The sequence below is a fragment of the Mesobacillus maritimus genome (assembly GCF_044803185.1).
GTDB lineage: Bacteria > Bacillota > Bacilli > Bacillales > Cytobacillaceae > Mesobacillus_B > Mesobacillus_B maritimus_B.
The window spans coordinates 1-57671 of sequence record NZ_CP085225.1; the positions used below are offsets into that span (position 1 = coordinate 1).

Below are 57671 nucleotides of genomic sequence, written 5' to 3' on the forward strand. Positions count from 1 at the left end.
TTGGAAAATATCGCGGATCTCTGGAATAAGTCCTTGTCGAAAATTGAAAAAAAAATAAGTAAACCAAGTTTTGATACATGGTTAAAAGCAACCAAGGCTCATTCACTCCAGGGAGACACACTAACCATTACAGCCCCAAACGAGTTTGCCCGCGACTGGCTTGAAGAACGATATTCCCAACTAATAAGTGGAATCCTTTATGAGGTGACTGGAGAAAACCTCACCATAAAGTTTATTATTCCGCAAAATCAAAGCGAGGAAGACATCAATTTGCCTGTCCCACCGAGGAAGATGAATAAGGAAGATGATTCGCATGACCTTCCGAATAATATGTTAAATCCTAAATATATCTTCGACAGCTTTGTTATTGGTTCTGGGAATCGTTTTGCCCATGCTGCTTCACTTGCAGTGGCTGAAGCCCCCGCAAAAGCATATAACCCGCTATTTATATATGGTGGTGTAGGTCTGGGAAAGACTCACCTCATGCACGCGATCGGACATTATGTACAGGAGCATAACCCTTCCGCGAAAGTTGTCTATCTAACCTCCGAAAAGTTTACGAATGAGTTTATTAACTCCATTCGTGATAACAAAGCCGTGGAATTTCGGAACAAGTATCGGAAGGTTGATGTTCTTCTTATAGATGATATTCAGTTCCTGGCCGGAAAAGAATCGACCCAGGAAGAATTTTTCCATACGTTTAATACCCTTCATGAGGAAAGTAAACAAATTATTATCTCTAGTGATCGGCCACCAAAAGAAATTCCAACCTTAGAAGACCGTCTGCGTTCCCGTTTCGAATGGGGGTTAATTACCGATATTACACCTCCGGATCTAGAAACACGGGTTGCCATTCTTAAGAAAAAGGCAAAAGCAGAGGGACTTGATATTCCGAATGAAGTTATGTTGTACATTGCGAACCAAATTGATTCCAATATTCGTGAGCTCGAAGGGGCATTAATAAGAGTAGTTGCCTTTTCTTCCCTTATTAATAAAGACATCAATGCTGACCTAGCAGCAGAAGCATTAAAGGATATTATTCCTAGTTCAAAGCCTAAGGTCATTACAATCCTTGATATTCAAAGGACTGTCGGACAGCATTACAATGTGAAACTTGAGGACTTTAAGGCAAAGAAACGTACGAAATCTGTTGCATTCCCAAGACAAATTGCCATGTATCTATCTCGTGAACTAACCGATTTTTCTCTTCCGAAAATTGGAGAAGAGTTCGGAGGGCGAGATCATACAACGGTCATCCATGCCCATGAAAAGATTTCGAAACTCCTTGCGACTGATTCTGCTCTTCAGAAGCAGGTAAAGGAAATCAATGAACAGTTAAAGATATAGGGAAAATGTGAATAACTTGAACTAGATTACACACAGTCTGTCCACATGTGGATGGGCTGTGTTTCCTTGTCGGAAAATAGGTTATCCACAAATCCACAGCGCCTACTAGTACTTTTACTATATTTTTAAAATATAAATATATGCTTTAAAATATAAATAAATACCAAATTGGAGGATTTTTAAAATGAGGTTTGTCATCCAGAGGGACTATTTATTACAAAGTGTTCAAGATGTGATGAAGGCAGTAACAAGCAGAACAACGATTCCAATCCTAACAGGAATTAAAATTGTTGTTTCAGAAGAAGGTGTCACACTAACCGGTAGTGATTCCGATGTTTCCATCGAATCGTTTATTCCTAAAGAAGACGGCGACAAAGAAATTGTTGAAATTAAACAAACTGGCTCGATTGTACTTCAAGCAAAGTTCTTTAGTGAAATTGTGCGGAAGTTGCCTATGGATACAGTTGAAATTATTGTTGAGAACCACCTTCAAACTGTGATTCGCTCTGGAAAATCAGAATTCAATTTAAACGGCTTGGATGCAGAGGAATATCCTCATTTACCACAAATCGCTGAAGAAAATGTATTTCGTATTCCAACCGATCTACTAAAAGCCTTAATTCGCCAAACTGTTTTCGCAGTGTCCACCTCAGAAACACGACCAATCTTGACAGGTGTCAACTGGAAGGTAGAAGACAATGAATTAATCTGTATTGCAACAGATAGCCATCGCTTAGCTTTAAGAAAAGCAAGGCTCGAAACAGAAGCTGTTGGTAAACATAATGTTGTCATTCCTGGTAAAAGTTTGACAGAATTAAGCAAAATTCTAGATGATACGGCAGCAATGGTTGACATTGTCATTACTGAAAACCAAGTACTCTTTAAAACAAAGCATTTATTATTCTTCTCCCGACTTCTTGAAGGGAATTATCCTGATACTGCAAGATTAATTCCAAACGAAAGAAAAACAGATGTCGTCGTCAACACAAAAGAATTTCTTCAAGCAATTGACCGTGCTTCTTTATTGGCAAGAGAAGGTAAAAATAATGTTGTGAAATTCTCAATTTTAGAGGGGGATACGATCGAAGTTTCCTCGAACACTCCTGAAATCGGAAAAGTAGTAGAAGAAGTTTCAGCTCAATCTGTTGAAGGGGAAGAACTGAAGATCTCTTTTAGCGCAAAATACATGATGGATGCCTTAAAAGCACTGGAAGGTAGTGAAATTCAAATTTCCTTCACAGGCGCAATGAGACCATTTGTCATTCGTCCACTAAATGACGAAGCCATTCTTCAGTTAATTTTACCTGTTAGGACCTACTAACAGCTCCAGAACCCTTGTCAAACCGGCAGGGGGTTTTTCTTTACTTGTCTCTTGTGCATTTATTTAGTAAAATAAAGTATTAAATCCTTTTAAAGAAATGGTGAAAAAATGAGCGAAAAAATTAAAATTGACACAGAGTTCATTACAATGGGCCAGTTTCTTAAGTTAGCAGAGATCATTCAGTCCGGCGGAATGGCTAAGTGGTTTTTAAGTGAACATGAAGTCTATGTCAACGGAGAACAAGATCAGAGAAGAGGAAGGAAGCTCAGGAACGGTGATGAAATCGATATCCCTGGGTTCGGCAAATTCCTAATCAGTCAATGATCAAAGGATGGGCCATTCATGCATATTGAAGAAATACAATTAAAAAACTATCGTAACTATGAACAGCTAGAAGCGCAGTTTGAAAATAAAGTAAACGTTATCCTTGGTGAAAATGCTCAGGGGAAAACAAATGTCATGGAATCAATCTTCGTTTTGGCAATGGCAAAGTCCCATCGAACATCAAATGATAAAGAACTTATTCGTTGGGATATGGATTATGCTAAAATAGAAGGTAGAGTTATTAAACATCATGGGTCTGTACCCATGCAGCTTGTTATTTCCAAAAAGGGGAAACGGGCTAAGTATAATCATATTGAGCAGAAAAAGCTCAGTCAGTATATTGGTAATATGAATGTTGTCATGTTCGCGCCTGAGGATCTAAACCTTGTAAAAGGGAGTCCGCAAGTAAGGCGCCGTTTTATTGATATGGAAATTGGACAGGTATCCCCTGTCTATTTGCATGATATCAGCCAGTATCAGAAGGTTCTTCAACAACGTAACCACTATCTAAAACAATTGCAGATAAAAAAACAGTCGAATTTAACAATGCTAGATATTTTAACGGAGCAATTTATCCAGATGGCAGCTAAGATCATTGTTAAACGGTACGAATTCATTCGGATGTTGGAACAATGGGCATTGCCTATTCATCAAGGGATATCTCGAGGCCTTGAAACGTTAAAAATTGCGTATAAACCGTCAGCGGATGTATCAGAAGAACAAGACTTGTCGAAAATGATAGAGGTCTATGAAGAAAAATTTGCTAAAATAAAAACGAGAGAAATCGAACGTGGGACAACCTTGTTTGGGCCGCATCGTGATGACTTAGAGTTTATCGTCAACAATCGCGATGTTCAGACCTTTGGGTCCCAAGGTCAGCAACGAACAACTGCCTTATCCGTTAAACTTGCTGAAATTGAGCTAATTAATAAAGAGATTGGGGAATATCCAATTCTCCTCCTTGATGATGTTCTGTCAGAATTAGATGATTTCCGCCAGTCTCATTTGTTAAATACCATCCAAGGGAAGGTTCAGACCTTCGTTACGACCACTAGTGTAGATGGAATTGATCATAAAACGTTAAAAGAAGCAGCTGCTTACCGGGTAGAATCAGGAGTAATGACAAAAATCCAATGAGGTGAAACTATGTACCTGCATATTGGGGAAGATACCTTAGTTCGAACAAGTGAAATCATTGCGATTTTAGACAAGGAAAGCACAGGATTTTCTGAGGTTCTTGAAGAGTTTCTCACGCGGCAGAATTTAGATGTCGTTCACTTATCAAAGAAACAGTATAAATCTATTGTTATCACAACAGATCAAGTTTATTACTCTCCTTTGGCGGCTGGGACTTTAAAAAAACGTTCCCAGAAGTCATCTGTCCAGGAGTTTATTATATAGTCTCTTATAACTTTGTTTGAAATTGATTTGCAAAATGAAAGTGTGGGTGATTGATATGGCAATGGAGAAAGAAGCCATGCAAGGACAATCGTATGAGGCAGACCAAATACAAGTCCTCGAGGGGTTAGAGGCAGTTCGGAAACGTCCGGGGATGTATATCGGTTCAACAAGTGGAAGGGGCCTTCATCACCTCGTCTGGGAAATCGTCGATAATAGTATTGATGAAGCACTTGCTGGGTATTGCGATGAAATCAAAGTGTTTATTGAAAAAGATAATAGTATAACGGTTGAAGATAATGGTCGGGGAATCCCAGTTGGAATGCACGAGAAAATGGGTCGACCAGCCGTAGAGGTTATTATGACTGTCCTTCATGCAGGAGGAAAGTTTGGCGGTGGCGGTTATAAAGTATCGGGTGGTCTTCACGGTGTTGGTGCCTCAGTAGTAAATGCCTTATCAACCCTTCTGGAAGTGTATGTCCATAGGGATGGCAAGGTTCATCATATCTCTTTTGAACGCGGTAAAATCAAATCAGACTTGAAGGTTATTGGGGATACAGACCGTACTGGAACAACCGTTCATTTTATACCAGATGGTGAAATATTCACAGAGACACTAGAGTATGAATATGAAATCCTTGCTACACGTTTACGTGAGTTAGCGTTCCTTAACAGAGGCTTGAAAATTAGTATTGAAGACAAACGTCCAGATGGTAAGAAGAATGAGTATTATTACGAAGGTGGAATTAAGTCTTATGTAGAACACTTGAACCGTACAAAAGATGTTCTTCATGAGGAGCCTATCTATATTGAGGGCGAAAAGGACGGGATTAGTGTCGAGGTAGCCATCCAATATAACGATGGATTCACAACGAACATTTATTCCTTCGCAAACAATATTCATACCTATGAAGGCGGGACCCATGAGTCTGGCTTTAAAACAGCACTGACAAGGGTCATCAATGATTATGCTAGAAAACATGGTATTTTTAAAGAAAATGATGCGAACCTTTCTGGTGAAGACGTTCGTGAGGGCATCACTGCCATTATTTCAGTGAAGCACCCCGACCCGCAGTTCGAAGGACAAACGAAGACGAAGCTTGGAAATTCAGAAGTTCGGAACGTTACGGACACCACTTTTTCAGAACGCTTTGAAAGCTTTATGCTTGAAAATCCTTCAGTAGCGCGAAAAGTTGTCGAAAAAGGATTAATGGCTGCTAGAGCAAGGCTCGCAGCGAAAAAGGCACGTGAGCTAACAAGAAGGAAAAGTGCGTTAGAAGTATCAAGTTTACCAGGAAAGCTTGCCGACTGTTCTTCGAAAGATCCTTCGATTAGTGAAATCTATATCGTTGAGGGTGACTCTGCCGGTGGCTCAGCAAAACAAGGACGTGATCGCCACTTCCAAGCAATTCTGCCACTTCGCGGTAAGATCTTGAATGTAGAAAAGGCACGTCTTGACCGCATTCTTTCAAACAATGAGGTTAGAGCGCTAATCACAGGAATCGGAACAGGTATTGGCGAGGACTTTGATATTGCCAAAGCACGCTACCACAAGGTTGTTATTATGACCGATGCAGATGTCGACGGTGCACATATACGAACCTTATTATTAACATTCTTTTATCGATATATGAGGCAAATTATTGAGGCGGGCTACATTTATATTGCACAGCCACCTTTATATAAAATTCAACAAGGAAAAAGGATTGAATATGCCTACAATGAGAAACAGCTTGAAGAGGCATTAGCAGCTCTTCCAGCACAACCAAAACCGGGTATCCAGCGTTATAAGGGTCTTGGAGAGATGAATCCAGCCCAGCTTTGGGAGACAACCATGTCCCCTGATAATCGGTTATTGCTTCAAGTAAGTCTAGAGGATGCTATTGAGGCAGATGAAACCTTCGAAATGTTGATGGGTGATAAAGTTGAGCCTAGACGACAATTTATCGAAGAAAATGCCGTTTATGTTAAAAATTTAGATATTTAACAGGGTAGATGATGTCTATCCTGCTTTTCTATTAAGGGAGGTTTTCAAATGGCTGAGACGCCTAATCCTCGTGTGAAAGAAATAAATATTAGCCAAGAAATGAAGACATCTTTCTTGGATTATGCCATGAGTGTAATCGTAGCAAGAGCCTTGCCGGATGTTCGAGATGGGTTAAAACCAGTTCACCGCCGTATTCTTTATGCAATGCATGACCTTGGCATGCACTCTGATAAAGCCTACAAAAAATCAGCGCGTATTGTTGGGGAAGTAATTGGTAAGTACCATCCTCATGGTGATTCAGCAGTTTATGAGACAATGGTCCGAATGGCGCAGGACTTTAACTATCGCTACATGCTTGTTGATGGTCATGGTAACTTTGGATCTGTCGATGGTGATTCTGCAGCAGCGATGCGTTACACAGAAGCACGTATGTCAAAAATCTCGATGGAATTATTACGTGATATCAATAAAGATACGATTGATTATCAAGATAACTACGATGGTTCTGAGCGTGAGCCAGTTGTACTTCCAGCCAGATTTCCTAATTTACTTGTCAACGGAACGTCTGGTATTGCTGTAGGGATGGCGACAAATATTCCGCCGCACCAACTAGGAGAAGTTATTGATGGTGTCCTTGCGGTAAGTAATGATCCCGATATAACCATTCCAGAGTTGATGGAAATTATTCCAGGACCTGATTTCCCAACTGGGGGACTCATACTGGGAAGAAGTGGGATTCGAAAGGCATACGAAACAGGTCGCGGTTCAATTACCATGCGATCAAAAGTAGAGATTGAAACAAAACCAAATGGTAAGGAAGTCATCATTGTTAATGAAATTCCATACCAAGTAAATAAGGCGCGACTAATTGAAAAAATTGCTGACCTTGTGCGTGACAAAAAGATTGATGGAATTACAGACTTACGAGATGAGTCTGACCGAGATGGTCTTCGTATTGTCATAGAAGTACGAAAAGATGCCAATGCAAACGTTCTGTTGAATAATCTTTACAAACAAACAGCTCTCCAAACAAGCTTTGGAATTAATACCCTTGCTCTTGTCGATGGACAACCTAAAGTTTTAAATCTTAAACAATGCTTAGTTTATTACTTAGACCATCAAAGAGTTGTTATTCGTCGTAGAACTGAATTTGAACTTCGCAAAGCAGAAGCACGTGCGCATATTCTTGAAGGGTTAAGGATTGCCCTTGATCATCTGGATGCGATTATTGCGTTAATACGCGGTTCACGTACTACAGACATCGCTCGTGATGGGTTAATGACAGAATTCAACTTGTCAGAAAAACAAGCGCAGGCCATTCTAGACATGCGATTGCAGCGTTTAACTGGCTTAGAACGCGAGAAGATTGAGGATGAATACCAAAGCCTTGTTCAATTGATCAATGAATTAAAAGCGATTCTAGCTGACGAGGAAAAAATCCTTGAAATCATCAGGGAAGAATTACTTGAGGTAAAAGAACGCTTCAACGATAAGCGCCGGACAGAGATTATTACTGCTGGTATTGAAATGTTTGAAGACGAAGATTTGATTCCAAGAGAAAATGTCGTTATTACATTAACGCATAATGGATATATTAAACGCCTTCCTGTATCAACCTACCGAGCCCAAAAGCGTGGAGGACGAGGCATTCAGGGAATGGGTACAAATGAAAATGATTTCGTCGAACACTTAATCACAACATCGACCCATGACACAATCCTCTACTTTACAAACAAAGGAAAGGTATACCGAACAAAAGGCTATGAAGTACCAGAATTTAGTCGTACAGCAAAAGGAATCCCGATTATCAATCTCCTAGGTGTTGAAAAAGGGGAATGGGTAAACGCCATTATTCATGTCGAGGAGTTCAATGAAGACTGGAGCCTCTTCTTTGCAACGAAGGATGGGATTGCGAAGCGTACACCACTTACATCGTTTGCGAATATCAGAAACAATGGACTTATTGCCCTTAACCTTCGTGAAGGGGATGAATTAATTTCTGTTCGTCTGACTGATGGCGATAAGGAAATCATTATAGGCACTAAAAATGGTCTTATGATTCGTTTCCCTGAAACGGATGTGCGTTCCATGGGACGTACCGCAACAGGAGTAAAAGGCATCTCACTCGATGAAAGTGACGAAGTAGTTGGAATGGAAGTACTTGAAGAAAGTGCTGATATTTTAGTCGTTACGAAAAACGGATTTGGGAAACGTACACCTGCTACTGAATATAGGAGACAGGGTCGTGGTGGTAAAGGAATTAAGACTTGTAATATAACTGATAAAAACGGAGACCTTGTAACAATGAAGGTTGTCCAAGGCGAAGAAGATTTAATGGTCATTACGACTGGCGGTGTTATCATCCGAATTCCGGTCAGTGGTATTTCGATTACAGGTCGAAACACTCAAGGGGTTAAACTAATTAGCCTCAACAAAGATGTTAACGAAGCTGTTTCTACCGTTGCACAAGTTGATAAAGAAGAAGAAAAAGTCGAAGACCTAGAAGAAATGGACTTAGACCAAGAATTAATTCCTGGTCAAGAGGCTAACGAGGAATTAGGATCTGAAGAAACACTCGCTAGCGAAGAAGTAGAGAATAAAGATACAAACGAAGAAGACAACGAATAACCCTAAAAGGAGCACATTTTGTGTAACGGGTTCTGTTTAGAAGTACAAAATACGAATTAACCTTGCTTTTCGTATAGTAATTGCACTTGAATTAAAAAGCAATTTGGCAAGTAAATCAGAAAAAATGCTTGGAGACATATATGCTCCAAGCATTTTTTATTTCAAGATAGGCACCGGTTCAACGATTTTCAAATCTTCTAGAATTGCCAGGATATAAGCTACTAAAATAAGTGGAGAAATTCCCCTTATTAAGGAAATAGCACAAAAAATAGATTAAATAGAGGGAAAGATTCCGCCTATTTAATCGAAAAGCATGAAAATGGCCCATTTTGCTTTGCCTTAACGGGAAAAATTCCCCTTATATCCCCCGAACCGAGCTCTATTCTGCAGGCTAACGGGAAAAACTCCCCTTATTTAAACAATCAGAGGCTACTCAATTAAGAATAGGAAAGAATGTCTGCTTCATTTATATGCCTCTCTGACATCAACACCAACCCGCACACCAATTGGTATAATGTGAGCTTAATGATTAGCCGGTTTTTTTAAAATAAAATGCTCATAAAACCTTGATTAACTGGGGAAATCCTGATATACTCTTCAGAGTCAGCAACAGAGCAATTTATCACTATATAAAAAGTGAAAAAAGTTGTTGACTATGAAACAATGAAATGTTATATTAATATAGTCGCTTACGAGTGATGATTGCTCTTTGAAAACTAAACAAACAAGCGTCAACAAAAAATATTTATCATGTCTTCCATTATAGAAGTTCATGAGCCAACGTTTTATTTTATGAGCTAATCACTCTACATTTTATTGGAGAGTTTGATCCTGGCTCAGGACGAACGCTGGCGGCGTGCCTAATACATGCAAGTCGAGCGGATCTTTGGGAGCTTGCTCCCGAAGATTAGCGGCGGACGGGTGAGTAACACGTGGGCAACCTGCCTGTAAGACTGGGATAACTCCGGGAAACCGGGGCTAATACCGGATAATTCATTCCCTCTCATGAGGGAATGCTGAAAGACGGTTTCGGCTGTCACTTACAGATGGGCCCGCGGCGCATTAGCTAGTTGGTGAGGTAACGGCTCACCAAGGCCACGATGCGTAGCCGACCTGAGAGGGTGATCGGCCACACTGGGACTGAGACACGGCCCAGACTCCTACGGGAGGCAGCAGTAGGGAATCTTCCGCAATGGACGAAAGTCTGACGGAGCAACGCCGCGTGAGCGATGAAGGCCTTCGGGTCGTAAAGCTCTGTTGTTAGGGAAGAACAAGTACCGGAGTAACTGCCGGTACCTTGACGGTACCTAACCAGAAAGCCACGGCTAACTACGTGCCAGCAGCCGCGGTAATACGTAGGTGGCAAGCGTTGTCCGGAATTATTGGGCGTAAAGCGCGCGCAGGCGGTCCTTTAAGTCTGATGTGAAAGCCCACGGCTCAACCGTGGAGGGTCATTGGAAACTGGGGGACTTGAGTGCAGAAGAGGAGAGTGGAATTCCACGTGTAGCGGTGAAATGCGTAGAGATGTGGAGGAACACCAGTGGCGAAGGCGACTCTCTGGTCTGTAACTGACGCTGAGGCGCGAAAGCGTGGGGAGCGAACAGGATTAGATACCCTGGTAGTCCACGCCGTAAACGATGAGTGCTAAGTGTTAGAGGGTTTCCGCCCTTTAGTGCTGCAGCAAACGCATTAAGCACTCCGCCTGGGGAGTACGGCCGCAAGGCTGAAACTCAAAGGAATTGACGGGGGCCCGCACAAGCGGTGGAGCATGTGGTTTAATTCGAAGCAACGCGAAGAACCTTACCAGGTCTTGACATCCTCTGACAACTCTGGAGACAGAGCGTTCCCCTTCGGGGGACAGAGTGACAGGTGGTGCATGGTTGTCGTCAGCTCGTGTCGTGAGATGTTGGGTTAAGTCCCGCAACGAGCGCAACCCTTGTCCTTAGTTGCCAGCATTCAGTTGGGCACTCTAAGGAGACTGCCGGTGACAAACCGGAGGAAGGTGGGGATGACGTCAAATCATCATGCCCCTTATGACCTGGGCTACACACGTGCTACAATGGATAGAACAAAGGGCAGCGAAGCCGCGAGGTCAAGCAAATCCCATAAATCTATTCTCAGTTCGGATTGCAGGCTGCAACTCGCCTGCATGAAGCCGGAATCGCTAGTAATCGCGGATCAGCATGCCGCGGTGAATACGTTCCCGGGCCTTGTACACACCGCCCGTCACACCACGAGAGTTTGTAACACCCGAAGTCGGTGGGGTAACCTTTTAGGGGCCAGCCGCCTAAGGTGGGACAGATGATTGGGGTGAAGTCGTAACAAGGTAGCCGTATCGGAAGGTGCGGCTGGATCACCTCCTTTCTAAGGATAATGCCGTAAGGGCATTCGGAATGCGAATCTTTCGATTCGTACTAAGCAAATTTAAAAATTTGCACTAAGCAAATCTAAAGATTTGCCTCGTTGATTGCTTGTTTGTTTAGTTTTGAAGGAGTAATGATATTATTTCATATATTCCTGTTATGTGGGCCTATAGCTCAGCTGGTTAGAGCGCACGCCTGATAAGCGTGAGGTCGGTGGTTCGAGTCCACTTAGGCCCACCATTCATAACGGGGCCTTAGCTCAGCTGGGAGAGCGCCTGCCTTGCACGCAGGAGGTCAGCGGTTCGATCCCGCTAGGCTCCACCATGACACTTTTTTTAGTGTCTATTTTGTTCCTTGAAAACTAGATAATCGTAAGTAAGAAGGCAAAAGTAAAACACACATTTGTATCGCTTTTTTAATTTTTCTCTCTTTTATTTAAAAAAGAGAAACCAAAGACATGATTGTCTTTTAGAGACGAATAAATTCGTCCATAGGTTAAGTTAGAAAGGGCGCACGGTGGATGCCTTGGCACTAGGAGCCGATGAAGGACGGGACTAACACCGATATGCTTCGGGGAGCTGTAAGTAAGCTTTGATCCGGAGATTTCCGAATGGGGAAACCCACTGTTCGTAATGGAACAGTATCTTTACCTGAATACATAGGGTATTGAAGGCAGACCCGGGGAACTGAAACATCTAAGTACCCGGAGGAAGAGAAAGCAAATGCGATTCCCTGAGTAGCGGCGAGCGAAACGGGATTAGCCCAAACCAGAAGGCTTGCCTTCTGGGGTTGTAGGACACTCAACATGGAGTTACAAAGGAACGGGGTAAATGAAGTGGTCTGGAAAGGCCCGTCAAAGAAGGTAAAAACCCTGTAGTTGAAACTTCGTTCCCTCCTGAGTGGATCCTGAGTACGGCGGGACACGTGAAATCCCGTCGGAAGCTGGGAGGACCATCTCCCAAGGCTAAATACTCCCTAGTGACCGATAGTGAACCAGTACCGTGAGGGAAAGGTGAAAAGCACCCCGGAAGGGGAGTGAAAGAGATCCTGAAACCGTGTGCCTACAAGTAGTCAGAGCTCATTAATGAGTGATGGCGTGCCTTTTGTAGAATGAACCGGCGAGTTACGATTACATGCAAGGTTAAGTCGAGAAGACGGAGCCGCAGCGAAAGCGAGTCTGAATAGGGCGAATAAGTATGTGGTTGTAGACCCGAAACCAGGTGATCTACCCATGTCCAGGGTGAAGGTAGGGTAACACCTACTGGAGGCCCGAACCCACGCACGTTGAAAAGTGCGGGGATGAGGTGTGGGTAGCGGAGAAATTCCAATCGAACCTGGAGATAGCTGGTTCTCTCCGAAATAGCTTTAGGGCTAGCCTCACGAAGTGAGAGTCTTGGAGGTAGAGCACTGTTTGGACTAGGGGCCCTCATCGGGTTACCGAATTCAGACAAACTCCGAATGCCAATGACTTATCCGTGGGAGTCAGACTGCGAGTGATAAGATCCGTAGTCAAGAGGGAAACAGCCCAGACCACCAGCTAAGGTCCCAAAGTATACGTTAAGTGGAAAAGGATGTGGAGTTGCTTAGACAACCAGGATGTTGGCTTAGAAGCAGCCACCATTTAAAGAGTGCGTAATAGCTCACTGGTCGAGTGACTCTGCGCCGAAAATGTACCGGGGCTAAACGTATCACCGAAGCTGTGGGTGGACATCTTACGATGTCCGCGGTAGGAGAGCGTTCTAAGGGCGTTGAAGCTAGACCGTAAGGACTGGTGGAGCGCTTAGAAGTGAGAATGCCGGTATGAGTAGCGAAAGATGGGTGAGAATCCCATCCACCGTATGCCTAAGGTTTCCTGAGGAAGGCTCGTCCTCTCAGGGTTAGTCGGGACCTAAGCCGAGGCCGAAAGGCGTAGGCGATGGACAACAGGTTGATATTCCTGTACCACCTCTTTATCGTTTGAGCAATGGGGGGACGCAGGAGGATAGGGTAAGCGCACTGCTGGATATGTGCGTCTAAGCAGTTAGGCTGGTAACGAGGCAAATCCCGTTACCGTGAAGGCTGAGCTGTGATAGCGAGGGAAATATAGTACCGAAGTTCCTGATTCCACACTGCCAAGAAAAGCCTCTAGCGAGATAAAAGGTGCCCGTACCGCAAACCGACACAGGTAGGCGAGGAGAGAATCCTAAGGTGAGCGAGAGAACTCTCGTTAAGGAACTCGGCAAAATGACCCCGTAACTTCGGGAGAAGGGGTGCTTTTTAGGGTGTTAAAGCCTTGAAAAGCCGCAGTGAATAGGCCCAGGCGACTGTTTAGCAAAAACACAGGTCTCTGCGAAGCCGCAAGGCGAAGTATAGGGGCTGACGCCTGCCCGGTGCTGGAAGGTTAAGAGGAGAGGTTAGCTCACGCGAAGCTTTGAATCGAAGCCCCAGTAAACGGCGGCCGTAACTATAACGGTCCTAAGGTAGCGAAATTCCTTGTCGGGTAAGTTCCGACCCGCACGAAAGGCGTAACGATCTGGGCACTGTCTCAACGAGAGACTCGGTGAAATTATAGTACCTGTGAAGATGCAGGTTACCCGCGACAGGACGGAAAGACCCCGTGGAGCTTTACTGCAGCCTGATATTGAATTTTGGTACAGCTTGTACAGGATAGGTAGGAGCCTTGGAAGCCGGAGCGCCAGCTTCGGTGGAGGCGTCGGTGGGATACTACCCTGGCTGTATTGAAATTCTAACCCGCACCCCTGATCGGGGTGGGAGACAGTGTCAGGTGGGCAGTTTGACTGGGGCGGTCGCCTCCTAAAATGTAACGGAGGCGCCCAAAGGTTCCCTCAGAATGGTTGGAAATCATTCGCAGAGTGTAAAGGCACAAGGGAGCTTGACTGCGAGACCTACAAGTCGAGCAGGGACGAAAGTCGGGCTTAGTGATCCGGTGGTTCCGCATGGAAGGGCCATCGCTCAACGGATAAAAGCTACCCCGGGGATAACAGGCTTATCTCCCCCAAGAGTCCACATCGACGGGGAGGTTTGGCACCTCGATGTCGGCTCATCGCATCCTGGGGCTGTAGTCGGTCCCAAGGGTTGGGCTGTTCGCCCATTAAAGCGGTACGCGAGCTGGGTTCAGAACGTCGTGAGACAGTTCGGTCCCTATCCGTCGTGGGCGCAGGAAATTTGAGAGGAGCTGTCCTTAGTACGAGAGGACCGGGATGGACGCACCGCTGGTGTACCAGTTGTCTTGCCAAAGGCATCGCTGGGTAGCTATGTGCGGACGGGATAAGTGCTGAAAGCATCTAAGCATGAAGCCCCCCTCAAGATGAGATTTCCCATAGCGTCAAGCTAGTAAGATCCCTGAAAGATGATCAGGTTGATAGGTCAGAGGTGGAAGCGCGGTGACGTGTGGAGCTGACTGATACTAATCGATCGAGGACTTAACCAAATTTTTGATAGTTATTTTCGCTAATGCGAAAAAACTTTGATACAAATCGTGTTACTTTTACTTCTTACACATTATCTAGTTTTGAAGGAATAAACCTTCAATTAAATAGTAGTCTGGTGGCGATAGCGAGAAGGTCACACCCGTTCCCATGCCGAACACGGAAGTTAAGCTTCTCAGCGCCGATGGTAGTTGGGGGTTTCCCCCTGTGAGAGTAGGACGTCGCCAGGCAAAATGAAAGAACAGCAGATAGAGGCTGTTCTTTTTTGTTTTTACCTGAATAAGATCAACTTTACTTAATATATGATTTAGTTCATGTACTAGCATTATATTTGCTTACTTCAGTGTACCAGATGTCCTAGGCTCCTTTTTACAGCTAAAGACGTCTTTATATAAATGAAAAGCTACAAGGCCCTAAAATGACTGTCCTAGAGCTTGTACAGCCCATCTCATTTCCCCTCCAAATACCGATAAATAAGATACGGACCCTTTTGTAGGGAAGCTCCAAGGAAAGACTCAATGAACGGGTAATCTTCATTCGGCATCATTTTAATCAATTCACTCCACCAGTCAATTTCATAACGAGCAATCATCCCTAAATTGTAGAGAAGCAAATAGTGAAGCATTAACTCAGGCATCATGTACAGGTCTCCCCTGTTTAACGGAAAGGAGTAATGACTATTAACATAGTTATATTTCAGAGGTATGGGCTCAACCACAGAATGAGGCTCCATTTTAAATGCAAGCTGATGATCATTTACCTCTTGAAAGGATAAGGAAGCAACAGATTTGCTTTGAAAATAATCCATAAATCGATTTTCGGTCATATGGTATACATCCAAAATGTTTTTAGAAAGGATGAAAAGGTCAGCATCTTTAGTTAATTCTAGAAAAGTTGGTTTTCCAGTCAACTTTGAAAAGTGAAACGATAGCTCCGGAATAAACTTAAGAATATCCCCCATCTTTACCTTTTCCCCTTCCAATTGTTTCATGTGAAACAGTTTCTCTGCCATTAGTGGAAACAACCCATGTTTCTGTAATTTTACCTCGTCATCCATAAAGGAATATTGTTGTTTCTTTCGCTTACGAGTAGTTAATCCATGGGCAAGAACTGTTGTTGTCTCTGGATAGTTGGGACTCACCGTTAAAATACAAGCCTTTACCAGATGAACCAACCCGTAAAAAAGGAGGATTGGCTGTATGTGAATGGGAGATATAGCTGCCTGTTGGTAGTATATTTTTCCATGTTCTAAGTAATAAATAAATGGATAGCAGTTTTCAAAGCTTTTTTGTTCTGCATTTTCAATTCGTAATTTACGGTAGCACTTTAATAAAAAGTCTCGTGAGTAGTCCGCGGAAAAATATAATGAAAAACTACCCCAGCTTTGATAGTGAAAAGACACAAATAAAACCTCCAACCATTTTCAGAAAAGTCTAACTTACCGAATCTTTCTTGACAGTATTTTGTCCAATTGGTAACCTTACTAATAATATTTTGTTCTAAAGGGGGTTTATTTACGATGTGGGAAAGTAAGTTTTTAAAAGAAGGACTAACATTTGATGATGTATTGCTGGTACCTGCTAAATCAGAGGTATTGCCTAGAGACGTAAATCTCCAAGTACCTTTAACGGAGAAAATTAAATTGAATATCCCAATCATTAGCGCGGGTATGGACACTGTTACAGAGGCTGAAATGGCCATTAGTATGGCAAGACAGGGTGGACTAGGTATTATTCATAAAAATATGTCCATTGAACAGCAGGCTGAGCAAGTAGATAAGGTTAAAAGATCTGAAAGTGGTGTTATCACGGATCCCTTCTTTTTAACCCCAGAACACCAAGTTTTTGATGCAGAACATTTAATGGGCAAATACAGGATTTCTGGTGTTCCGATTGTGAACAATGAAGAAGAACAAAAACTGGTCGGTATTTTAACAAACCGTGATCTTCGGTTTATCCAAGACTACTCTATTCTAATCTCTGATGTAATGACGAAGGAGGACTTAGTTACGGCGCCTGTCGGAACAACTCTACAGGATGCTGAGAAAATTCTCCAGCGTTATAAAATTGAGAAGCTCCCACTCGTAAATGAAAATGGTATTTTAAAAGGTCTTATTACCATTAAGGATATTGAAAAGGTGATTGAATTCCCTAATTCCTCAAAAGACGACCAGGGTCGTTTACTTGCAGGGGCCGCTGTAGGTGTTACAGCAGATACTATGAAAAGAGTCGAAGCGCTTATTAAAGCACAAGTCGATGTGATAGTCATTGATACGGCACATGGTCATTCAAAAGGTGTTCTTGAAACAGTAGCGCAAATTCGAAAAGCCTATCCTGAGCTTACGATTATTGCTGGTAACGTTGCGACTGCTGAAGCAACAAAGGACCTGATCGAGGCTGGAGCCGACGTCATAAAGGTCGGTATCGGCCCAGGCTCTATTTGCACAACAAGGGTAGTGGCGGGTGTAGGAGTACCGCAAATTACTGCAGTTTATGATTGTGCTACAGAAGCCCGCAAGCATGGTAAGTCAATTATTGCTGATGGTGGTATTAAATACTCAGGAGATATTGTGAAGGCCTTAGCAGCAGGTGGCCACGCAGTCATGCTTGGAAGTATGCTTGCAGGGACAACGGAAAGCCCTGGTGAGACAGAAATTTATCAAGGTAGACGATTTAAGGTGTATCGTGGCATGGGTTCAGTGAGTGCAATGGAAAAAGGTTCAAAGGACCGATATTTCCAAGAAGATAATAAGAAATTTGTCCCAGAGGGTATTGAAGGTAGAGTGGCTTATAAAGGGCCACTAGCTGATACAATTTATCAGCTCATTGGCGGAATTCGTTCGGGTATGGGCTACTGTGGGGCTGCTGATCTACTAGAGCTAAGAGAAACCAGTCAATTTATTAAAATGACCGGAGCAGGACTAAGAGAGAGCCATCCTCATGACGTTCAGATTACGAAGGAATCACCAAATTACTCAACTAGTTGAGCCTAATTTCCTAAATGGAATAATGGATTATTTTTATTACGGACAGAGACTTTTCTCTGTCTGTTTTTTTAATTTCGTTTATGTTAAACTAAACGGGTGTGTTTTTAAAAGGGGAAACTAGTAACATACAAATAGATTTATTTTAATGAGCTGGAGGGAAATTTGCTTTGAAGCGTTACAGACAGTTTTCAATTTTTGTTGCCGTATTTATTTTAAGTTTAACCACGTTATTCTCTGGATTTGCAGGAAATGCAAAAGCTGCAGAGGATCCACTTGGCCTAAGTGCTGAGGCAGCCATTCTCTTAGATGGCGATACTGGTAGAGTTTTATATGAAAAGAATGCAGATGTTGTCCTAGGTGTCGCTTCTATGTCAAAAATGATGACGGAGTATCTCGTACTCGAAGCCATTCATGAAGGAAAGATTACTTGGGACCAAACAGTAAAAATCAATGAATATGTTCACCGTTTATCAGCTGCTCCAGGGTTGTCGAATGTAGGATTAACTCAAGGAGAAGATTACACAGTAGAAGAGCTTTATCAGGCGATGGCTATCCATTCTGGGAATGCTGCTACAGTAGCACTTGCAGAGCTTATTGGGGGCACTGAAAAGAACTTTGTTGAAATGATGAACGATAAAGCAGCTGAATTAAAACTAGAGGATTATAAATTTGTAAACTCTTCAGGTTTGAATAATAGCTCATTATTAGGAAACCACCCAGCTGGAGCACCAGATGAAGAAAATGTGATGTCGGCACGTGCAACAGCAAGGCTTGCTTATCGTTTGCTTACAGATTACCCAGAGGTATTAGATACAGCTAGCCAACCAAGGTTGCCTTTTAGAGATGGAAAGACCTATGATAACTTCAACTTTATGTTACCAACCTTAGTGAATGAATACGAAGGTATTGATGGTCTGAAAACTGGTTCAACCGACTTTGCGGGTTACGGCTTTACAGCTACTGCCAAAAGAGGTGACCAAAGGTATATTTCTGTTGTCATGAAGACGGACACTATGAATACACGTTTTGCTGAGACTGCTAAAGTAATGAACTATGCTTTTAGTAATTTTGGACAAGAAAAAATATTTGATGAGAACTATCAAATAAAAGGTCAGGAAACAATCCCTGTTACAAAGGGGAAAGAAAATCAGGTAAACGTTCAGACTGCTAACGAACTCGTTCTTACTATAAAAAATGGAGAAAAGGACGAATTTGTACCAAAGCTAGTCTTAAATAAAGATCTAATAAATGAAGATGGCGAATTAACTGCTCCAATTGAAAAGGGACAACAGGTTGGATATATAACGGTAGAACCTAAAAGTGGCGAAGCTGTTACCTTCATTACTAGTGAAGGACAAAAATCTGTACAAGTCCCAGTTGTAGCTGCTGAAGATGTTGAAAAAGCAAATTGGTTCGTGCTTTCAATGAGAGGCATTGGCGGGTTCTTCGGCGATTTATTCAGCAGTGTAGCATCTGCTGTTAAGGGTTTATTTTAATAAAATATTATCTTACTAAAACAATAAAGCGAAGGATTCCTATTGACAGGAATCCTTTTTTAATGTTTATTACCATTAAGGGAAATTTTAATATTCCGATTTATTTTGTCGGACTTTTCCTCTAAAATAGAAGAAGTGGATTTGAAAGATTTGAAACTATTATAAAGTGGGGGAAAGAATATGAAAACAGGTACAGATCGCGTAAAACGAGGAATGGCCGAAATGCAAAAAGGCGGCGTCATTATGGATGTTGTTAATGCAGAACAGGCGAAAATCGCCGAGGAGGCTGGCGCCGTTGCTGTCATGGCATTAGAGCGAGTTCCTTCAGATATCCGTGCTGCTGGTGGAGTAGCAAGAATGGCTGATCCTACGATTATGGAAGAGGTTATGGCAGCCGTTTCAATTCCGGTCATGGCGAAAGCTAGAATTGGACATATTGTCGAGGCGAGAATTCTTGAGGCGATGGGCGTAGATTACATTGATGAAAGTGAAGTTCTAACTCCAGCAGATGAAGAATTCCATTTGTTAAAGAGTGAATATACAGTTCCATTTGTTTGCGGATGCCGCGACCTTGGTGAAGCAGCTAGACGTATTGGCGAAGGAGCAGCAATGCTACGTACGAAAGGTGAGCCTGGAACAGGAAATATTGTTGAAGCGGTTCGTCATATGCGTAAGGTAAATGCACAGGTTCGTAAACTAGTGACAATGGACGATGCAGAAATTATGACTGAGGCAAAGCTTCTCGGAGCCCCTTTCGAAATCCTGCTTGAAATTAAGCGTCTAGGTCGCTTACCTGTTGTAAACTTTGCTGCTGGCGGTGTAGCAACTCCAGCAGACGCAGCGTTAATGATGCAACTTGGTGCAGATGGAGTATTTGTTGGCTCTGGAATTTTCAAATCAGAGAACCCTGCGAAATTCGCCCGTGCGATTGTAGAAGCTACTACTCACTACCAGGATTATGAGTTGATTGCTGAATTGTCTAAAGGACTAGGCGGAGCTATGAAGGGCATTGAAATATCATCCTTAGCTCCAGAAGCTCGTATGCAGGACCGCGGGTGGTAAGAGACCTATGGTGAAAATTGGCGTACTTGGGCTACAAGGTGCAGTAAGAGAACATGTACGTGCCGTTGAATCGAGCGGTGCGGAGGCTTTTGTTATTAAGTGGCCTGAAGAGTTAAAGGAAATGGACGGGCTCATCATTCCTGGTGGCGAGAGCACCACGATGAGAAAATTAATTGATAAATATAACTTTATGCCTGAGCTAAAGCAGTTTGCGGCTGACGGCAAGCCGATGTTCGGGACATGCGCTGGCTTAATTTTATTAGCTAAGCATGTGGTCGGTTATCAAGAGCCACACATCGGGGTCATGGATGTGACCGTTGAACGAAATTCCTTTGGACGTCAGCGTGAAAGCTTTGAATCCGACCTTGACATTAATGGAGTAGCTGAACAATTCTCTGCGGTGTTTATTCGAGCGCCACACATCGTCGAAGCAGGCGAGAATGTTGAAGTATTGGCGAAGCATAATGGCCGGGTTGTTGCCGCGCGTGAAGGTCAATTTCTAGGGTGTTCATTTCATCCAGAACTAACAGATGACCACCGACTTACTGCCTTCTTTGTACAAATGGTTGTGGAGTCAAAGGTAAAATCATCGGTAGTATAATTCAGTTGCACGCTGGAAATAAATATAGTAAATTGGTAATAATAAAACCTGATAGGAAAAAGCAATGACAGGAACTAGTAACTTGTCCTCATTTCTTAAGAGAGCCGGTGGTTGCTGCAAACCGGTGGGTGAGACTTGTGAATCCATCCTCGAGCAAAGCATGGAAAGCCAAGTGCAAGTATATGCTTTCGGCCACAAGCCGTTATCTTTTGCAAAGAGGAAAGTGTCCTAATGGTATGCTTTCAATCAGGGTGGCAACGCGGGTAACTCTCGTCCCTTTTTAGGGGACGGGAGTTTTTTGTGTTTTTATTGCTGTAAGCCAAAGCAAATAAGTTTGGAGGAGGAATTGCAGATGCTTGATGTAAAGTATTTACGAACTAATTTTGAAGAAGTAAAGCAGAAACTACAACATCGAGGAGAGGATTTAACTGATTTTGGTAAGTTCGAAGCTCTTGATGTTAAAAGACGAGAATTGCTTGTCGAAACGGAAACACTAAAAGGAAAACGAAATGAGGTTTCTCAGCAGGTTGCGATTTTAAAAAGAGAGAAAAAGGATGCAGATGCGTTAATTACCGAAATGCGCGAGGTTGGCGATAAAATTAAGGCCCTTGATGAAGAATTAAGAGGCGTAGAGGAAACATTAGACAATCTATTAATGAGCATTCCAAATATCCCTCATGAAAGTGTTCCAGTCGGAGAGACAGAGGATGATAATGTTGAAATTCGTAAATGGGGCGAGCTTCCAGAGTTTTCTTTTGAGGCAAAGCCACATTGGGACATTGCCGATGAATTAAAGATTATTGATTTTGAACGTGCCGGAAAAGTAACGGGGAGTCGATTTGCTTTTTATAAAGGATTAGGGGCCCGTTTAGAGCGTGCACTTATTAGCTTTATGATGGATCTTCATGCCGATGAACATGGGTATCACGAAGTCCTGCCACCATATATGGTAAACCGAGCTAGTATGACAGGGACAGGTCAGCTACCTAAATTTGAGGAAGATGCTTTTAAAGTGGCCGATACTGATTATTTCTTAATTCCTACATCAGAGGTTCCAGTTACAAACCTACACCGTGATGAAATCTTAAGCAGTGAGCAGCTTCCGATTAAATATGTTGCGTACAGTGCAAACTTCCGCTCTGAGGCAGGGTCTGCGGGTCGTGATACACGTGGATTAATCCGACAGCATCAATTTAATAAAGTAGAGCTTGTAAAGTTTGTAAAACCAGAAGATTCTTATGCAGAATTAGAGGCATTAACGAATAATGCTGAAAAGGTTCTTCAGTTATTGGGTCTCCCGTACCGCGTGCTTAGCATGTGTACCGCAGACCTCGGGTTCACAGCTGCAAAGAAGTATGATATTGAAGTGTGGATTCCTAGCTATGGGACATACCGTGAAATCTCTTCTTGTAGTAATTTTGAGGCCTTCCAGGCAAGAAGAGCAAATATCCGATTCCGCCGCGAACCTAAGGCAAAACCAGAGCATGTACATACATTAAATGGTTCTGGCCTTGCAGTCGGCCGCACGGTAGCCGCTATTCTTGAGAATTACCAGCAGGAAGATGGTAGCGTCGTGATTCCTGAGGCATTACGTCCTTATATGCGTAATGTTGAAGTGATTCGACCTCAAAATTAAAAATTATGGGCGGAACCTTTTCCGCCCATAAAAAAATATCACTATTATGTTGACATGGTTTTTGTAATATGATAAATTAATTCTTGTCGATACGGAGGAATACCCAAGTCCGGCTGAAGGGATCGGTCTTGAAAACCGACAGGCGGGTCAAACCGCGCAGGGGTTCGAATCCCCTTTCCTCCTCCATACTATTGATACTTAATATTTGCGCATAAATATTGGAGATTAAAAAACCTGTTACCACTTGGTAGCAGGTTTTTTTGTGTAGATAAAGAACTCAAACTAAAGGCTGTCCCTTGGAGCGGGGATCAACACATAGTTAAACCAATCAAAAATAAAAAGACCAGTCGAATTTGTACTGGTCTTTCCTACTTTTATCTTTTTAATAATTGTGTCTGGTGGATAAACGAACCGATTCGCTCCACAATCGGATCGATAGTGGACTTATCGCTCACAATATCATAATCATTGATGTTTAATCTTAGTACAGGGCAGGCATTAAAGTTATTAATCCAATCTTCGTAACGCCCATGCATCTCTTTCCAATACTCAATTGGTGTTTGCTGCTCCATTGGACGGCCCCGCAAACGAATTCTGTCTAGAATATCGTCAATGCTTCCCTCAAGATAAATCAATAAATCAGGATGCGGGAAATAAGGAGTCATCACCATTGCATCAAACAGGCTTTTATAGGTTTCATAATCAACGGGTGACATGGTTCCTTTTTCATAATGCATCTTTGCAAATATTCCAGTATCCTCATAAATTGAGCGATCTTGAATGAATCCTCCGCCATACTCAAAAATTCTTTTTTGTTCCTTAAAGCGCTCAGCTAGGAAGTAAACTTGAAGATGAAAGCTCCAGCGATCAAAATCAGCATAAAATTTATCCAGATAGGGGTTTGTATCCACCTTTTCAAAGGAGGTTCGAAATTTTAGTGCTTCAGCAAGAGCGTTTGTCATTGTGGATTTTCCGACTCCTACGGTACCAGCAACAGTAATGACGGCATTATGTGGGATGTCATATTTCATTCGTAGATTCATTGTTGTACGCTCCTTTTAGTCAATGATGCTGAAAGCTGTGAGATAATCTTTTGTAGGTCTTGTTCATTTTTCACAAAATCTAGTTCGTCGCCATTAAAACGTAGAACGGGAATGTGAGGATATTGTACTTCAAATGTATTCATCGCTTCCTCATAATCCAGAGAAAGTTGTTGAAGATAAGCAGAACTGATGTTTTTCTCTACTTCCCTGCCACGCATCTCGATTCGTTCTAACAGGGTATCAAGACTTGCATGTAAATAGACAATAACATTTGGAGTTGGCGTATCTTGTGTTAAAATATCGTATATCTTATAGTATTTTTCGTACTCCTGTCGGTTTAATGTACGTTGAGCAAAAATTAAGTTTTTAAAGATATGATAGTCTGCAACAACTGGTTGACTTTGACTGATGAAATTTTTATTAATATCTCCTAATTGTTTGTATCGGTTGCAGAGAAAAAACATTTCCGTTTGAAAGCTCCACTCTTCGATATTGTCATAAAACTTTCCGAGAAATGGATTTTCATCAACAATTTCCTTCAATAAGGCGTATTGAAATTGTTCAGAAATGGCTTTCGCTAAAGATGTTTTGCCGACGCCAATCGGTCCTTCAACCGTGATAAAAGGTGTTTCCCCCACAGTTTGTCCTCCTTTTCTATCCGGTTATCTATTTTAAAAATTACAGAACATAGTTGTAAAAAAACACAGACTTCATTTTAACATAATATCATCAGGAATAGACATGGAATATTTAGCTTAAAAGCGAGAAAAAAAAGACAGTCAACCATTTAGTTAACGGGTTCTGTTTTGAAGTACAAAATACGAATTAACATTGCTTTTCATATAGTAATTCGCACTTGAATTAAAAAGCAATTCGGCAAGTAAATCAGAAAAAATGCTTGGAGACATGCTCCAAGCATTTTGTATTTCAAGATAAGCACCGGTTCAGCGATTTCCAAATCTTCAAGAATTGCCAGGCGATAAGCTATTAAAATAAGTGGAGAAATTCCTCTTATTTAGGAAATAATACGAAAAATAGATGAAATAGAGGGAAAGATTCCCCCTATTTACTCGAAAAACATGAAAATGGACCATTTTGTATCCTCCAAACCGAGCCCTATTCTGCAGGTTAACGGGAAAAACTCCCCTTATTTTACTAGTACTCGTTACTCAATTAAGGACAAGGCTTGTTAATGTAAAGGAAGTGAAATGAAAATCACCGTGGGACACGATTTAAGCACCATTTTGTTTAATTACATTGAAGTTATCTGTGATTAAAAGCCAGTTTTGCGGGAAGCTAAGACCAAGTTTCCAGTAACTGATACCCCTTAAATTTAACTCTTTGATTAAATCAAATTTGGCTTGGATTGAACGGGCATCCTCAAACCAAACTTCATGGCGTTTGCCTTCTGCATCCCAGTAATGGAAAAATGGTGCCTGCGCCTCTTCATCATATTGAATCGCAACATTGTTGGTTGCGGCCAGCTGGATGGCTTGTTGCGGGCTTACCGCTTTAGCGATGCTCCCTTCAACAAAAGGAAGAGTCCAGTCATACCCATATAAATTTTGCCCCATCATTATTTTAGTTGAAGGCATCTCGGTAATGGCATATTCAATTACCTCTCGGACAGGACCAATTGGAGAAACAGCCATCGCTGGGCCGCCACTATACCCCCACTCATAGGTCATAATGACAACAAAATCGACAATTTCACCATGGGCACGATAGTCATGAGCTGTGTACCAGGCGCCTTCCTGTTCAGCACTCGTTTTTGGAGCAAGTGCAGTAGAAATCAACCACCCCTCTTGTTTAAAGCGGTCTCGAGCTTTACGTAAAAAGGTATTATAGGCTTCGCGGTCTGCAGGTCGAAGAAATTCAAAGTCGAAATGAATATCGCGGAATCCAACTCTTTTGGCAGTTGAGACAATATTATTTAAGAACCGATCTTGAATGGCCATGTCATTTAAAAGAATGCGTCCAAGCTCATCGCTAAACTGATCGTTCTCCTGATTGGTTATCACCATCATTAAAGTATTATTATTGGCTTGGGCAATTGCTGGAAAGTTATTTAATAACGGTTCTTTTAAAGAACCATCCCTTAAAGCTTGATAGCTAAAAGGGGCTAAGTAAGTCAAATAAGGGGCGGCATCCCGTGCGGCTGTTTCCAATTCCGGTGCTACCGTATCCCCCCTTGGTTCTACGTAAGCATTGGTCTCTGTCTGTTTCTTAGGTCTTTGTGGAATATAAAGCCTAAATCCAACTTGAAGAGGCTGATCAACAGGTATGCCATTGATACGGGCTAATTCCTGATGGGTGGTGCCAAATCTTCTAGCGATAGAATATAAATTATCTCCTTGTTGAACCCAGTAAAAACTGCCGATGATGGGGATGACGACGGCTTGACCGATAACAAGTTGATTAGGGTTTGGTATCTCATTGGCCTCAATAATGTCATTAACAGACGACCCATACGCACGGGCTAATGCTGTTAGTGAATCACCAGGTTGAATGATATGAATTTGCATGGTCTTCCCTCCTATTTAGCGGATATAAACGCTAAAAACATCATATGAGGGAAGGGGTTGACCTATGAACTCATAGGTCATATATTATTTTTGAAGGTTCAATATTGGCCTTTAGGACCTCTTTCATCATCGTTAAAGCATAGATATTATCCTCGTCATGATTAGAAGCCGTGCAATCTTTTGGCACATATAATGAGTATTCGCGCATATACGCATCATTTGCTGTAAATAGTACACAAATATTCCCTGCAATTCCGGTCAGCACTAGAACATCCACTTTTAGTTCTTGGAGCAGGGTATCTAATGCCGTACCATAAAAGGCAGAGTGCTTTGGTTTGATGAGAAAATAATCCTCAGCACGAGGAGCAATTTTATCAATAATGTGTTTGCTCCGCTCATTTGAACAATGCTGGATGAGGCTTTCTAAATCTGCCTTCCATAATTTATAATGATCATTAATATAAATAACTGGCCAATTCTTTTTATAAAAATAATCCTTCAAGTTAAGGATTGAGTACATAATGGTAGAGGTTTTTTGCGAAAGGATTTCACCGTGGGTAAAATTAAAGTCATTGATCATGTCTATAATGAGTAAAGCGGGTTTTTGATCCATTTTCATAATATCATCCTCTCCTTTTGCTTATCCTTTGATTAAGGAATGGATATTAAACGTTATGGTAGGAGAAATGAGGAATACTCGAATGAATAGAAGTCTAGATGAGGTTTACATGAATGAGGCATTGTTGGAAGCTAAAAAAGCAGGAGAAGCAGGTGAGGTCCCGATTGGGGCAATCATTGTCTTAGATGGTGAAATTATTGCAAGGGCCTATAATTTACGGGAAACGGAGCAAAGTTCAATCGCTCATGCTGAGGTGCTTGCAATCAATGAAGCTTGTAAAAAACTGGGCACATGGAGGCTTGAAGGGGCAGAGCTTTACGTCACACTTGAGCCGTGTCCGATGTGTGCAGGTGCCATAATGTTATCTAGAATTAAACGGGTTGTGTATGGTGCAGCAGATCCGAAAGGAGGTTGCGCGGGAACTTTTATGAATTTATTACAAGACGAACGTTTTAATCATCAGAGTGAAGTTGTGACAGGTGTTCTTAAAGAGGAGTGTAGTTCCTTGCTGTCGCAGTTCTTTCGGGAGCTAAGGGAACGGAAGAAACAACAGAAAAAGCTGAGGAAATCCCAGGAAGTAAATAATTGACAGGGACAAAACATTGCAATTTTCCTTGAGAGTTAGTATACTAATTATGCGTCACAAACGACGCAACTCTTTGCCGTGCTAGTCGGGGAGGTAGCGGTGCCCTGTACCCGCAATCCGCTCTAGCGGGGATGAATCCCTTCCTGAGGCTGATTGACTGTAGGGTCTGCCTCAAGTAAGTGGTGTTGACGCTCGGGTCCTGCGCAATGGGAATCCATGAACTATGTCAGGTCCGGAAGGAAGCAGCATTAAGTGGACGCTCCCATGTGCCGCAGGGCAACCTGGGCCGAGCTAACTGCTTGAGTAACGCTTATGGTCGTCAGTCGAAGGAAGGTGCACGGCTGATACATAAGACAAAACCCATCTCTTCATTGAGGTGGGTTTTTTATTGTATGTAATAGGGTAAAACAGATACTGTCCATTATTTATTGAGGAAAGAAATAATTTTAGAAGGATCCCGTTATAATACCTTTACAAGATAGTTTTGTTTTTCTAGATACGTTATAATAAGGGAGATAATATACATAGAAGGGAGCGGTGTCTTTGGCTTATCAAGCGTTATATCGTGTCTGGCGGCCGCAGCAGTTTTTTGATGTCGTCGGTCAGGAACATGTTACAACGACACTGCAAAATGCTCTGCTTCAAGAAAAAATATCACATGCTTATCTCTTTTCTGGGCCACGTGGGACGGGAAAAACAAGTGCTGCTAAGATTCTTGCAAAAGCAGTGAACTGTGAAAAGGCCCCTGTTAGTGAGCCTTGTAATGAATGTGACTCTTGTCGGGGAATTACAGATGGGTCGATTCCGGATGTAATTGAGATTGATGCGGCTTCTAACAATGGCGTCGAGGAAATTAGGGACATTCGTGATAAGGTTAAATATGCACCGAACGCGGTTAAGTATAAGGTGTATATTGTCGATGAGGTCCATATGCTTTCGATCGGAGCCTTTAATGCACTGTTAAAGACACTGGAAGAGCCTCCACGTCATGTTATTTTTATCCTCGCCACGACAGAACCTCATAAAATCCCACTAACCATTATTTCGAGAACTCAAAGGTTTGATTTTAAGCGGATTACCGCACAAGCGATTGTCGGCAGAATGAAGTGGATTATCGAGGAAACAGGTCTAGACTGTGATGAGAAAGCACTTCAAGTGATTGCAAGGGCAGCAGAAGGTGGGATGCGGGATGCACTTAGTCTTCTGGACCAAGCGATTTCCTTTAGTCAAGATAAAGTAACGGTTGAGGATGCCTTGACAGTAACAGGCTCTGTTTCTCAAGCCTTTTTAAATCAGCTAGCTAGAGCAGTTCATGAAAAGAATGCCGCTTCAGGTTTGGAGGCTCTAGAGGAGTTACTTTATCAAGGGAAAGATCCGGCGCGATTTATTGAAGACTTGATTTATTTTTATCGGGATATGCTACTTTATAAAGCAGCCCCTGCACTAGAGGAGTCCTTAGAAAGAGTGCTACTTGATGAAGATTTTCAGCAATTAGCAAGTGAGGTTGATACTAGCGACATTTATGAGATTATTGATGGTCTAAATAAAGCTCAGCAGGAAATGCGTTGGACCAACCACCCTCGAGTATTTTTAGAAGTGGCCATTGTGAGGCTATGTCAGTTTGAAAAGAGTCAGCCGACTGCAAATCGAGATATCGAACCACTATTACAAAGGTTGGAACAACTAGAAGATAAGTTAGCGAGATATGAGCAGAATCCCCCGGCAGTTGCTGCTCAGAGTGAGCAAGCTGCTCAGAAAAAACCTCAGCGTGCAAACAGAAAGGGATTCCAAGCACCGACTGGTAAAATCAATGAGGTTTTAAAAAATGCAACCAAGCAGGATTTACAGGAGATCAAAAGTCGTTGGGGCGAGATGCGTGACCAGTTAATCTCAAGGCAAATGCGCTCTCAAGCTGCACTTCTAAATGATGCCGAACCTGTAGCTTCATCTAGCGATGCTTTAGTGATAAAATTTAAATATGAAATCCACTGCCAGATGGCAATGGAAAATGAAAAGTTCATCCAAACAATGGGTTCTGTGCTCCTAGAACTGATAGGAAAGCAATTAATAGTAATAGGGGTACCAGAAGAACAATGGTTAACGATTCGTGAAAAGTTTATCAATAGCCAGCAACCCGGTTCTATTGAAGGAAGTGGAAGCTCCGAGGAGGAGGATCCGCTTATTTCAGAGGCGAAAAAACTGTTTGGAGAAGAAATCATTCAAATACAAGATTAACGGAGGAATGTTGAATATGCGTGGAATGGGAAATATGCAAAACATGATGAAACAAATGCAAAAAATGCAAAAGAAAATGGCTCAAGCCCAAGAGGAGCTTGGTGAAAAGAGAATTGAAGGTTCTGCTGGGGGCGGAATGGTTACTGTTATTGTCACAGGGCATAAGGAAATTGTAGATGTGCAAATTAAGCAAGAGGTTGTTGATCCTGATGATGTCGAAATGTTACAGGATCTAGTATTGGCTGCAACAAATGATGCATTAAAGAAAGCAGAAGAGCTAACGAATTCAACTATGGGACAATTCACTAAAGGGATGAACCTTCCGGGGATGTTCTAGGAGGAATAAAATAGAATGCATTATCCTGAACCAATATCAAAGCTCATTGACAGCTTTATGAAGTTGCCAGGTATCGGCCCGAAAACGGCTGCTCGTCTGGCTTTTTTTGTTCTTAGTATGAAGGAAGATACTGTCCTTGACTTTGCAAAGGCATTAATCAATGCCAAGCGGAATTTGAGCTATTGTTCCGTTTGTGGCCACATCACCGACCAAGACCCTTGCTATATTTGTGAAGACCAACGTCGAGATAGAAGAGTCATTTGTGTGGTTCAAGACCCTAAAGATGTAATCGCGATGGAAAAAATGAAGGAATTTAGTGGTTTGTACCATGTGCTTCATGGATCCATATCACCAATGGATGGCATTGGACCAGAGGACATCAATATTCCTGACCTATTAAAAAGGCTCCAAGACGAAACAGTTCAAGAGGTCATTTTAGCAACAAACCCTAATATAGAGGGAGAGGCAACTGCGATGTACATCTCACGCCTTTTAAAGCCGTCAGGTATAAGGGTTACTAGAATTGCACATGGTCTCCCTGTTGGTGGGGACTTGGAGTATGCAGACGAAGTTACTCTTTCGAAAGCACTGGAAGGTCGAAGAGAAGTCTAATTGTATCTAGGAGGAACGTTCCGGTCATGTTATTTCGAAGAACAGGGCAGCTAAGAAAAAAGTATGATAAAGAGTTGCTTCAACAACTCAACCAGCTTAGGGCAGACTGGGAGCATAAAAAGTCACTCATGGAAAAGAGTTTTGATGCACCGAGAGAATTTATTACAGAAGCAAAACTTGCAGAAGCTAAATACTTCTACCTCTTCAAAGAAGTAAAAGAACGGAAAATTTCTGTAAGGGAGCTCAAATGACTATAAATCCAAACGTTCTTTTTTTACAGGCTTGTTCATATTATCTTAGTACAAGTCTATAAAAGGAGAGGAAGAAATGGATCCGATTGTCATTATTTCACTTTTTGCTGGTCTTATTCTGATTATGTTCTTCATAGGTGCTCCGATTAAACCATTACGTTTTGTCGGTCAAGGGGTTATTAAAATCCTAATCGGGGCGCTTTTCTTATTTTTCTTGAATGAATTCGGGACGAGCTTAGGAATTTACGTTCCTATTAACCTTGTAACGGCTAGTGTCTCAGGTATTTTGGGGATTCCCGGTGTGCTTGCCCTAGTCGCAATAGAAAATTGGATTATCTAACCACTTTAAAAAACTACTGCACCCCAGTAGTTTTTTTATTTATGTTGTTGACGAAATGGTAGTGTGGTGATAATATAATACAAGTCGCTGATAACAAAGCGATTTAACGAATAAAAAAAGTTATTGACGCACCGTTAATAACATGTTATATTAATAAAGTCGCTTCTGAGCGATGATTGCTCTTTGAAAACTAAACAAACAAGCGTCAACAAACAATATTTATTCATGACTTCTATTATAGAAGAACATGAGCCAACGTTTTATTTTATGAGCTAATCACTCTACATTTTATTGGAGAGTTTGATCCTGGCTCAGGACGAACGCTGGCGGCGTGCCTAATACATGCAAGTCGAGCGGATCTTTGGGAGCTTGCTCCCAAAGATTAGCGGCGGACGGGTGAGTAACACGTGGGCAACCTGCCTGTAAGACTGGGATAACTCCGGGAAACCGGGGCTAATACCGGATAATTCATTCCCTCTCATGAGGGAATGCTGAAAGACGGTTTCGGCTGTCACTTACAGATGGGCCCGCGGCGCATTAGCTAGTTGGTGAGGTAACGGCTCACCAAGGCCACGATGCGTAGCCGACCTGAGAGGGTGATCGGCCACACTGGGACTGAGACACGGCCCAGACTCCTACGGGAGGCAGCAGTAGGGAATCTTCCGCAATGGACGAAAGTCTGACGGAGCAACGCCGCGTGAGCGATGAAGGCCTTCGGGTCGTAAAGCTCTGTTGTTAGGGAAGAACAAGTACCGGAGTAACTGCCGGTACCTTGACGGTACCTAACCAGAAAGCCACGGCTAACTACGTGCCAGCAGCCGCGGTAATACGTAGGTGGCAAGCGTTGTCCGGAATTATTGGGCGTAAAGCGCGCGCAGGCGGTCCTTTAAGTCTGATGTGAAAGCCCACGGCTCAACCGTGGAGGGTCATTGGAAACTGGGGGACTTGAGTGCAGAAGAGGAGAGTGGAATTCCACGTGTAGCGGTGAAATGCGTAGAGATGTGGAGGAACACCAGTGGCGAAGGCGACTCTCTGGTCTGTAACTGACGCTGAGGCGCGAAAGCGTGGGGAGCGAACAGGATTAGATACCCTGGTAGTCCACGCCGTAAACGATGAGTGCTAAGTGTTAGAGGGTTTCCGCCCTTTAGTGCTGCAGCAAACGCATTAAGCACTCCGCCTGGGGAGTACGGCCGCAAGGCTGAAACTCAAAGGAATTGACGGGGGCCCGCACAAGCGGTGGAGCATGTGGTTTAATTCGAAGCAACGCGAAGAACCTTACCAGGTCTTGACATCCTCTGACAACTCTGGAGACAGAGCGTTCCCCTTCGGGGGACAGAGTGACAGGTGGTGCATGGTTGTCGTCAGCTCGTGTCGTGAGATGTTGGGTTAAGTCCCGCAACGAGCGCAACCCTTGTCCTTAGTTGCCAGCATTCAGTTGGGCACTCTAAGGAGACTGCCGGTGACAAACCGGAGGAAGGTGGGGATGACGTCAAATCATCATGCCCCTTATGACCTGGGCTACACACGTGCTACAATGGATAGAACAAAGGGCAGCGAAGCCGCGAGGTCAAGCAAATCCCATAAATCTATTCTCAGTTCGGATTGCAGGCTGCAACTCGCCTGCATGAAGCCGGAATCGCTAGTAATCGCGGATCAGCATGCCGCGGTGAATACGTTCCCGGGCCTTGTACACACCGCCCGTCACACCACGAGAGTTTGTAACACCCGAAGTCGGTGGGGTAACCTTTTAGGGGCCAGCCGCCTAAGGTGGGACAGATGATTGGGGTGAAGTCGTAACAAGGTAGCCGTATCGGAAGGTGCGGCTGGATCACCTCCTTTCTAAGGATAATGCCGTAAGGGCATTCGGAATGCGAATCTTTCGATTCGTACTAAGCAAATCTAAAGATTTGCCTCGTTGATTGCTTGTTTGTTTAGTTTTGAAGGAGTAATGATATTATTTCATATATTCCTGTTATGTGGGCCTATAGCTCAGCTGGTTAGAGCGCACGCCTGATAAGCGTGAGGTCGGTGGTTCGAGTCCACTTAGGCCCACCATTCATAACGGGGCCTTAGCTCAGCTGGGAGAGCGCCTGCCTTGCACGCAGGAGGTCAGCGGTTCGATCCCGCTAGGCTCCACCATGACACTTTTTTTAGTGTCTATTTTGTTCCTTGAAAACTAGATAATCGTAAGTAAGAAGGCAAAAGTAAAACACACATTTGTATCGCTTTTTTAATTTTTCTCTCTTTTATTTAAAAAAGAGAAACCAAAGACATGATTGTCTTTTAGAGACGAATAAATTCGTCCATAGGTTAAGTTAGAAAGGGCGCACGGTGGATGCCTTGGCACTAGGAGCCGATGAAGGACGGGACTAACACCGATATGCTTCGGGGAGCTGTAAGTAAGCTTTGATCCGGAGATTTCCGAATGGGGAAACCCACTGTTCGTAATGGAACAGTATCTTTACCTGAATACATAGGGTATTGAAGGCAGACCCGGGGAACTGAAACATCTAAGTACCCGGAGGAAGAGAAAGCAAATGCGATTCCCTGAGTAGCGGCGAGCGAAACGGGATTAGCCCAAACCAGAAGGCTTGCCTTCTGGGGTTGTAGGACACTCAACATGGAGTTACAAAGGAACGGGGTAAATGAAGTGGTCTGGAAAGGCCCGTCAAAGAAGGTAAAAACCCTGTAGTTGAAACTTCGTTCCCTCCTGAGTGGATCCTGAGTACGGCGGGACACGTGAAATCCCGTCGGAAGCTGGGAGGACCATCTCCCAAGGCTAAATACTCCCTAGTGACCGATAGTGAACCAGTACCGTGAGGGAAAGGTGAAAAGCACCCCGGAAGGGGAGTGAAAGAGATCCTGAAACCGTGTGCCTACAAGTAGTTAGAGCCCTGTGCATATTTCCTTCGGAAAATGCCGGGTGATAGCGTGCCTTTTGTAGAATGAACCGGCGAGTTACGATTACATGCAAGGTTAAGTCGAGAAGACGGAGCCGCAGCGAAAGCGAGTCTGAATAGGGCGAATAAGTATGTGGTTGTAGACCCGAAACCAGGTGATCTACCCATGTCCAGGGTGAAGGTAGGGTAACACCTACTGGAGGCCCGAACCCACGCACGTTGAAAAGTGCGGGGATGAGGTGTGGGTAGCGGAGAAATTCCAATCGAACCTGGAGATAGCTGGTTCTCTCCGAAATAGCTTTAGGGCTAGCCTCACGAAGTGAGAGTCTTGGAGGTAGAGCACTGTTTGGACTAGGGGCCCTCATCGGGTTACCGAATTCAGACAAACTCCGAATGCCAATGACTTATCCGTGGGAGTCAGACTGCGAGTGATAAGATCCGTAGTCAAGAGGGAAACAGCCCAGACCACCAGCTAAGGTCCCAAAGTATACGTTAAGTGGAAAAGGATGTGGAGTTGCTTAGACAACCAGGATGTTGGCTTAGAAGCAGCCACCATTTAAAGAGTGCGTAATAGCTCACTGGTCGAGTGACTCTGCGCCGAAAATGTACCGGGGCTAAACGTATCACCGAAGCTGTGGGTGGACATCTTACGATGTCCGCGGTAGGAGAGCGTTCTAAGGGCGTTGAAGCTAGACCGTAAGGACTGGTGGAGCGCTTAGAAGTGAGAATGCCGGTATGAGTAGCGAAAGATGGGTGAGAATCCCATCCACCGTATGCCTAAGGTTTCCTGAGGAAGGCTCGTCCTCTCAGGGTTAGTCGGGACCTAAGCCGAGGCCGAAAGGCGTAGGCGATGGACAACAGGTTGATATTCCTGTACCACCTCTTTATCGTTTGAGCAATGGGGGGACGCAGGAGGATAGGGTAAGCGCACTGCTGGATATGTGCGTCTAAGCAGTTAGGCTGGTAACGAGGCAAATCCCGTTACCGTGAAGGCTGAGCTGTGATAGCGAGGGAAATATAGTACCGAAGTTCCTGATTCCACACTGCCAAGAAAAGCCTCTAGCGAGATAAAAGGTGCCCGTACCGCAAACCGACACAGGTAGGCGAGGAGAGAATCCTAAGGTGAGCGAGAGAACTCTCGTTAAGGAACTCGGCAAAATGACCCCGTAACTTCGGGAGAAGGGGTGCTTTTTAGGGTGTTAAAGCCTTGAAAAGCCGCAGTGAATAGGCCCAGGCGACTGTTTAGCAAAAACACAGGTCTCTGCGAAGCCGCAAGGCGAAGTATAGGGGCTGACGCCTGCCCGGTGCTGGAAGGTTAAGAGGAGAGGTTAGCTCACGCGAAGCTTTGAATCGAAGCCCCAGTAAACGGCGGCCGTAACTATAACGGTCCTAAGGTAGCGAAATTCCTTGTCGGGTAAGTTCCGACCCGCACGAAAGGCGTAACGATCTGGGCACTGTCTCAACGAGAGACTCGGTGAAATTATAGTACCTGTGAAGATGCAGGTTACCCGCGACAGGACGGAAAGACCCCGTGGAGCTTTACTGCAGCCTGATATTGAATTTTGGTACAGCTTGTACAGGATAGGTAGGAGCCTTGGAAGCCGGAGCGCCAGCTTCGGTGGAGGCGTCGGTGGGATACTACCCTGGCTGTATTGAAATTCTAACCCGCACCCCTGATCGGGGTGGGAGACAGTGTCAGGTGGGCAGTTTGACTGGGGCGGTCGCCTCCTAAAATGTAACGGAGGCGCCCAAAGGTTCCCTCAGAATGGTTGGAAATCATTCGCAGAGTGTAAAGGCACAAGGGAGCTTGACTGCGAGACCTACAAGTCGAGCAGGGACGAAAGTCGGGCTTAGTGATCCGGTGGTTCCGCATGGAAGGGCCATCGCTCAACGGATAAAAGCTACCCCGGGGATAACAGGCTTATCTCCCCCAAGAGTCCACATCGACGGGGAGGTTTGGCACCTCGATGTCGGCTCATCGCATCCTGGGGCTGTAGTCGGTCCCAAGGGTTGGGCTGTTCGCCCATTAAAGCGGTACGCGAGCTGGGTTCAGAACGTCGTGAGACAGTTCGGTCCCTATCCGTCGTGGGCGCAGGAAATTTGAGAGGAGCTGTCCTTAGTACGAGAGGACCGGGATGGACGCACCGCTGGTGTACCAGTTGTCTTGCCAAAGGCATCGCTGGGTAGCTATGTGCGGACGGGATAAGTGCTGAAAGCATCTAAGCATGAAGCCCCCCTCAAGATGAGATTTCCCATAGCGTCAAGCTAGTAAGATCCCTGAAAGATGATCAGGTTGATAGGTCAGAGGTGGAAGCGCGGTGACGTGTGGAGCTGACTGATACTAATCGATCGAGGACTTAACCAATTATTGATAGTTATTTTCGCTAATGCGAAAAAACTTTGATACAAATCGTGTTACTTTTACTTCTTACACATTATCTAGTTTTGAGGGAACAAAGATTTTGCGTCAGCAAAATATCTACCCTATAATTAAATAGTCTGGTGGCGATAGCGAGAAGGTCACACCCGTTCCCATGCCGAACACGGAAGTTAAGCTTCTCAGCGCCGATGGTAGTTGGGGGTTTCCCCCTGTGAGAGTAGGACGTTGCCAGGCAAAATGAAAGAACAGCTGATTAAAGGCTGTTCTTTTTTATATTTTAATTAAAAATGAGTAGTCCTAACTCAAGTTTTGTTCCCCCTACAGCGAATATAAAATATCTAAGCCCAAACACCCCAAATGAAATATGAATAGTAAATTTCTATATAGACATACAATGAATGGCAATCGTCAACATACACTATAAATCAAGTAATCTTTAAAAGAGATTATTCTAAAGATTGTATACAAATGGGAGTACCGGGGCAGAATAGGTGTATGGAGGTGGAGAGTATGACTAGGATTTTAGCTCAAGAACATATGGGGGAATCTTGTGTAATCTGCGAACAATTAAAACCGGTTGGAATACATCTATACACTTCTTTTATCTGTACGGAGTGTGAAAGAGGAATGATTGATACGGACACGAGTGATCCAAAATATAAATTTTATGTGGATAAATTAAGAAAGGTTACCAAACCAGAAATCTTTTCATGAGCTTTATAGAAATAAACGGTGTGTAACCCCCTATTATATAATAACCTTATAAGCTCTTTAAGAGCTTTATTTTTTTGTAAAAAAAAAACTCACTTTCCTATACAGAGGCAAAGTGGATGCCAGTTTGGTAAAATAGACAAGTATATTAAATTTTATTAGATGGTGAATCAATGACTAAACAAGCACAAACGCCTTTACTTGATCAGCTACTTTTACATAATGACAAACAACCAGTATCTTTCCATGTCCCAGGGCATAAATATGGAGAACTATTTCCGGGGAAAGGCCGCGATTTTTTTCAATCCTTACTAAAACTAGATGCAACGGAGTTAACGGGTTTAGACGATCTTCATTCTCCAGAAGGGGTAATTTTAGAAGCAGAGCAATTGTTATCGAACTTGTATCAGTCCAAAAGAAGTTTCTTCCTTGTTAATGGCTCAACTTCAGGGAATTTAGCAATGATTCTTGCGACATTAGAGGAAGATGATGTGGTTCTTGTACAAAGAAATTCCCATAAATCCATTATGAATGGGATAAGGTTAGCAAATGCCCAACCTGTTTATCTAAATCCAGATTACGACTCAGACTCAATGGTTGCTTCTGGGGTAAGTCTTGAGACTATTAAGGCAGCTATTAAATTGAACCCAAATGCTAAAGCATTGATTCTAACGTACCCTAATTATTATGGAATGGTTTATAATTTAAAGGATATTATTGACCTTGCCCATGAACATGGTATTCCTGTTTTAGTTGATGAGGCCCATGGCGTGCATTTTGTACTTGGTGAACCATTCCCACCTTCAGCACTTGCTTTGGGTGCAGATGTGGTCGTCCAGTCAGCACATAAAACCTTACCTGCGATGACAATGGGGGCCTATCTACATTATAATAATGGAATGGTCTCGTTAGAGAAGTTAAGCAACTATTTACAGGTGCTGCAATCAAGTAGTCCGTCTTACCCTATTATGGCTTCATTAGATGTAGCTAGAAGTTATGTAGGCACATTTGCTAAAGAAGATATGCAAACATTGTTAAATCGGATTGATGTTTTCAAAACTGAATTAGGAAAAATAGATGGGTTAACTGTTTTTTCACAAAGCAATCATGACCCATTAAAGATGGTTATACGAGCGAACGGTTATAGTGGTTTTGAACTTCAGGAAATCTTTGAGACACAGGGTGTTTTTGCTGAATTAGCAGATCCATACAACTTATTATTGGTTCTCCCTTTATATAAGAAAGGAATTGCAAATGGTTTTACAGAGGCCGTGGATAAAATAAAAAAGGCAATGGAAGGTGCAAGCAGCTCATCTAAACATAATGGACCTATGAGTCTCCATGAGTTTAGGGGGCAACCAGCTGAGGGACTAGCTATGACCTTTAAGGAGATGACCAAGAAAAAACCCGATTTTGTTTCCTTTTCCCAAGCAGTTGGAGAGATTTGTGCTGAATCAATTATTCCCTATCCACCCGGGATTCCAATGATTTTACCTGGTGAAAGAATAAAGAACGTACATATTGAAAGCCTTGAATACTTATTGAGGATAGGTGCAAAAATCCAAGGGGGAGAAAAGCTTAAAACTAGGGAACTAAAGATTTTTAAATAAGTCTGTTTTCGTAAAGTTTTTTGTTAAAATTGTAAAAATCTAAAACCGATTTTAACGGAAGTGGAGCTATTTTGTGCGTTAAAATATAGTTTGCAAGCTCTTTTCTCGCAAATTACACTTTTTTGATGTAAAAACACAGCTCAACCACTCAAACTTTATTAGCTAAAGTAACAAAGTTTGAGAAAAGAGCCTTAAATAAATGCAGATGGTATGGAGGAACATTCCAATATGAAACAAGGATTATTCGTCTCTTTCGAGGGACCAGAAGGCGCTGGGAAGACAACCATCATTAATATGATGATTGAACAGCTAAAGAAGGAAGGCTTCCAAGTTATTTCTACCCGAGAACCAGGTGGAATTGAAATAGCTGAGCAAATCAGGGAAGTTATTTTAAATAAAAACAATACAGCAATGGATGCAAGGACGGAAGCACTTCTATACGCTGCTGCTCGCCGACAGCATTTAGTTGAAAAGGTTAAGCCCGCATTAGAGATAGGAAATATTATTTTATGTGACCGGTTTATCGATAGTTCACTGGCCTACCAGGGCTTTGCACGTGGTTTAGGTATTGATGAAGTTCTTACCATTAACCAGTTTGCAATTGAGGATATGATGCCTCGTATGACATTTTATTTTGACTTAGATCCTAAAATCGGACTCGAACGAATCCATAAGAATGATGGGCGCGAAGTAAATCGTCTGGACCTTGAAAATATTGAATTTCATCAAAAGGTCCGGGAAGGATATCTATTGCTTGCAGACAGATACCCAGAACGAATTGTTAAAATAGACGCATCAAGACCTCTCCAACAAGTGTTTGAAGAAGCAAAAGGCAAACTAAATGAAATTATTCCTTCACCTTAAAGAAAAATCTTTAAGGTTTTTTACTGAATAAATGTTATATAATATTGGATAAAGTTGGGAAAGTATATTCATCACTGCCGAGCTAGTAAAATATTGTTATAATAAGGTTAAACTATTATTCGGACAAATAAGTGAAGTGAGGGATGAGGATGAAATTAATATTAGCGGTCGTTCAAGATCAGGATAGTAATCGACTTTCGAAAGCGTTAATTGACCATAATTTTCGAGCAACCAAACTGGCGAGTACGGGTGGATTCTTAAAGTCGGGCAATACCACTTTTATGATTGGAACAGAGGATATTCGCGTAGATAAGGCGTTGCAAATTATAAAGGACAATTGCCAATCGAGAGATCAGCTAGTTGCACCGGTTTCACCAATGGGGGGAAATGCGGATTCATATGTCCCATACCCTGTAGAGGTGGAAGTAGGAGGAGCAACGGTGTTTGTTCTCCCAGTTGAACAATTTCATCATTATTAACAACAATAAACCCCTATAATAGATAAGCGAGTGATGCTAGATTGACAAAAACATGGGAAGAACTAGAGCAGCTTCAACCAATCGTACTAAAAATGTTGAAAAACAGTTTATTAAAGGATAGAGTTGCTCATGCCTATTTATTTGAAGGAATGAGGGGGACAGGGAAGAAGGATATCGGGTTCTTGCTAGCAAAAAGTGTTTTTTGCCATGAACCGACTGATGGATACCAACCCTGTGAAGCTTGCTCGAATTGCAAACGAATTAATCATGGGAATCATCCTGACATTCACCTTGTTGAGCCGGATGGGCTTTCAATAAAAAAAGCACAAATTCATGCCTTACAGGAGGAATTTGCAAAAACTGGGGTGGAATCAAAGAAAAAGCTATACATGCTAGTTCATTCAGATAAAATGACCACCAATGCAGCCAATAGTTTGCTAAAATTTCTAGAAGAACCTTACCCAGGTACCATGGCAATCTTAATAACAGAACAAGCACAACAGATACTGCCAACCATTCTATCAAGGTGCCAAATTATTGGTTTTACGCCATTATCTCCTAAGAATTTGGAAAATAAATTAGTGGAGCAAGGGATAAACCCGCAAATGGCGCCAGTCTTGGCACAGTTAACAAACAATCTGGATGAAGCCATGGAAATGGGTCATAATGATTGGTTTGTACAAGCGCAAAAAATAGTGGTAAAATTATATGAAGTGTTGAAAAAAAATTCTCTTGAAGCAATGGTCACACTTCAGGAAAGTTGGTTTCCTCACTTTAAAGAAAAAGAACAAGTTGACCGTGGATTGGATTTATTCCTTCTTATCTTTAAGGATTTACTATATATCCAGCTTGGGAAGAGAGATCAAATCGTAACCCTAAGCGAAAGTTCCCGCTTGGAGCAATATGCGCTACAGACATCTGGACGGCGTCTGACTGAGCAGATGGCAGCAATATTAGAAGCAAAACGGAAATTGCATGCCAATATGAATCCCCAGCTTTTAATGGAAGAGCTGGTGTTAAAATTGCAGGAGGGATCTTCACTTGTATGATGTAGTTGGTGTCCGCTTTAAGAAGGCGGGGAAAATATATTATTTTGATCCTGGAGAACTAGCAATTCAAAAGGATGATTTTGTTATTGTTGAAACTGTCAGAGGTGTGGAATTTGGCAAGGTAGTTGTCGCAAAAAAACAAGTAGGCGAAAATGATGTTGTCCTCCCTCTGAAAAAGGTAGTACGAATTGCCGACCAAAAGGATCGCATAATTGTTGATGAGAATAAGGCTGCGGCAAAAGAGGCCTATGAAGTTTGTGGTCAAAAAGTGAATGAGCATCAACTGGATATGAAACTAGTGGATGTTGAGTATACTTTTGACCGTAATAAGGTTATCTTTTACTTTACTGCAGATGGAAGAGTTGATTTCCGCGAGTTAGTAAAAGATTTGGCTGCTATTTTTCGGACAAGGATTGAGCTTCGCCAAATTGGCGTACGTGATGAAGCAAAAATGCTTGGTGGAGTTGGTCCTTGTGGAAGAATGTTATGCTGTTCTACGTTCTTAGGGGATTTTGACCCTGTTTCGATTAAAATGGCAAAAGACCAGAATCTTTCTCTAAACCCTACGAAAATATCAGGACTTTGTGGTCGCTTAATGTGCTGCTTAAAATATGAAAACGACAATTATGAGTCGGCAAAAGAATTGCTACCTGACCTTGGTGAGTTCATTGAAACTCCTAATGGACGAGGGAAAGTAGTAGGTTTGAATATTTTACAGCATGTGATGCAGGTTGAATTCCCTAGTCAGGGACGAGTGCTCGAATATACACTTGATGAAGTACTGAAGGAAGGCGCCGTTTCAATACAATCATCCACAGATTAATGAGGTGGAAAAGGTGGATAAAAAAGAAATCTTTGACTCAGTCAGTAATATGGAAGCGCAAATCGGAAATCTTTATGTTCAGCTGGGTGAGTTAAAGCAGCATTTGGCAGAAATACTCGAAGAAAATAACTCTTTAAAGCTGGAAAATGAACATCTAAGACGCCGTCTAGAAGAAACAACAGAAAAGAAAGAAAACAAGCCAGTAAAGGGCAGAAAGCCTAACAATGAATCACGAAATTCATTGGACATTGGTGAAGGCTATGATAACCTTGCCCGTCTTTATCAGGAAGGGTTTCATATTTGTAATCTGAACTTTGGAAGCCTTCGTAAAGAAGGAGATTGCATGTTCTGCCTTTCTTTTCTTAATAAAAAATAATTGGCTGCCTTCTCCTTCGTGGGAAGGTTTTTTTATAAGATGATCGTTTAAAGAACATAGATAATTTTACATAACGTTGATTGGAGTGGAAACAACATCCCCCTTTAGACAACAATAAAATTAGAAAGAATAAACTCATCCGATAAAATATTTACTTTAATCAATTTGGAGGAACTATATGATTGAACTTATAGGTGATGAAAGATTGGATTTTCTCTTAGCAGAAGACTTACGGATTATCCAGAGTCCATCTGTTTTTGCCTTTTCCCTAGATGCTGTTCTGCTCGCTAGGTTTGTTTATGTCCCGATCCAGAGGGGAAAATTAATTGATTTGTGTTCGGGGAATGGAGTCATTCCACTATTTCTAAGTACAAGGACAAAAGGATCGGTTATAGGAGTTGAAATCCAAGAGAGACTCTATAATATGGCGGTAAGAAGTATACAATACAACAAGCTAGAAGAACGCATTTCAATGATTCATGGCGATTTAAAAGACATGCCCAAGAGCTTAGGGTTTGGGAAATTTGATATTGTGACATGTAACCCGCCATATTTTCCAACGCCTGCAAAAAAGGAAATCAATGAAAATGAACATTTGGCGATAGCACGACATGAAATTCTATGCACACTTGAAGACGCCATTAAAGCCTCAAGTCAGCTAGTCAGACAAGGAGGTAAAGTTGCTTTTGTCCATCGTCCAGGGAGATTAATTGATATCATTGAATTAATGAGAAAATATCGTCTCGAGCCGAAGCGTGTCCAATTTGTCTACCCAAAACAAGGGAAAGAAGCAAATACTCTTCTGATTGAAGCCATTAAGGATGGTAGTCCAGACTTAAAGATTGAAAAACCGCTTATTGTCTATAATGAAGAAAATGAATACACACCAGAGCTAAGAGAAATTTTATATGGTAGTGAGAGTACAAGAAAAAAGAACCTTTTACATAGAGAGCTAGGTGAAGATGATGCAACAGCAAAAAAGCTTTGAACGTGAGGACGAAAAAGGAATTTTGTATCTAGTCCCGACACCCATAGGGAATCTTGAGGATATAAGCTTCCGCTCCCTTAGAATTTTAAAAGAAGCTACTTTAATTGCAGCAGAGGATACAAGAAATACGAAAAAGCTTTGTAACTATTTTGAAATTGAGACGCCTGTATCAAGCTATCATGAACACAATAAAGAGGTAAGTGGGGAAAAAATTATTGGGAAGCTGAAAGAAGGGGCAAAAGTGGCTCTCGTGAGTGACGCTGGAATGCCAACTATTTCGGACCCTGGCTACGAACTTGTTCGAGCTGCAATTGAAAAGGATTTAACGGTGGTTCCATTACCTGGGGCTAATGCGGCCTTAACAGCTTTGATTGCATCAGGTATTCAACCACAGCCCTTTTATTTTTATGGATTCTTGCAAAGAGGGAAAAAAGAAAAGCGGAAGGAATTAGAGAAGTTAACTAAACAGTCTGCGACGTTAATTTTTTATGAATCTCCACATCGCCTCAAGGAAACCTTGGTTTTAATGAGTGATATATTAGGAAAAGATAGAAATATTGTATTGTGCCGGGAATTAACGAAGAAATTCGAGGAATTTATTAGAGGTACTATAGGTGAAGCAGTTACCTGGGTAGAAAACGGTGAGATTAGAGGAGAGTTTTGTCTAATTGTCGAAGGCGGAGATGGATTGGCAACAGATGAAGGAGCTACTTGGTGGGAAAGTTTAAGTATAGAACAACATGTAGATCATTATCTTGAGAATCAAGGGATGACATCTAAAGAAGCTATTAAACAAACAGCTATTGATCGAGAGATGAATAAACGAGATATTTACCAAGCCTACCATATTGATTAGAGAAAGCGGAGTACCCATTAAGTGAAGTCCACTAGTCACTGGATGCTGGAGTTGGACAATAAGAAAGGCATTTGCGCCCGGTTCACAAGTAACTGGGCGCTGAGGCATTTTAAATTAAGGCTGTTTTTGTAAAGAATGATGTTAAAACTCAAGAGCCGATTTTAACGTAAGAAAACCTAGTTAGTATGTTCGAAATACGTTTGCAAGCTCTTTTCTCATAAGTTGAAGTTTTCTGCAGATTAGAATTAGCTCAATTCAATTATCTTTTATCTTCAAAAGCAGCAAAGTTTGAGAAAAGAGCCTAACTAAAAAAAAAAAGCCTCTCCACTTAGGAGATGCTTAAGATTTAAGCCTTAACTGGCTCAAATGAATTTTGAATTTCTGAAAGTAGTTGCTCTGCACCTTCACGGCTTAGAATCAACTTACCACCAGCAAGTGAAATATTGTTGTCAGAAACTTCACCAGTAATATGACAAGTCATATTCGGCTTATATTTCTTTAAAATAATGCGATCATCATCAACATAAATTTCTAGAGCATCTTTTTCTGCAATACCTAGTGTTCTTCTTAATTCAATTGGAATAACTACGCGACCAAGTTCATCAACTTTACGAACAATACCAGTAGATTTCATGAGTAAATATTCCCCTCTCTCCATATATATTTCTCTATGTTTCGTCATAATTCGACATTTATTTTTATAAACCTAATAATACCAGCCATTCCCAAATACGTCAATTATTTTATTTTTTCTAGTATTAGAAAATATTAACAATCTACTTAAATGGAGTTAACACCGTGTTTCAAACATATCCAAAGTGAAAAACAGGTGACAAGGATCATTGACAAATATTATCATTATAATAGTAATAAAAAAGTGGGATTCTTCTTATTTCGACAAATTTCGACAAATACTTCGACAACGTGGAAAACCTTGGAGAAGAATTGTATAATAATGAATTAGAATGATTTGGTTCTCTAGTCTAGGAGGTAGTTTTATGAAGGAAAAATTAAAAACGTTTTACCTAACCACCCCAATCTATTATCCAAGTGGGAATTTGCATATCGGACACGCCTACACAACGGTTGCAGGAGATGCAATGGCTCGCTATAAAAGAATGCGTGGGTATGATGTGATGTTTTTGACCGGAACGGATGAACATGGTCAAAAAATTCAGAGGAAAGCAGAAGAAAAAGGCATTACACCTCAGCAATATGTTGATGAGATTGTTTCAGGCATCCAAGAACTTTGGGGGAAACTGGATATCTCTTATGATGATTTTATTCGTACAACTCAAGACCGCCATAAAGAGGTAGTTGAAAAGCTATTTGCACGCTTAGTGGAGCAAGGAGATATCTATCTTGATCAATACGAGGGCTGGTACTGTACTCCTTGTGAATCCTTTTATACGGACCGTCAGCTCGACAATGGAAATTGTCCCGATTGTAACCGTGCTGTTGAAAAGGTGAAGGAAGAATCTTACTTCTTTAAAATGAGCAAATACGCGGACAGGCTTCTTCAGTTTTATGAGGAGAACCCAGAGTTTATTCAGCCTGAATCAAGAAAAAACGAAATGATTAATAACTTCATCAAACCTGGCCTTGAAGACTTGGCTGTTTCAAGGACTACCTTTGATTGGGGAATTAAAGTTCCGGGAGACCCTAAGCATGTGATTTATGTGTGGATTGATGCTTTATCCAACTACATTACTGCTCTTGGTTATGGGACTGATGATGATTCGAAGTACCTGAACTATTGGCCTGCAGATGTTCACCTTGTAGGAAAAGAAATTGTCCGTTTCCATACGATTTATTGGCCTATCATGTTAATGGCTCTAGATCTTCCTTTACCTAAAAAGGTATTTGCGCATGGTTGGTTGTTAATGAAGGATGGAAAAATGTCGAAATCGAAAGGAAATGTGGTGGATCCTGTCACATTAATTGACCGTTATGGGCTAGATGCACTTCGATATTACTTGCTTCGTGAAGTACCATTTGGGGCAGATGGTGTCTTTACTCCTGAAGGATTTGTCGAGAGAGTAAACTTTGACTTGGCGAATGACTTAGGAAACCTCTTAAACAGAACAGTGGCCATGATTAATCGCTATTTTGATGGGGTCATTCCTGTTTACACTGGTTCCGAAGGTGAATTTGACCAACAGCTTCATGAAATGAGCAAACAAACAGTAAGGAAATATGAAGAAGCAATGGAGAAGATGGAGTTTTCCGTTGCCCTTACAGCTGTGTGGCAGTTAATTAGCCGGACTAATAAATATATCGATGAAACACAGCCATGGGTACTGGCGAAGGATGAGGCTAATCAGAAAGCATTAGGAAACGTAATGGCTCATTTAGCTGAATCATTAAGGCAAACAGCGGTTCTCCTCCAGCCATTTTTAACTCGGACTCCTAAAAAAATCTTCACACAGTTAAATGTGCTTGAGGATAGTTTAACTAGCTGGGAAAGCCTCGAAACATTTGGAGGGATTCCAGATGGCACGAAGGTCCAAAAAGGAGAGCCAATCTTCCCTCGTCTAGAAGTGAAAGAAGAAGTAGCCTTTATAAAAGAAAAAATGCAAGGTAGTCCTGCTCCTGTTGTTGAGGAAAAGCCGGAAACCTTACCGGAAATCACAATTGACGATTTTATGAAGGTTGAACTTCGTGTTGCTGAAGTTATCCATGCAGAGCCGGTGAAAAAGGCGGACAAATTGTTGAAGCTTCAGCTAGATTTAGGATATGAAAAGCGTCAGGTTGTCTCCGGAATTGCACAACATTATAAGCCTGAAGAACTTGTCGGACAACGAGTAATTTGTGTGACCAACTTAAAACCTGTTAAATTACGCGGTGAGTTATCAGAAGGTATGATTTTAGCCGGTTCAAAAGACGGGGATTTATCCCTCGCTACCATCGCTGAATCACTCCCGTTAGGAGCTAGAGTAAAATAGGCTAAATGCCCTTTTGACAAGGGAAATTATCTGAAAACTATATTTCAAATAAAACATAGAAATGTTTCATGTGTAACATTTCTATGTTTTTTTGTTTACTTTATTGAAATACAGTTGATTTTACGTATAGAAAATCGTTATGATTTTGTCAAATTATTAAGTAAATTTTGTGTCCTTATTCGTCTTCCCATATTTGGAAATCACAAATTAAAGTAAAATAAGGACATAAATTGCAAATTGCATTAGAATAGTTTATTAGGATGGGTAGAATATAACTAGACAGACATGTTATTATTCTCAACCCTAGTAAAAAAGGAGTTTTTCTAATGCTATTTGATACGCATGTGCATTTAAATGCGGAGCAATTCAACGAAGATTTACAAGAGGTTATTGACCGAGCCCAAGCGGAGGGTGTCACAAGAATGGTTGTTGTCGGTTTTGATCGATCAACGATTACGAAAGCAATGGAGCTTTGTGAGACCTATGAATTTATTTATGCTAGTGTGGGATGGCATCCAGTTGATGCTATTGATATGAAACCAGAAGACCTAGAGTGGCTGAGAGAACTTTCCGGACACCCGAAAGTGGTTGCTCTTGGAGAAATGGGATTGGATTATCACTGGGACAAGTCTCCAAAGGAAATTCAGAAAGAGGTTTTTAAAAAGCAAATCCAGCTTGCCAAAGAGGTTAAACTGCCAATCATCATTCACAATCGAGAAGCAACCTCTGATATCGTTGAGATTCTAAAGGAAACAGGTGCAGCTGAAGTTGGTGGAATTATGCACTGTTTTAGTGGAAGTGTAGAGACAGCTAAAGAATGCTTGGACATGAACTTCTACATATCTCTCGGTGGACCTGTTACTTTTAAAAATGCAAAAAAACCAAAGGAAGTAGCTGAGGCGATCCCGCTCAATCGGTTATTGATTGAGACAGATTGTCCGTACTTAGCTCCGCATCCATACCGTGGAAAAAGAAACGAACCTGCTTATGTCAAACTAGTTGCTGAACAGATTGCAGAGCTAAAAGGAATTTCTTACGATGAAGTGGCTAATGCAACCACAGAAAATGCCAAAAAATTATTCGACATAAAGTGATAGATAATGCTGTCGATATACCAAAAGGTTTGTCCTATTTTTATTTAAACTCGTAGGTTCTACCTCAATTCTTTGTTACATAGGATAACCGTGTCGACAAGTCCTACTTCCCTTTTCAAGAAACATCTTGCATAATGGTGGATATAATCGGGGGAAGGTATTTGGGTTGACACGTCGGCAGTATAATCTATATAATCACTCGAGAAAAGGAGGCGTTTTTCATAGCGACCCAAAATATGAAAAACCTGTTACCTAAGTCTTTGAGTAAGAAAAAACTGGCTATCCTTTCTGCTAGTTTGCTAGTGTTCATAAGTGTTCTTGGTTACTTTCTTTATGAAGGGACAAAAGATACCGTTGCATTGACACTAGACGGCCAAGAAAAAATCATTAAAACGCATGCAGACACGATTCAGGATCTATTTGATGATCTAGAAATTTCTCTTGGCGAGGAAGACTATCTTTCAGTCGCGGCAGACACTAAGGTGCAAAATAACCTTGAGATTGAGTGGAAGCCTGCAAAACAGGTACAGTTGGTAGATGATGAGAGCAAGAAAACCTATTGGACGGCTTCAGACACGATTAAAGAGTTTTTTGAAGAACAGCAAATTGTTCTGAAGGAACACGACAAGTTAACCCCAGACCTAAATACAGAGATAAAAGATGATTTGGAAATTGACATTCAACGAGCTTTCCCGGTAAAAGTAGTAGTTGGCGGAAAAGAACAAGAAGAATGGTCTACTTCGACTACGGTCGCTGACTTTTTATCACAACAAGGAATCGAACTCAAGGATTTGGACCGAGTTGAACCAGCACTTACAGAAACAGTTTCTAGTGATACCTTAGTTAAGGTAATTCGAGTAGAAAAAGTCACCGATGTAGTGGAAGAACCAATCAAATATGCAACAGTTACGAAAAATGATCAAAGCCTGGAAAAGGGTAAACAAAAAGTTGTAACAAATGGCCAAGAAGGTCTGACGGAAAAAAAATATGAAGTAATCTTAGAAGACGGCAAGGAAGTATCCAGAGAGCTAGTAAGCGAGACTAAGGTAAGAGACAAGCAGGATAAGGTTGTAGCCATGGGAACAAAGGTAATTGCTACCCAGGTTTCAAGGTCAGCACCAAAATCTGCATCAACTGCCGGTGGGACAGAATTTTATGTAAACTCTACTGCTTATACGGCAAATTGTAATGGTTGTTCTGGTATAACCGCTACTGGAGTGAATTTAAAGGCTAACCCAAATGCTAAAGTAATCGCTGTTGACCCAAGTGTTATTCCATTAGGAACAAAGGTCTATGTTGAAGGATATGGATATGCTACAGCTTCTGATACAGGAGGAGCGATCAAAGGGAATAAAATCGATGTATTTTTCCCTTCGAAGTCCCAAGCATACCAGTGGGGGACAAAGCGTGTTAAAGTACAAATAGTAAAATAGTCATTGTATGCAGGGGAGGATATCCTCTGCATTTTTCATTTTTTTGAATTAAGGTATAATATGTAAAGCGTCTAAGAGTGTTTTATCGGTTATTCATTCGAATGAATGTACTTTAAATAAAATTCTTATTATATATATAGACGGAAATATTTCAAAAATGTTTCAGATTTTTTTTATTTTTTACGGAGGAATAGATAATTTTTATGAAAATCAAAGAAGTAATTGTTGTTGAGGGAAAAGATGATACAATAGCGATAAAAAATGCCGTCAACGCTGATACGATTGAGACTAATGGTTCAGCCATTAGCATGGATACAATAGAAATGATTCGAAGGGCTCAGGAAACTCGAGGAGTTATTGTGTTTACGGACCCTGATTTCCCAGGGGAGAAAATTCGTAAAACCATCGCCGAGAAGGTAACAGGTTGTAAGCATGCTTTTATCTCAAAGGAAAAAGCTGTGCCGAAAAAGGGGCGTGGTTTAGGGGTTGAACATGCCACACCAGAGGTGATCCGTGAAGCGTTAAAAGATGCACAATTCATGGATGATAGTGCTAAGGAGGAAATTACCCGTGAAGATTTGCTCGATGCTGGTTTGATTGCTGGTGAAGGAGCAAAAGATAGACGTGAGAAGTTAGGAAAGATACTAAAAATCGGTTATACGAATGGGAAGCAGTTACATAAACGTTTGATGATGTTTCAAATAAGTGTAGGTGACTTTTCCGATGCAATGAATGTAATAAGACAGGAGGAAGAGAATGCATAAAGATATCGCAACGCCGGTACGAACCCGGGAAATCCTAGACAAATATGGTTTTTCTTTTAAAAAGAGTCTTGGTCAGAACTTTTTAATTGATACCAATATCCTAAATCGAATTGTTGACCATGCTAATTTAACTGATTCGTCTGCTGCAATTGAGGTGGGACCAGGGATTGGCGCATTAACAGAGCAACTAGCAAGAAGAAGCAAGAAGGTCATGGCCTTTGAAATTGATCAACGCTTATTGCCGATTCTCGCTGATACACTTTCGCCCTATCCAAATGTTAAGGTCATCCATCAAGATATTTTAAAGGCGGATGTTCAGCAGTATATCAATGAGGAATTAGCAGGAATCGACGATATTATGGTAGTGGCGAACCTACCTTATTATGTGACGACTCCTATTCTGATGAAGCTATTAGAGGAGAAGCTACCAATCCGCGGCATTGTTGGTATGCTTCAAAAGGAAGTTGCTGACAGGCTTGCTGCTAAGCCTGGAACAAAGGAATATGGTTCTTTATCCATCGCTGTTCAATATTATACAGTTGCGGAGACAGTCATGATTGTGCCAAAAACGGTTTTTATTCCTCAACCAAATGTCGATTCAGCTGTTATCCGATTAACCGTTCGTGAGAAGCCGGCTGTAATTGTAAAAGATGAACATTTCTTTTTCCAGGTAACAAGGGCTAGCTTTGCTCAAAGAAGAAAGACCATCCTTAATAATCTGACAAGCCAACTGCCGAATGGGAAACAAAACAAAGAACAAATCATCTCTGCTTTAAGGGAAGTTGAAATTGATGAGTCTAGAAGAGGAGAAACACTTTCAATTGAAGAATTTGGCCGTTTGAGTGATGCATTATACCCAATATTTAACTGATTGAATGATTAGCTCTGTTTATACAGGGCTTTTTTATGTCCTCTACTTCACATTTCCAAAGCTATCTGCATAGCCTAAGAAAGAAGAACAATACCCTCAGGCAAAGCCTTTTTGGAGTGAAGACAGTGAGTATAAAACTCATGGATATAGTAGGTAGGATTTCATATAATTGTGATATTATTTTTCGGGTAACTGATATAAGAGTAGAAAATGGGGTAAAAATGGTTGTTTTGTATGGTGAAGATTTCCGCTTAGTTGCGGATGCGCCTTACGAAGATCTAGTAAAAGTGAAGCAAAGTGAACGACAAAAAATAAGCGCTGAGAGCCGGTCCCGTGAGGAGCAGTCTTATATTCTTTTTCAACAAGATGTTGAATTACTTAGGCAAAAGCAAGAATTTGAGGTGACTGATTCATATAGCAACAATAGCGGATACTTCCAGATGCCGGGTAGAGTGCTCCATATTGATGGAGATCCCAACTATTTAAAAAAGTGCCTAGCCCTTTATGAGCGAGTAGGAGTTCCTGTATATGGAATTCATTGTAATGAAAAAGAGATGCCAAATAAAATCAATGAACTGCTTGATTTCTACAGGCCAGACATCCTTGTCATTACGGGACATGATGCTTATTCGAAGTCGAAAGGCAAGATGGAAGATATAAATGCCTACCGTCATTCTAAGCATTTTGTTCAAACGGTTCGTGAAGCAAGGAAAAAGGTTCCTCACCTCGATCAGCTCGTTATTTTTGCTGGAGCTTGCCAATCGCATTTTGAATCCTTAATTCAGGCTGGTGCCAACTTTGCAAGTTCCCCAGGCCGAGTGAACATTCATGCACTTGATCCCGTTTATATCGTTGCAAAAGTAAGCTTTACCCCTTTTATTGAAAGAATGCATGTGTGGGATGTACTCAGAAACACATTAACAGGTGAAAAAGGCCTAGGTGGAATTGAAACAAGAGGAGTACTAAGAGTTGGAATGCCACTCAATAAACCGGATGAAATGGATTAGGCCGCTATCTTAGCGGCTATTTTTTTTCAGGACGGATTCAGATTGTAATATCGAATCGAGCGATAATCAATGGGCAATATGTACAAAGCTTTTTTCAAAAAAGATACATAAAATTCTGAGATGCAGGATATGCTATCATTGTTGAAAAATAGAAGAAAATGAAGAATGAAATATGTTGACTTTTATTTTTCACTCCTGTTATAATTTATGTTTTTAATTGACGAAAATGGTGTCAGTATGTTATACTTGACATAGTGAGGTGGACCGAATGCCAAAAACATTATTGGACATTAAAAAAGCTCTTGATTCAAATTTAGGCAAAAGGCTTTTGCTGAAGGCGAATGGCGGACGCAGAAAGACAATTGAACGTTCAGGTATTTTAGCAGAAACCTATCCCTCTGTCTTTGTTATTGAACTAGACCAAGAGGAAAACTCTTTTGAACGGGTATCATATAGCTATGCAGATGTTTTAACGGAAACGGTACAAATTACATTCTATGAAGATGCAGCGGGAAATGTTGCTTTAAGTTAATACTAGAGGCACACCGGGCAGTGGACAATTGTTTACTGCTTTTTTTGTTGTGTAAAAAATAAGTATATAAGTTTTTATTTTGATAATTGTCCAGCTCTAGCGCCTAGGGACTCGAGACATAAGCCACTCCCTGAAAGAAGGTAAAGAACACCTTCTCTCAGGGCGCGTCTTATGCTTGTCGTCCCTGTACAGGCGCCTCCGCATTTCGAACAATCCGTCAAGAAGGTTAAAGAACAACCTTCTCGCCAGCTCGTCTTATGCCTGTCGCCCCTGGGCAAGGCGCTTGCGCTTTTCTGGTCTCTGGATAAATTAGGATTACATGGATTGATTGAATTTATTCATACTAATCATAATGCAGTGGCGAAAGGAGATGGTTTCTCGTGGGCAGACGAAAAGGAATTATGTCTGATGCTTTTAAAGAAGAGCTTGCGAAAGAACTTGGTTTCTACGATGTCGTCCAAAGGGAAGGCTGGGGAGGAATTAAAGCTAGAGACGCAGGGAATATGGTCAAGCGGGCCGTTGAACTTGCGGAACAGCAGCTCATGAATCAGAAGCGATAACTTTTCGAACAGGTCAAGCGAAGCTTGCACCAATTCGCCTTCAAGATAAAAATCAAACAATGTCACTGCAGGAGGCCGGAGCATATGCTCCGGTTTTTATTTTATTTAAACAAACAATTTAATGAGAAATAGTGTCAAAAACAAGAAACTTCAGGATTTATTCCCCCGAAAATTCTTCCTTTGAGTTTTTTATGGTAAAATAGGACAAAAAATGGACATCGTTGAATTTTTTAAAGTAGGTGGAAGGATTGAAGCTTTTAATAAAAGCACCAGCAAAGATAAATTTGTCGCTGGACGTTTTACATAAGCGACCGGATGGTTATCATGAGGTTGAAATGGTGATGACCACAATTGACTTAGCTGATCGAATCGAGATGAGTTTGCTTGATAAAGATACCATTAAGATAAATTCACAAAATCGATTTGTTCCAGATGACCAACGAAACTTGGCGTATCAAGCCGCTCGTTTGCTGAAAGAACGGTTCAATGTGAAAAAAGGGGTCTCAATTGCCATTGAAAAGACCATTCCGGTTGCTGCTGGCTTAGCAGGCGGAAGTAGTGATGCAGCAGCTACCTTAAGAGGCTTAAATAAACTTTGGCAGCTTGGCCTATCCATTGACGAGCTAGCAACACTAGGGTCGGAAATTGGCTCGGATGTATCCTTCTGTGTTTATGGTGGAACGGCTTTGGCAACTGGGAGAGGTGAAATCATTCAACAGCTTCCTGCTCCCCCAACCTGCTGGGTGGTTTTGGCGAAACCATTTATTGGAGTATCAACTGCAGAAATATATCGCCGTTTGCAAATTGAAGGAATCAATCATCCAAACACCAATGAGATGATTCGTGCCATTGAGGAGAAAGACTTTAGAAAAGTCTGCGATCATGTAGGAAACGTATTAGAAGAGGTTACACTTGATCTTCATCCTGAGGTCGCACTAATCAAAGACCAAATGAAACGGTTTGGTGCGGATGCAGTTCTGATGAGTGGCAGTGGACCGACCGTCTTTAGTCTGGTTGAGCATGATTCACGTATGCATCGAATTTATAATGGTTTAAGAGGGTTTTGTGATCAAGTATTTGCAGTTAGAATGTTAGGAGAACGGCATACTATTGATTGATAGTTAAAGACTCTCTTGTATAAACCCGTACATTAGTGATATATTAATGTTATAATATTCGGGTTTTTTTGGGAGGTACGTAATGAAATTTAGGCGGAGCGAACGTTTGATTGATATGACAAATTATTTGCTCGAACATCCCCGCGAATTGGTCCCCCTTACCTACTTCGCAGAGAAGTATGGTTCAGCTAAATCCTCTATTAGTGAGGACCTAGGAATTATCAAGGAGACTTTTGAAACACGTGGGGTTGGGATTTTGAAGACTGTTCCAGGGGCAGCTGGAGGGGTAAAGTTCTATGTCCTTGTGGGAAAAGAAGAAGCAGTAGCGTTAATAGAGGAACTTTGCAATGTGTTTGAAAGTCCTGAACGTCTGTTGCCAGGAGGATATTTATATCTGAATGATATCCTTGGCAATCCAACAATCGTTAGAAAAGTGGGCAGGGTCATTGCATCGGCCTATGCAAAGTCGGATATCGATGCAGTCATGACTGTTGCGACAAAAGGGATTTCAATTGCCTATGCCGTGGCAGGGTTTTTAAATGTGCCAGTCGTTATTGTTAGAAGGGATCCCAAAGTGACAGAAGGCTCAACTGTTAGTATTAACTATGTCTCGGGTTCGACTAAAAGAATACAATCCATGGTGCTTTCTAAACGAAGTCTTTCTGAAGGCGCACGAGTCTTAATCGTAGATGATTTTATGAAGGCAGGCGGAACCATTAACGGCATGATTGATTTACTTCAAGAGTTTAAAGCATCCGTAGCAGGGATTGCTGTTCTTGTGGAATCAGAAGAAATTGAGGAAAGACTAGTAGATAACTATATCTCTCTTGTCCGTCTTTCTAATGTAAATGTTAGGGAAAAAACAATTAGCGTAAGTGAGGGAAACTTTTTTTCCCGCATTAATTTCTAATAATGGAGTGTGTAGAAAATGAAAACTGTACAAACAATTAAAGCACCTGCGGCGATAGGTCCATATTCACAAGGGATTATCGTGAATAATTTGTTTTATAGCTCTGGTCAAATTCCACTTACAGCAGATGGTGTCATGGTGGAAGGGGATGTTAAGGAGCAAACTCACCAAGTATTTAAAAATCTCATGGCCGTTCTTGAAGAAGCAGGAGCTTCATTAGAAACGGTTGTAAAGGCAACAGTTTTCATTAAAAATATGGATGAGTTTGCTAGTGTGAATGAAGTGTATGGCGAATATTTTAATACTCATAAACCAGCTCGATCTTGTGTAGAAGTTGCTAGACTTCCTAAAGATGCACTTGTCGAAATCGAAGTTATTGCGCTCGTAAAATAAACGAGCGCTTTTTTGCGGTTTCAAATAGGGCTGTTGATTTCTGCTCCAGGCACGAGCGGTTCGCAGGCAGTCCGGAGCCTGTCCAGCTCCAGCGCCTAGCCCCTCGAATCGCTTCTAGTCTAGCTCCGGCTCCTAGGGAATCGAGTCATAAGCCACTCCCTTTCAGAAGGTAAAGAACACCTTCTTACAGGGCGCGTCTTATGCTTGTCGTTCCTGGGCAGTCGCCTCCGCTTTTCATGGTCCGTCAGTTGAAGTCAAAGAACGACTTCATATGCCGGCCTTCCAGCGCTTGTCTGGGCTGAACAAGGCGCTTCCGCTTTTCAATCTCCTCGTCGCTTCGCTCCTGCGGGGTTAATTGGTCCCTCGCGCGGACCAATTCAACCTAGGTCTCCCTTGACCATGCACTGAGACCACCGAAAAGTAAATATCTACCTAATCCTAATCAGAGATAACTACGGACTTATTAATTGGTTTTTCTGGGTGATTTCGGTTCCATCTACTTTTTGAAGAGGGTATTGGCTAATCCATTAATTCAATGTGACCAAACTGAAACTGAAATCAGAGAAACGGTCACATTGATGGGTTCAAAGTGACCAAACTGCAATCGAAATCAAAAAACGGTACCATTGGTGATTTTTTCGCGTTTTCTCCTTGAATTCATTTTGATCCGCTGGTCCTACTCCACTTCGGTTCTACTCAAAATACTTTTTCAGTGGCTTCCTTGCGCTCCCGCAGGACACTGAGTTACATCCTTGAATTTGCCCACGCACGAGAAAATGTGCAGTTCATTTTCGAGGAGTCTTCGTGCCTTCCGCTTCAATCAACGTTATAAAAGTCAGCAGTATTCTTTTACGCGGACTCTCATACTATTTAAAATTTATATGATTAATTTCGACAATCTTTGTATATAATCGATAAAGTCAATGGGGCTTTATACCTGAAAATAAGTGAGGGGTAGGTTTATTTTCCTATCATTTTATAAATTGAGGTAATTTTTTAAATTATTTTATTCAAAAGAAGGATTATAGAAATGCCTGTTGAATAAGTTAACTAGAATTTTATCTTTGTTGAAGGTGGTGAACGTAATGGAAGTAACTGACGTAAGATTGCGCCGTGTGAATACAGATGGACGGATGAGGGCAATTGCTTCTATCACGCTTGATAACGAATTCGTAGTACATGATATTCGTGTCATCGATGGAAACAATGGACTTTTTGTTGCAATGCCAAGCAAGCGTACACCGGATGGTGAATTTAGGGATATCGCTCATCCAATTAACTCTGGTACCCGCGGCAAGATTCAAGATGCTGTATTGGCAGAGTACCATCGTCTAGGCGAACTCGAAGTTGAGTTTGAAGAAGCAGGAGCATAATAGATAAGAAATTTCTCTTTCATCAGGGGCCTACTCACAAGTATGGCTCTTTTTTATTTTTATTTACCCCCTACTCTAAACCCATAAACCTATTTTCCTCACTTTTTCTGTAATAAGACCCATTAATCATACAAAATACCCCCATTCTTCTATACTTTGTTGAAATGATTCGTATTTTAGGATATATTCTTAATGGATAAAAAGGTAAATTGGAGGCCTGTAAATGTCTAACCGTTATGCCATTATTTTAGCAGCAGGACAGGGTACAAGAATGAAATCGAAATTATATAAGGTTTTGCATCCTGTATGCGGTAAGCCTATGGTTCAACACGTAGTAGATCATGTTAAAAGTCTTAATATAAACGAAATCGTGACGATTGTCGGACATGGTGCTGAAAAGGTGAAGGCTCAGCTCGGTGAGTCAAGTCTATATGCTCTTCAAGAGGAGCAATTGGGAACAGCACATGCTGTTCAACAAGCAAAAGAAATGCTTGCAGGCAAGGAAGGGAC

General features: G+C 41.8%; 46 protein-coding genes, 5 tRNA genes, 6 rRNA genes, 1 other RNA gene and 1 other annotated feature (1 of these 59 running past the window's edge). Of the genes, 52 read left to right on the top strand and 6 right to left on the bottom strand.

What is annotated here, in order from left to right; all coding sequences use genetic code 11:
* The 12 genes from dnaA (at position 1) to rrf (LG336_RS00060) (ending at position 15026) form a co-directional block, all read left to right on the top strand.
* Positions 1–1347 (top strand): chromosomal replication initiator protein DnaA, encoded by a 1347-nt coding sequence (dnaA, locus tag LG336_RS00005; RefSeq protein WP_404330612.1) that lies wholly within the window; start codon positions 1–3, stop codon positions 1345–1347.
* A 184-nt stretch (positions 1348–1531) separates the two neighbouring features.
* A complete protein-coding gene (gene dnaN / locus LG336_RS00010; RefSeq protein ID WP_404330613.1) occupies positions 1532–2668 on the top strand; it encodes a DNA polymerase III subunit beta in 1137 nt (378 codons plus the stop codon).
* A gap of 108 nt (positions 2669–2776) precedes the next feature.
* A complete protein-coding gene (yaaA, locus tag LG336_RS00015; protein WP_404330614.1) occupies positions 2777–2992 on the top strand; it encodes a S4 domain-containing protein YaaA in 216 nt (71 codons plus the stop codon).
* A gap of 18 nt (positions 2993–3010) precedes the next feature.
* Positions 3011–4129, top strand: coding sequence for a DNA replication/repair protein RecF (gene recF / locus LG336_RS00020; protein WP_404330615.1), 1119 nt, complete (start codon positions 3011–3013; stop codon positions 4127–4129).
* A 9-nt stretch (positions 4130–4138) separates the two neighbouring features.
* Positions 4139–4393 (top strand): extracellular matrix regulator RemB, encoded by a 255-nt coding sequence (gene remB, locus LG336_RS00025; protein ID WP_404330616.1) that lies wholly within the window; start codon positions 4139–4141, stop codon positions 4391–4393.
* A gap of 61 nt (positions 4394–4454) precedes the next feature.
* Positions 4455–6377, top strand: coding sequence for a DNA topoisomerase (ATP-hydrolyzing) subunit B (gene gyrB / locus LG336_RS00030; RefSeq protein ID WP_404333299.1), 1923 nt, complete (start codon positions 4455–4457; stop codon positions 6375–6377).
* A 48-nt stretch (positions 6378–6425) separates the two neighbouring features.
* Entirely contained in the window at positions 6426–9005 is a 2580-nt protein-coding gene (gene gyrA, locus LG336_RS00035; RefSeq protein ID WP_404330617.1) for a DNA gyrase subunit A, read from the top strand.
* Positions 9006–9818: 813 nt separating this feature from the next.
* Positions 9819–11369: ribosomal RNA gene (locus LG336_RS00040) — 16S ribosomal RNA — on the top strand.
* A gap of 162 nt (positions 11370–11531) precedes the next feature.
* A tRNA-Ile gene (locus LG336_RS00045) sits at positions 11532–11608 on the top strand.
* 8 nt (positions 11609–11616) lie between these two features.
* Positions 11617–11692: transfer RNA gene (locus LG336_RS00050), tRNA-Ala, on the top strand.
* 169 nt (positions 11693–11861) lie between these two features.
* Positions 11862–14798: ribosomal RNA gene (locus tag LG336_RS00055) — 23S ribosomal RNA — on the top strand.
* 112 nt (positions 14799–14910) lie between these two features.
* Positions 14911–15026, top strand: a 5S ribosomal RNA gene (gene rrf, locus LG336_RS00060).
* The 16S, 23S and 5S rRNA genes sit together here with 2 tRNA genes alongside, the layout of an rRNA operon.
* A gap of 218 nt (positions 15027–15244) precedes the next feature.
* On the opposite strand, the gene LG336_RS00065 is transcribed toward rrf (LG336_RS00060), so the two are convergent.
* Positions 15245–16198 carry a YaaC family protein gene (locus LG336_RS00065; RefSeq protein WP_404330618.1) on the bottom strand — a complete coding sequence of 318 codons (954 nt, stop codon included), beginning with the start codon at positions 16196–16198 and terminating at the stop codon, positions 15245–15247.
* Between the two features lie 117 nt (positions 16199–16315).
* Between LG336_RS00065 and guaB the strand changes: the two genes are divergently transcribed.
* The 6 genes from guaB to LG336_RS00095 all read left to right on the top strand — a co-directional run bounded on the left by guaB (position 16316) and on the right by LG336_RS00095 (position 22763).
* On the top strand, positions 16316–17782 hold the full coding sequence (gene guaB, locus LG336_RS00070) for an IMP dehydrogenase (RefSeq protein WP_404330619.1): 1467 nt from the start codon (positions 16316–16318) through the stop codon (positions 17780–17782).
* A 167-nt stretch (positions 17783–17949) separates the two neighbouring features.
* Positions 17950–19278, top strand: coding sequence for a D-alanyl-D-alanine carboxypeptidase family protein (locus tag LG336_RS00075; protein WP_404330620.1), 1329 nt, complete (start codon positions 17950–17952; stop codon positions 19276–19278).
* A gap of 180 nt (positions 19279–19458) precedes the next feature.
* Positions 19459–20340: a pyridoxal 5'-phosphate synthase lyase subunit PdxS gene (gene pdxS / locus LG336_RS00080; RefSeq protein WP_404330621.1), complete on the top strand. Its 882-nt coding sequence runs from the start codon at positions 19459–19461 to the stop codon at positions 20338–20340.
* 7 nt (positions 20341–20347) lie between these two features.
* Positions 20348–20941, top strand: a complete 594-nt coding sequence (gene pdxT, locus LG336_RS00085) for a pyridoxal 5'-phosphate synthase glutaminase subunit PdxT (RefSeq protein ID WP_404330622.1) — start codon at positions 20348–20350, stop codon at positions 20939–20941.
* A gap of 55 nt (positions 20942–20996) precedes the next feature.
* Positions 20997–21222 (top strand) — a binding site (T-box leader).
* A gap of 71 nt (positions 21223–21293) precedes the next feature.
* Positions 21294–22577 carry a serine--tRNA ligase gene (serS, locus tag LG336_RS00090; protein ID WP_404330623.1) on the top strand — a complete coding sequence of 428 codons (1284 nt, stop codon included), beginning with the start codon at positions 21294–21296 and terminating at the stop codon, positions 22575–22577.
* Between the two features lie 93 nt (positions 22578–22670).
* A tRNA-Ser gene (locus tag LG336_RS00095) sits at positions 22671–22763 on the top strand.
* A 188-nt stretch (positions 22764–22951) separates the two neighbouring features.
* Here LG336_RS00095 and LG336_RS00100 read toward each other — a convergent pair.
* From LG336_RS00100 to LG336_RS00115, 4 genes are all read right to left on the bottom strand, one after another.
* Positions 22952–23620: a deoxynucleoside kinase gene (locus LG336_RS00100; protein ID WP_404330624.1), complete on the bottom strand. Its 669-nt coding sequence runs from the start codon at positions 23618–23620 to the stop codon at positions 22952–22954.
* A complete protein-coding gene (locus LG336_RS00105; protein WP_404330625.1) occupies positions 23617–24258 on the bottom strand; it encodes a deoxynucleoside kinase in 642 nt (213 codons plus the stop codon). Before LG336_RS00105 ends, LG336_RS00100 begins: the two co-directional genes overlap by 4 nt.
* A gap of 594 nt (positions 24259–24852) precedes the next feature.
* Positions 24853–26145: a glycosyl hydrolase family 18 protein gene (locus LG336_RS00110; protein ID WP_404330626.1), complete on the bottom strand. Its 1293-nt coding sequence runs from the start codon at positions 26143–26145 to the stop codon at positions 24853–24855.
* A gap of 70 nt (positions 26146–26215) precedes the next feature.
* Entirely contained in the window at positions 26216–26764 is a 549-nt protein-coding gene (locus LG336_RS00115; RefSeq protein ID WP_404330627.1) for an isochorismatase family cysteine hydrolase, read from the bottom strand.
* A gap of 82 nt (positions 26765–26846) precedes the next feature.
* Between LG336_RS00115 and tadA the strand changes: the two genes are divergently transcribed.
* The 21 genes from tadA (at position 26847) to rsmI (ending at position 44161) form a co-directional block, all read left to right on the top strand.
* Positions 26847–27353, top strand: coding sequence for a tRNA adenosine(34) deaminase TadA (gene tadA, locus LG336_RS00120; RefSeq protein ID WP_404330628.1), 507 nt, complete (start codon positions 26847–26849; stop codon positions 27351–27353).
* 73 nt (positions 27354–27426) lie between these two features.
* Positions 27427–27691: signal recognition particle sRNA large type (ffs, locus tag LG336_RS00125), an RNA gene on the top strand.
* A 202-nt stretch (positions 27692–27893) separates the two neighbouring features.
* Positions 27894–29585 (top strand): DNA polymerase III subunit gamma/tau, encoded by a 1692-nt coding sequence (gene dnaX, locus LG336_RS00130; protein ID WP_404330629.1) that lies wholly within the window; start codon positions 27894–27896, stop codon positions 29583–29585.
* Positions 29586–29601: 16 nt separating this feature from the next.
* On the top strand, positions 29602–29922 hold the full coding sequence (locus LG336_RS00135; RefSeq protein ID WP_221876064.1) for a YbaB/EbfC family nucleoid-associated protein: 321 nt from the start codon (positions 29602–29604) through the stop codon (positions 29920–29922).
* Positions 29923–29937: 15 nt separating this feature from the next.
* On the top strand, positions 29938–30534 hold the full coding sequence (gene recR / locus LG336_RS00140; protein ID WP_404330630.1) for a recombination mediator RecR: 597 nt from the start codon (positions 29938–29940) through the stop codon (positions 30532–30534).
* 26 nt (positions 30535–30560) lie between these two features.
* Positions 30561–30785 carry a YaaL family protein gene (locus LG336_RS00145; protein ID WP_404330631.1) on the top strand — a complete coding sequence of 75 codons (225 nt, stop codon included), beginning with the start codon at positions 30561–30563 and terminating at the stop codon, positions 30783–30785.
* A gap of 76 nt (positions 30786–30861) precedes the next feature.
* Positions 30862–31125, top strand: coding sequence for a pro-sigmaK processing inhibitor BofA family protein (locus LG336_RS00150; RefSeq protein ID WP_404330632.1), 264 nt, complete (start codon positions 30862–30864; stop codon positions 31123–31125).
* A 288-nt stretch (positions 31126–31413) separates the two neighbouring features.
* Positions 31414–32964: ribosomal RNA gene (locus LG336_RS00155) — 16S ribosomal RNA — on the top strand.
* Positions 32965–33103: 139 nt separating this feature from the next.
* Positions 33104–33180, top strand: a tRNA-Ile gene (locus tag LG336_RS00160).
* Positions 33181–33188: 8 nt separating this feature from the next.
* A tRNA-Ala gene (locus LG336_RS00165) sits at positions 33189–33264 on the top strand.
* A 169-nt stretch (positions 33265–33433) separates the two neighbouring features.
* A 23S ribosomal RNA gene (locus LG336_RS00170) occupies positions 33434–36390 on the top strand.
* A gap of 133 nt (positions 36391–36523) precedes the next feature.
* A 5S ribosomal RNA gene (rrf, locus tag LG336_RS00175) occupies positions 36524–36639 on the top strand.
* A gap of 276 nt (positions 36640–36915) precedes the next feature.
* Positions 36916–37119, top strand: a complete 204-nt coding sequence (locus LG336_RS00180; RefSeq protein ID WP_404330633.1) for a sigma factor G inhibitor Gin — start codon at positions 36916–36918, stop codon at positions 37117–37119.
* A gap of 170 nt (positions 37120–37289) precedes the next feature.
* Entirely contained in the window at positions 37290–38726 is a 1437-nt protein-coding gene (locus LG336_RS00185) for an aminotransferase class I/II-fold pyridoxal phosphate-dependent enzyme (protein WP_404330634.1), read from the top strand.
* Positions 38727–38954: 228 nt separating this feature from the next.
* Positions 38955–39590 (top strand): dTMP kinase, encoded by a 636-nt coding sequence (tmk, locus tag LG336_RS00190; RefSeq protein WP_404330635.1) that lies wholly within the window; start codon positions 38955–38957, stop codon positions 39588–39590.
* Positions 39591–39739: 149 nt separating this feature from the next.
* Positions 39740–40069: a cyclic-di-AMP receptor gene (locus LG336_RS00195; protein WP_221870530.1), complete on the top strand. Its 330-nt coding sequence runs from the start codon at positions 39740–39742 to the stop codon at positions 40067–40069.
* A 41-nt stretch (positions 40070–40110) separates the two neighbouring features.
* Complete coding sequence (gene holB / locus LG336_RS00200) at positions 40111–41118, top strand: DNA polymerase III subunit delta' (protein ID WP_404330636.1); 1008 nt, start codon at positions 40111–40113, stop codon at positions 41116–41118.
* On the top strand, positions 41111–41941 hold the full coding sequence (locus tag LG336_RS00205) for a stage 0 sporulation family protein (RefSeq protein WP_404330637.1): 831 nt from the start codon (positions 41111–41113) through the stop codon (positions 41939–41941). The genes holB and LG336_RS00205 overlap by 8 nt, the downstream gene beginning before the upstream one ends.
* Before the next feature lie 13 nt (positions 41942–41954).
* The gene (gene yabA / locus LG336_RS00210; RefSeq protein WP_404330638.1) at positions 41955–42317 is read left to right on the top strand and encodes a DNA replication initiation control protein YabA; all 363 of its coding nucleotides are present in this window, start codon (positions 41955–41957) and stop codon (positions 42315–42317) included.
* A 178-nt stretch (positions 42318–42495) separates the two neighbouring features.
* Positions 42496–43305 (top strand): tRNA1(Val) (adenine(37)-N6)-methyltransferase, encoded by an 810-nt coding sequence (locus tag LG336_RS00215; protein ID WP_404330639.1) that lies wholly within the window; start codon positions 42496–42498, stop codon positions 43303–43305.
* Positions 43283–44161 (top strand): 16S rRNA (cytidine(1402)-2'-O)-methyltransferase, encoded by an 879-nt coding sequence (rsmI, locus tag LG336_RS00220; RefSeq protein WP_404333059.1) that lies wholly within the window; start codon positions 43283–43285, stop codon positions 44159–44161. The genes LG336_RS00215 and rsmI overlap by 23 nt, the downstream gene beginning before the upstream one ends.
* A gap of 346 nt (positions 44162–44507) precedes the next feature.
* Here rsmI and LG336_RS00225 read toward each other — a convergent pair whose 3' ends face one another.
* Positions 44508–44795, bottom strand: a complete 288-nt coding sequence (locus LG336_RS00225) for an AbrB/MazE/SpoVT family DNA-binding domain-containing protein (protein WP_404330640.1) — start codon at positions 44793–44795, stop codon at positions 44508–44510.
* Positions 44796–45159: 364 nt separating this feature from the next.
* Between LG336_RS00225 and metG the strand changes: the two genes are divergently transcribed.
* The 13 genes from metG to glmU all read left to right on the top strand — a co-directional run.
* The gene (metG, locus tag LG336_RS00230; RefSeq protein WP_404330641.1) at positions 45160–47106 is read left to right on the top strand and encodes a methionine--tRNA ligase; all 1947 of its coding nucleotides are present in this window, start codon (positions 45160–45162) and stop codon (positions 47104–47106) included.
* 326 nt (positions 47107–47432) lie between these two features.
* Positions 47433–48200, top strand: a complete 768-nt coding sequence (locus LG336_RS00235) for a TatD family hydrolase (RefSeq protein WP_404330642.1) — start codon at positions 47433–47435, stop codon at positions 48198–48200.
* 236 nt (positions 48201–48436) lie between these two features.
* Positions 48437–49633 (top strand): ubiquitin-like domain-containing protein, encoded by a 1197-nt coding sequence (locus LG336_RS00240; RefSeq protein ID WP_404330643.1) that lies wholly within the window; start codon positions 48437–48439, stop codon positions 49631–49633.
* 203 nt (positions 49634–49836) lie between these two features.
* Positions 49837–50397, top strand: coding sequence for a ribonuclease M5 (gene rnmV, locus LG336_RS00245; RefSeq protein ID WP_404330644.1), 561 nt, complete (start codon positions 49837–49839; stop codon positions 50395–50397).
* Positions 50390–51268: a 16S rRNA (adenine(1518)-N(6)/adenine(1519)-N(6))-dimethyltransferase RsmA gene (gene rsmA / locus LG336_RS00250; protein ID WP_404330645.1), complete on the top strand. Its 879-nt coding sequence runs from the start codon at positions 50390–50392 to the stop codon at positions 51266–51268. Before rnmV ends, rsmA begins: the two co-directional genes overlap by 8 nt.
* A 125-nt stretch (positions 51269–51393) precedes the next feature.
* A complete protein-coding gene (gene yabG / locus LG336_RS00255) occupies positions 51394–52275 on the top strand; it encodes a sporulation peptidase YabG (protein WP_404330646.1) in 882 nt (293 codons plus the stop codon).
* Between the two features lie 268 nt (positions 52276–52543).
* Positions 52544–52807 carry a biofilm formation stimulator Veg gene (veg, locus tag LG336_RS00260; RefSeq protein WP_221870503.1) on the top strand — a complete coding sequence of 88 codons (264 nt, stop codon included), beginning with the start codon at positions 52544–52546 and terminating at the stop codon, positions 52805–52807.
* Between the two features lie 380 nt (positions 52808–53187).
* Positions 53188–53367: a small, acid-soluble spore protein, alpha/beta type gene (locus LG336_RS00265; protein ID WP_221870501.1), complete on the top strand. Its 180-nt coding sequence runs from the start codon at positions 53188–53190 to the stop codon at positions 53365–53367.
* Between the two features lie 248 nt (positions 53368–53615).
* Positions 53616–54485 carry a 4-(cytidine 5'-diphospho)-2-C-methyl-D-erythritol kinase gene (gene ispE / locus LG336_RS00270; protein ID WP_404330647.1) on the top strand — a complete coding sequence of 290 codons (870 nt, stop codon included), beginning with the start codon at positions 53616–53618 and terminating at the stop codon, positions 54483–54485.
* An 82-nt stretch (positions 54486–54567) separates the two neighbouring features.
* A complete protein-coding gene (gene purR, locus LG336_RS00275) occupies positions 54568–55395 on the top strand; it encodes a pur operon repressor (RefSeq protein ID WP_404330648.1) in 828 nt (275 codons plus the stop codon).
* Positions 55396–55413: 18 nt separating this feature from the next.
* A complete protein-coding gene (gene ridA / locus LG336_RS00280) occupies positions 55414–55788 on the top strand; it encodes a 2-iminobutanoate/2-iminopropanoate deaminase (RefSeq protein ID WP_404330649.1) in 375 nt (124 codons plus the stop codon).
* A gap of 1085 nt (positions 55789–56873) precedes the next feature.
* Positions 56874–57161, top strand: coding sequence for a septation regulator SpoVG (gene spoVG, locus LG336_RS00285; RefSeq protein WP_046525179.1), 288 nt, complete (start codon positions 56874–56876; stop codon positions 57159–57161).
* A gap of 223 nt (positions 57162–57384) precedes the next feature.
* Positions 57385–57671: the start of a bifunctional UDP-N-acetylglucosamine diphosphorylase/glucosamine-1-phosphate N-acetyltransferase GlmU gene (gene glmU / locus LG336_RS00290; RefSeq protein WP_404330650.1), read on the top strand. Its footprint extends 1087 nt past the window's final position; 287 of the gene's 1374 nt are visible here — the first part of the coding sequence; the start codon lies at positions 57385–57387; its stop codon lies beyond the right edge, outside the window.

Bases quoted from the DNA above. Each gene is read 5' to 3' on its own strand.
- LG336_RS00100 (WP_404330624.1), bottom strand. From the start codon at position 23,620: ATGAATCTACGAATGAAATATGACATCCCACATAATGCCGTCATTACT.
- gyrB (WP_404333299.1), top strand. From the start codon at position 4,455: ATGGAGAAAGAAGCCATGCAAGGACAATCGTATGAGGCAGACCAAATA.
- LG336_RS00110 (WP_404330626.1), bottom strand. From the start codon at position 26,145: ATGCAAATTCATATCATTCAACCTGGTGATTCACTAACAGCATTAGCC.
- pdxS (WP_404330621.1), top strand. From the start codon at position 19,459: ATGAAAACAGGTACAGATCGCGTAAAACGAGGAATGGCCGAAATGCAA.
- dnaN (WP_404330613.1), top strand. From the start codon at position 1,532: ATGAGGTTTGTCATCCAGAGGGACTATTTATTACAAAGTGTTCAAGAT.
- LG336_RS00240 (WP_404330643.1), top strand. From the start codon at position 48,437: ATGAAAAACCTGTTACCTAAGTCTTTGAGTAAGAAAAAACTGGCTATC.
- LG336_RS00185 (WP_404330634.1), top strand. From the start codon at position 37,290: ATGACTAAACAAGCACAAACGCCTTTACTTGATCAGCTACTTTTACAT.
- purR (WP_404330648.1), top strand. From the start codon at position 54,568: ATGAAATTTAGGCGGAGCGAACGTTTGATTGATATGACAAATTATTTG.
- guaB (WP_404330619.1), top strand. From the start codon at position 16,316: ATGTGGGAAAGTAAGTTTTTAAAAGAAGGACTAACATTTGATGATGTA.
- yaaA (WP_404330614.1), top strand. From the start codon at position 2,777: ATGAGCGAAAAAATTAAAATTGACACAGAGTTCATTACAATGGGCCAG.
- serS (WP_404330623.1), top strand. From the start codon at position 21,294: ATGCTTGATGTAAAGTATTTACGAACTAATTTTGAAGAAGTAAAGCAG.
- LG336_RS00115 (WP_404330627.1), bottom strand. From the start codon at position 26,764: ATGAAAATGGATCAAAAACCCGCTTTACTCATTATAGACATGATCAAT.
- LG336_RS00150 (WP_404330632.1), top strand. From the start codon at position 30,862: ATGGATCCGATTGTCATTATTTCACTTTTTGCTGGTCTTATTCTGATT.
- metG (WP_404330641.1), top strand. From the start codon at position 45,160: ATGAAGGAAAAATTAAAAACGTTTTACCTAACCACCCCAATCTATTAT.
- gyrA (WP_404330617.1), top strand. From the start codon at position 6,426: ATGGCTGAGACGCCTAATCCTCGTGTGAAAGAAATAAATATTAGCCAA.
- rnmV (WP_404330644.1), top strand. From the start codon at position 49,837: ATGAAAATCAAAGAAGTAATTGTTGTTGAGGGAAAAGATGATACAATA.
- tadA (WP_404330628.1), top strand. From the start codon at position 26,847: ATGAATAGAAGTCTAGATGAGGTTTACATGAATGAGGCATTGTTGGAA.
- veg (WP_221870503.1), top strand. From the start codon at position 52,544: ATGCCAAAAACATTATTGGACATTAAAAAAGCTCTTGATTCAAATTTA.
- LG336_RS00225 (WP_404330640.1), bottom strand. From the start codon at position 44,795: ATGAAATCTACTGGTATTGTTCGTAAAGTTGATGAACTTGGTCGCGTA.
- LG336_RS00145 (WP_404330631.1), top strand. From the start codon at position 30,561: ATGTTATTTCGAAGAACAGGGCAGCTAAGAAAAAAGTATGATAAAGAG.
- pdxT (WP_404330622.1), top strand. From the start codon at position 20,348: ATGGTGAAAATTGGCGTACTTGGGCTACAAGGTGCAGTAAGAGAACAT.
- recF (WP_404330615.1), top strand. From the start codon at position 3,011: ATGCATATTGAAGAAATACAATTAAAAAACTATCGTAACTATGAACAG.
- LG336_RS00195 (WP_221870530.1), top strand. From the start codon at position 39,740: ATGAAATTAATATTAGCGGTCGTTCAAGATCAGGATAGTAATCGACTT.
- ridA (WP_404330649.1), top strand. From the start codon at position 55,414: ATGAAAACTGTACAAACAATTAAAGCACCTGCGGCGATAGGTCCATAT.
- rsmI (WP_404333059.1), top strand. From the start codon at position 43,283: ATGCAACAGCAAAAAAGCTTTGAACGTGAGGACGAAAAAGGAATTTTG.
- recR (WP_404330630.1), top strand. From the start codon at position 29,938: ATGCATTATCCTGAACCAATATCAAAGCTCATTGACAGCTTTATGAAG.
- LG336_RS00215 (WP_404330639.1), top strand. From the start codon at position 42,496: ATGATTGAACTTATAGGTGATGAAAGATTGGATTTTCTCTTAGCAGAA.
- tmk (WP_404330635.1), top strand. From the start codon at position 38,955: ATGAAACAAGGATTATTCGTCTCTTTCGAGGGACCAGAAGGCGCTGGG.
- LG336_RS00135 (WP_221876064.1), top strand. From the start codon at position 29,602: ATGCGTGGAATGGGAAATATGCAAAACATGATGAAACAAATGCAAAAA.
- remB (WP_404330616.1), top strand. From the start codon at position 4,139: ATGTACCTGCATATTGGGGAAGATACCTTAGTTCGAACAAGTGAAATC.
- LG336_RS00180 (WP_404330633.1), top strand. From the start codon at position 36,916: ATGACTAGGATTTTAGCTCAAGAACATATGGGGGAATCTTGTGTAATC.
- spoVG (WP_046525179.1), top strand. From the start codon at position 56,874: ATGGAAGTAACTGACGTAAGATTGCGCCGTGTGAATACAGATGGACGG.
- rsmA (WP_404330645.1), top strand. From the start codon at position 50,390: ATGCATAAAGATATCGCAACGCCGGTACGAACCCGGGAAATCCTAGAC.
- LG336_RS00235 (WP_404330642.1), top strand. From the start codon at position 47,433: ATGCTATTTGATACGCATGTGCATTTAAATGCGGAGCAATTCAACGAA.